This window comes from Deinococcus rubellus (assembly GCF_025244745.1).
GTDB lineage: Bacteria > Deinococcota > Deinococci > Deinococcales > Deinococcaceae > Deinococcus > Deinococcus rubellus.
This window is the reverse complement of the sequence record NZ_CP104213.1, coordinates 809,266-865,376: the sequence shown is the minus strand read 5'-3', so window position 1 is coordinate 865,376 and position 56,111 is coordinate 809,266. Positions and strand designations below refer to the sequence as shown.

The 56,111-nt window shown below is 65.5% G+C and carries 50 protein-coding genes, 1 tRNA gene and 1 pseudogene (2 of these 52 only partly in view); 23 read left to right on the top strand and 29 right to left on the bottom strand.

Going from position 1 to position 56,111, the window contains the following annotated elements; translation table 11 throughout:
* On the bottom strand, positions 1-724 hold the 5' portion of the coding sequence (locus N0D28_RS04625; RefSeq protein ID WP_260561208.1) for an acyl-CoA dehydrogenase family protein. The gene continues 422 nt to the left of window position 1, outside the view; the window shows 724 of its 1,146 coding nt (coding positions 1-724); the start codon lies at positions 722-724; the stop codon falls past the left edge of the window.
* A gap of 281 nt (positions 725-1,005) precedes the next feature.
* Between N0D28_RS04625 and N0D28_RS04620 the strand changes: the two genes are divergently transcribed.
* The gene (locus N0D28_RS04620; protein WP_260561207.1) at positions 1,006-1,467 is read left to right on the top strand and encodes a hypothetical protein; all 462 of its coding nucleotides are present in this window, start codon (positions 1,006-1,008) and stop codon (positions 1,465-1,467) included.
* Complete coding sequence (locus N0D28_RS04615; RefSeq protein ID WP_260561206.1) at positions 1,464-3,101, top strand: long-chain-fatty-acid--CoA ligase; 1,638 nt, start codon at positions 1,464-1,466, stop codon at positions 3,099-3,101. The genes N0D28_RS04620 and N0D28_RS04615 overlap by 4 nt, the downstream gene beginning before the upstream one ends.
* Positions 3,102-3,131: 30 nt before the next feature.
* Here the strand turns inward: N0D28_RS04615 and N0D28_RS04610 are convergent, their stop codons facing one another.
* Complete coding sequence (locus N0D28_RS04610; RefSeq protein ID WP_260561205.1) at positions 3,132-3,611, bottom strand: hypothetical protein; 480 nt, start codon at positions 3,609-3,611, stop codon at positions 3,132-3,134.
* 147 nt (positions 3,612-3,758) lie between these two features.
* Between N0D28_RS04610 and N0D28_RS04605 the strand changes: the two genes are divergently transcribed.
* Together N0D28_RS04605 and N0D28_RS04600 are read left to right on the top strand one after the other, a co-directional pair.
* Positions 3,759-5,210 carry an MBL fold metallo-hydrolase gene (locus N0D28_RS04605; RefSeq protein WP_260561204.1) on the top strand — a complete coding sequence of 484 codons (1,452 nt, stop codon included), beginning with the start codon at positions 3,759-3,761 and terminating at the stop codon, positions 5,208-5,210.
* 62 nt (positions 5,211-5,272) lie between these two features.
* Entirely contained in the window at positions 5,273-5,608 is a 336-nt protein-coding gene (locus N0D28_RS04600; protein WP_260561203.1) for an FKBP-type peptidyl-prolyl cis-trans isomerase, read from the top strand.
* A gap of 73 nt (positions 5,609-5,681) precedes the next feature.
* Here N0D28_RS04600 and N0D28_RS04595 read toward each other — a convergent pair whose 3' ends face one another.
* From N0D28_RS04595 to N0D28_RS04540, 12 genes are all read right to left on the bottom strand, one after another.
* Complete coding sequence (locus tag N0D28_RS04595) at positions 5,682-5,948, bottom strand: hypothetical protein (RefSeq protein WP_260561202.1); 267 nt, start codon at positions 5,946-5,948, stop codon at positions 5,682-5,684.
* Positions 5,949-6,000: 52 nt separating this feature from the next.
* Entirely contained in the window at positions 6,001-7,272 is a 1,272-nt protein-coding gene (locus tag N0D28_RS04590) for a DUF4388 domain-containing protein (protein WP_260561201.1), read from the bottom strand.
* Positions 7,273-7,545: 273 nt separating this feature from the next.
* Entirely contained in the window at positions 7,546-8,883 is a 1,338-nt protein-coding gene (locus tag N0D28_RS04585; RefSeq protein WP_260561835.1) for a sensor histidine kinase, read from the bottom strand.
* A 98-nt stretch (positions 8,884-8,981) separates the two neighbouring features.
* Positions 8,982-9,641, bottom strand: a complete 660-nt coding sequence (locus N0D28_RS04580; RefSeq protein ID WP_260561200.1) for a response regulator transcription factor — start codon at positions 9,639-9,641, stop codon at positions 8,982-8,984.
* Between the two features lie 17 nt (positions 9,642-9,658).
* On the bottom strand, positions 9,659-10,066 hold the full coding sequence (locus tag N0D28_RS04575) for a hypothetical protein (RefSeq protein WP_260561199.1): 408 nt from the start codon (positions 10,064-10,066) through the stop codon (positions 9,659-9,661).
* 256 nt (positions 10,067-10,322) lie between these two features.
* Entirely contained in the window at positions 10,323-12,164 is a 1,842-nt protein-coding gene (locus N0D28_RS04570) for an ABC transporter ATP-binding protein (RefSeq protein ID WP_260561198.1), read from the bottom strand.
* Complete coding sequence (locus N0D28_RS04565) at positions 12,161-13,996, bottom strand: ABC transporter ATP-binding protein (RefSeq protein WP_260561197.1); 1,836 nt, start codon at positions 13,994-13,996, stop codon at positions 12,161-12,163. The genes N0D28_RS04570 and N0D28_RS04565 overlap by 4 nt, the downstream gene beginning before the upstream one ends.
* A 68-nt stretch (positions 13,997-14,064) precedes the next feature.
* Positions 14,065-14,493 carry a hypothetical protein gene (locus N0D28_RS04560; protein ID WP_260561196.1) on the bottom strand — a complete coding sequence of 143 codons (429 nt, stop codon included), beginning with the start codon at positions 14,491-14,493 and terminating at the stop codon, positions 14,065-14,067.
* 215 nt (positions 14,494-14,708) lie between these two features.
* Positions 14,709-15,578, bottom strand: coding sequence for a metalloenzyme domain protein (locus N0D28_RS04555; RefSeq protein ID WP_260561195.1), 870 nt, complete (start codon positions 15,576-15,578; stop codon positions 14,709-14,711).
* Between the two features lie 16 nt (positions 15,579-15,594).
* Positions 15,595-15,780 carry a hypothetical protein gene (locus N0D28_RS04550; protein ID WP_260561194.1) on the bottom strand — a complete coding sequence of 62 codons (186 nt, stop codon included), beginning with the start codon at positions 15,778-15,780 and terminating at the stop codon, positions 15,595-15,597.
* 92 nt (positions 15,781-15,872) lie between these two features.
* The gene (locus tag N0D28_RS04545; protein ID WP_260561193.1) at positions 15,873-16,193 is read right to left on the bottom strand and encodes a hypothetical protein; all 321 of its coding nucleotides are present in this window, start codon (positions 16,191-16,193) and stop codon (positions 15,873-15,875) included.
* Positions 16,194-16,214: 21 nt separating this feature from the next.
* Positions 16,215-16,358 (bottom strand): hypothetical protein, encoded by a 144-nt coding sequence (locus tag N0D28_RS04540; protein WP_260561192.1) that lies wholly within the window; start codon positions 16,356-16,358, stop codon positions 16,215-16,217.
* A 268-nt stretch (positions 16,359-16,626) separates the two neighbouring features.
* Here N0D28_RS04540 and N0D28_RS04535 point away from each other — a divergent pair, with 268 nt between their 5' ends.
* The 5 genes from N0D28_RS04535 to N0D28_RS04515 all read left to right on the top strand — a co-directional run bounded on the left by N0D28_RS04535 (position 16,627) and on the right by N0D28_RS04515 (position 25,707).
* Positions 16,627-18,192: a phytoene desaturase family protein gene (locus N0D28_RS04535; protein ID WP_260561191.1), complete on the top strand. Its 1,566-nt coding sequence runs from the start codon at positions 16,627-16,629 to the stop codon at positions 18,190-18,192.
* Positions 18,189-19,706 carry a carotenoid biosynthesis protein gene (locus tag N0D28_RS04530; protein ID WP_260561190.1) on the top strand — a complete coding sequence of 506 codons (1,518 nt, stop codon included), beginning with the start codon at positions 18,189-18,191 and terminating at the stop codon, positions 19,704-19,706. Before N0D28_RS04535 ends, N0D28_RS04530 begins: the two co-directional genes overlap by 4 nt.
* A complete protein-coding gene (locus N0D28_RS04525; RefSeq protein WP_260561189.1) occupies positions 19,690-20,367 on the top strand; it encodes a lysophospholipid acyltransferase family protein in 678 nt (225 codons plus the stop codon). Before N0D28_RS04530 ends, N0D28_RS04525 begins: the two co-directional genes overlap by 17 nt.
* Before the next feature lie 202 nt (positions 20,368-20,569).
* The gene (locus tag N0D28_RS04520; protein ID WP_260561188.1) at positions 20,570-22,255 is read left to right on the top strand and encodes an efflux RND transporter periplasmic adaptor subunit; all 1,686 of its coding nucleotides are present in this window, start codon (positions 20,570-20,572) and stop codon (positions 22,253-22,255) included.
* Positions 22,256-22,269: 14 nt separating this feature from the next.
* Positions 22,270-25,707, top strand: a complete 3,438-nt coding sequence (locus N0D28_RS04515; RefSeq protein ID WP_260561187.1) for an efflux RND transporter permease subunit — start codon at positions 22,270-22,272, stop codon at positions 25,705-25,707.
* A 60-nt stretch (positions 25,708-25,767) separates the two neighbouring features.
* Here the strand turns inward: N0D28_RS04515 and N0D28_RS04510 are convergent, their stop codons facing one another.
* Both N0D28_RS04510 and N0D28_RS04505 read right to left on the bottom strand, forming a co-directional pair.
* A complete protein-coding gene (locus N0D28_RS04510; RefSeq protein WP_260561186.1) occupies positions 25,768-26,874 on the bottom strand; it encodes a permease prefix domain 1-containing protein in 1,107 nt (368 codons plus the stop codon).
* Positions 26,871-27,230 (bottom strand): PadR family transcriptional regulator, encoded by a 360-nt coding sequence (locus tag N0D28_RS04505; RefSeq protein ID WP_260561185.1) that lies wholly within the window; start codon positions 27,228-27,230, stop codon positions 26,871-26,873. The genes N0D28_RS04510 and N0D28_RS04505 overlap by 4 nt, the downstream gene beginning before the upstream one ends.
* 97 nt (positions 27,231-27,327) lie before the next feature.
* On the opposite strand from N0D28_RS04505, the gene N0D28_RS04500 reads away from it, so the two are divergent.
* Positions 27,328-28,623 (top strand): GH39 family glycosyl hydrolase, encoded by a 1,296-nt coding sequence (locus tag N0D28_RS04500; RefSeq protein ID WP_260561184.1) that lies wholly within the window; start codon positions 27,328-27,330, stop codon positions 28,621-28,623.
* A gap of 53 nt (positions 28,624-28,676) precedes the next feature.
* Positions 28,677-29,381, top strand: a complete 705-nt coding sequence (locus tag N0D28_RS04495) for a hypothetical protein (RefSeq protein ID WP_260561183.1) — start codon at positions 28,677-28,679, stop codon at positions 29,379-29,381.
* A 178-nt stretch (positions 29,382-29,559) separates the two neighbouring features.
* Here N0D28_RS04495 and odhB read toward each other — a convergent pair whose 3' ends face one another.
* The 6 genes and pseudogenes from odhB to N0D28_RS04465 form a co-directional block, all read right to left on the bottom strand.
* Complete coding sequence (gene odhB / locus N0D28_RS04490; RefSeq protein WP_260561182.1) at positions 29,560-30,858, bottom strand: 2-oxoglutarate dehydrogenase complex dihydrolipoyllysine-residue succinyltransferase; 1,299 nt, start codon at positions 30,856-30,858, stop codon at positions 29,560-29,562.
* 144 nt (positions 30,859-31,002) lie between these two features.
* On the bottom strand, positions 31,003-33,861 hold the full coding sequence (locus N0D28_RS04485) for a 2-oxoglutarate dehydrogenase E1 component (RefSeq protein ID WP_260561181.1): 2,859 nt from the start codon (positions 33,859-33,861) through the stop codon (positions 31,003-31,005).
* 145 nt (positions 33,862-34,006) lie between these two features.
* Positions 34,007-34,896: pseudogene (locus N0D28_RS04480) on the bottom strand (aldo/keto reductase).
* A 98-nt stretch (positions 34,897-34,994) separates the two neighbouring features.
* Positions 34,995-35,396, bottom strand: a complete 402-nt coding sequence (locus tag N0D28_RS04475; RefSeq protein ID WP_260561180.1) for a MerR family transcriptional regulator — start codon at positions 35,394-35,396, stop codon at positions 34,995-34,997.
* 97 nt (positions 35,397-35,493) lie between these two features.
* Positions 35,494-36,024 (bottom strand): YqgE/AlgH family protein, encoded by a 531-nt coding sequence (locus tag N0D28_RS04470; RefSeq protein ID WP_260561179.1) that lies wholly within the window; start codon positions 36,022-36,024, stop codon positions 35,494-35,496.
* Positions 36,025-36,097: 73 nt separating this feature from the next.
* Positions 36,098-37,534, bottom strand: a complete 1,437-nt coding sequence (locus N0D28_RS04465) for an amidase family protein (protein ID WP_260561178.1) — start codon at positions 37,532-37,534, stop codon at positions 36,098-36,100.
* A 56-nt stretch (positions 37,535-37,590) separates the two neighbouring features.
* Here N0D28_RS04465 and N0D28_RS04460 point away from each other — a divergent pair, with 56 nt between their 5' ends.
* Together N0D28_RS04460 and N0D28_RS04455 are read left to right on the top strand one after the other, a co-directional pair.
* Positions 37,591-38,460, top strand: coding sequence for a prephenate dehydratase (locus N0D28_RS04460; protein ID WP_260561177.1), 870 nt, complete (start codon positions 37,591-37,593; stop codon positions 38,458-38,460).
* Positions 38,457-39,131, top strand: coding sequence for a spermidine synthase (locus N0D28_RS04455; RefSeq protein ID WP_260561176.1), 675 nt, complete (start codon positions 38,457-38,459; stop codon positions 39,129-39,131). Before N0D28_RS04460 ends, N0D28_RS04455 begins: the two co-directional genes overlap by 4 nt.
* Positions 39,132-39,149: 18 nt before the next feature.
* Here the strand turns inward: N0D28_RS04455 and N0D28_RS04450 are convergent, their stop codons facing one another.
* The 3 genes from N0D28_RS04450 to N0D28_RS04440 all read right to left on the bottom strand — a co-directional run bounded on the left by N0D28_RS04450 (position 39,150) and on the right by N0D28_RS04440 (position 40,710).
* Entirely contained in the window at positions 39,150-39,863 is a 714-nt protein-coding gene (locus N0D28_RS04450; protein ID WP_260561175.1) for a metallophosphoesterase, read from the bottom strand.
* A 78-nt stretch (positions 39,864-39,941) separates the two neighbouring features.
* Positions 39,942-40,018 (bottom strand) — tRNA-Pro (locus tag N0D28_RS04445).
* Positions 40,019-40,131: 113 nt separating this feature from the next.
* Positions 40,132-40,710, bottom strand: coding sequence for a RecX family transcriptional regulator (locus N0D28_RS04440; RefSeq protein WP_260561174.1), 579 nt, complete (start codon positions 40,708-40,710; stop codon positions 40,132-40,134).
* 199 nt (positions 40,711-40,909) lie between these two features.
* Between N0D28_RS04440 and rpsT the strand changes: the two genes are divergently transcribed.
* Complete coding sequence (rpsT, locus tag N0D28_RS04435; protein WP_260561173.1) at positions 40,910-41,191, top strand: 30S ribosomal protein S20; 282 nt, start codon at positions 40,910-40,912, stop codon at positions 41,189-41,191.
* Positions 41,192-41,284: 93 nt separating this feature from the next.
* Here the strand turns inward: rpsT and N0D28_RS04430 are convergent, their stop codons facing one another.
* Positions 41,285-43,366, bottom strand: coding sequence for an ABC-F family ATP-binding cassette domain-containing protein (locus N0D28_RS04430; RefSeq protein ID WP_260561172.1), 2,082 nt, complete (start codon positions 43,364-43,366; stop codon positions 41,285-41,287).
* Positions 43,367-43,911: 545 nt separating this feature from the next.
* Here N0D28_RS04430 and pyrR point away from each other — a divergent pair.
* From pyrR to N0D28_RS04415, 3 genes are read left to right on the top strand one after another with little or no spacing between them, the layout of a single operon-like run.
* A complete protein-coding gene (pyrR, locus tag N0D28_RS04425) occupies positions 43,912-44,463 on the top strand; it encodes a bifunctional pyr operon transcriptional regulator/uracil phosphoribosyltransferase PyrR (protein ID WP_260561171.1) in 552 nt (183 codons plus the stop codon).
* On the top strand, positions 44,460-45,407 hold the full coding sequence (locus N0D28_RS04420) for an aspartate carbamoyltransferase catalytic subunit (protein WP_260561170.1): 948 nt from the start codon (positions 44,460-44,462) through the stop codon (positions 45,405-45,407). The genes pyrR and N0D28_RS04420 overlap by 4 nt, the downstream gene beginning before the upstream one ends.
* A gap of 40 nt (positions 45,408-45,447) precedes the next feature.
* On the top strand, positions 45,448-46,710 hold the full coding sequence (locus N0D28_RS04415; protein ID WP_260561169.1) for a dihydroorotase: 1,263 nt from the start codon (positions 45,448-45,450) through the stop codon (positions 46,708-46,710).
* Between the two features lie 30 nt (positions 46,711-46,740).
* Here the strand turns inward: N0D28_RS04415 and kynA are convergent, their stop codons facing one another.
* A complete protein-coding gene (kynA, locus tag N0D28_RS04410) occupies positions 46,741-47,601 on the bottom strand; it encodes a tryptophan 2,3-dioxygenase (RefSeq protein WP_260561168.1) in 861 nt (286 codons plus the stop codon).
* Between the two features lie 219 nt (positions 47,602-47,820).
* Here kynA and N0D28_RS04405 point away from each other — a divergent pair, with 219 nt between their 5' ends.
* From N0D28_RS04405 to N0D28_RS04395, 3 genes are all read left to right on the top strand, one after another.
* A complete protein-coding gene (locus N0D28_RS04405) occupies positions 47,821-48,606 on the top strand; it encodes a PSP1 domain-containing protein (RefSeq protein WP_260561834.1) in 786 nt (261 codons plus the stop codon).
* Positions 48,607-48,698: 92 nt separating this feature from the next.
* Positions 48,699-49,151 carry a hypothetical protein gene (locus N0D28_RS04400; protein ID WP_260561167.1) on the top strand — a complete coding sequence of 151 codons (453 nt, stop codon included), beginning with the start codon at positions 48,699-48,701 and terminating at the stop codon, positions 49,149-49,151.
* Between the two features lie 310 nt (positions 49,152-49,461).
* The gene (locus N0D28_RS04395; protein ID WP_260561166.1) at positions 49,462-50,457 is read left to right on the top strand and encodes a CAP domain-containing protein; all 996 of its coding nucleotides are present in this window, start codon (positions 49,462-49,464) and stop codon (positions 50,455-50,457) included.
* Positions 50,458-50,527: 70 nt separating this feature from the next.
* On the opposite strand, the gene N0D28_RS04390 is transcribed toward N0D28_RS04395, so the two are convergent.
* Positions 50,528-51,661, bottom strand: coding sequence for a citrate/2-methylcitrate synthase (locus N0D28_RS04390; RefSeq protein ID WP_260561165.1), 1,134 nt, complete (start codon positions 51,659-51,661; stop codon positions 50,528-50,530).
* Between the two features lie 98 nt (positions 51,662-51,759).
* A complete protein-coding gene (locus N0D28_RS04385) occupies positions 51,760-53,214 on the bottom strand; it encodes a class-III pyridoxal-phosphate-dependent aminotransferase (protein ID WP_260561164.1) in 1,455 nt (484 codons plus the stop codon).
* A gap of 132 nt (positions 53,215-53,346) precedes the next feature.
* On the opposite strand from N0D28_RS04385, the gene N0D28_RS04380 reads away from it, so the two are divergent.
* From N0D28_RS04380 to N0D28_RS04370, 3 genes are all read left to right on the top strand, one after another.
* Entirely contained in the window at positions 53,347-54,099 is a 753-nt protein-coding gene (locus N0D28_RS04380; protein ID WP_260561163.1) for a fumarylacetoacetate hydrolase family protein, read from the top strand.
* Positions 54,096-55,430, top strand: a complete 1,335-nt coding sequence (locus N0D28_RS04375) for a class I SAM-dependent methyltransferase (protein WP_260561162.1) — start codon at positions 54,096-54,098, stop codon at positions 55,428-55,430. The genes N0D28_RS04380 and N0D28_RS04375 overlap by 4 nt, the downstream gene beginning before the upstream one ends.
* Before the next feature lie 79 nt (positions 55,431-55,509).
* A protein-coding gene (locus N0D28_RS04370) for a S41 family peptidase (protein WP_260561161.1) crosses the window boundary here: on the top strand, positions 55,510-56,111 show its beginning. The gene runs 685 nt beyond the window's last position; only the first 602 of its 1,287 coding nucleotides appear in the window; its start codon is at positions 55,510-55,512; its stop codon lies off the right edge, out of view.

The following is a 56,111-nucleotide window of genomic DNA, read 5'->3' as shown; positions in this document are numbered from 1 at the left end:
CATTGGTCAGGATACCCAGCGCTTCGCGGTAGCCCAAATCGAGCGGCCCCAGCAGGTTGGCAGCGGGTACCTCGGCATTGTCGAAAATCACTTCCGCCGACAGGGCTCCCTTCTGGCCCATCTTCTCGTCGATTTTGCCCACACTGACGCCCGGCATCGTCGGCTCGACCAGAAAGGCGCTCATGCCCTTGCTGCCCTTGGCGGGATCGGTGATGGCGATGACCGTCAGCAGACCGGCGATGGGCGCGTTGGAGATGTAGTGCTTGGTGCCGTTGAGGATGTAGGTATCGCCCCGCAATTCGGCTTTGGTGCGAATGTTGGCCGCGTCGGAGCCGCTGCTCGGCTCGGTGATGGCAAAGCCCGCGATGCACTCGCCCGTCGCCATACGCGGCAGGTACTTCTGCTTTTGCTCGGGCGTGCCCAGCTTGACCAGCCCCGAGGTGCCGATACTGGCGTGCGCCGAGACCATGCCGCCAAAGCCCATGTGTCCCTGGCCTAGCGCCTCGTAGACGGCGCAGCGGCCCAGCATGCCCAGGCCCACCCCGCCGTACTCCTCGGGAATGGAAAGCCCGAACAGGCCCAGATCAGCGGCCTGCCGGATCAGTTCGGGCGGCACCTGGTTGGTGGCCTCGATCTCGTGGGCGCGAGACTCGACATCGTTCAGGGCGAAATTGCGAATGTGCGTCTGCATCTCGCGCAGATCGGCAGGCAGGGTAAAGTCCATCACAAACCTCCGGGGCGAAGAATTAATGGGCATGCATTGAAGAGTGTCTCAGCCGAGTTGTATCACCTCGGCTCCCCCGGCGCAGCGGATTGCACAGTAAGGCGCTCAGCTCAGCGTTTCTTGACCGGCCAGCGCGCATTTTTCACATTTGACCTCGGGGGAGTCAGGCGTTTAGACTCAGCCCAAATCCTTTCGCCGCGTTGGTGCCAACACTGTCTTTTCCTGGCAGCTTCGTTTCCGAGCAAGTTGTGTCACGTCTTCCAAAGGAGTTGGTCGCTGCCTTGCCTGCGTTGTCTTTACTGCCCACCCTGCGCCACCCGGCCATGATCCCGGCGGTGCTGCGCCGCCCGCACGCCGCGCCGGAGCAGTTTCAGGCGCTGACCGGGCTGAATCCTGCCGAATTCGGAGCGCTGGTGCGCCGCAGCGTGCCACTCTACCGGCTCAGCGAGGCCGCCCGGCTGGGACAGCGGCCCCGCAGACGCTCGCTGGGCGCGGGACGCAAGTTCGAGCACCCCTTCGCCGAGCGTCTGGCGGTGCAACTGGTGTTGCGCCACTCCAGGCCCACCCAGAAACTGCTCTCACGCATCACCGGCTTTACCGAAAGCACCCTCAGCCGCGACGCCCGCCGCCTGGCCCCACTGCTGCCGACCCTGGACACAGCGGACCACCTGCCACCCCCCCTGCGCTCGGCCCGCGAACTGCTGGGCCTGCTGCTCCTTTCCGCTCTCCCGGAGGTTTCATGACCCCTTACTGGCCCGCCAAAATGCCCCGCAGCTTGACTTTGCCGCAGACCTCACTGGCCCAGAATTTGCAGTTCAGCGCCCTCAAGTATCCTGACAAGACCGCGCTGTCGTTCTACGGTCAGCTCACCAGTTACGGCCAGCTCTATGACCGCTCACGCCGCCTGGCCTCACACCTGAGAGCGCAGGGCGTCGGCAAGGGTGACCGGGTGCTGCTGTGGATGCAGAACTCGCCGCAGTGGGCGGTGGCCGCGCACGCCGTCTGGGTCCTGGGGGCAGTGGTGGTGCCGCTCTCGCCGATGCTGCAGGCCCGCGAACTGGCCTTCTTCCTTCAGGACGCCGAGATCAAGACGGGTGTGCTGGGCGCAGAACTCTACGACCGGGCACAGGAAGCCGGGCTGGGTCACGCGGTGGTCGCCAACCTGGGAAAAGGCATGCAGGGCAATGCCGAGTTTCCCGCCGGACTGGACGTGGCCGTGACGCTGAGGGCTGGGGACGCCACCTTCGAAGACGCCCTCAAGGCTGAGCCTGCCGAACTGGTGACGGTGGACCCCGAGGACCTGTGCGTCATGCCCTACACCAGTGGCACCACCGGGCGGCCCAAGGGCTGCATGCACCCGCACCGCAGCGCGCAGGCCAACATCACCGGGGCGGGCGTGTGGGTCGCCACCAATATCGAAGACGTGTACCTGGCCACGTTGCCATTTTTCCACGTCACCGGCTTTATCAACAGCCTGGTGGCCCCGCTCTCGGGCGGCGGCAAGATCGTCATCATGGCCCGCTGGGACCGGGAACTGGCCCAGCAGCTCATCAAGCGCGAGGGCGTTACCATCTGGACCAACACCGCCACCATGGTCATTGACCTGCTGGCCAACCCACAGTTCGACGCGGCCAACCTGACCAGCATCCGCAGCATGACTGGCGGCGGCGCGTCGCTGCCCGCAGCGGTGGGGCAGCGCCTGGAAGACCAGACCGGCATCACCTTTCTGGAAGGTTACGGCCTGACCGAGACGATGGCCCAGAGCCACAGCACGCCCAAATCGCACCCCAAGTTCCAGTGCCTGGGCATTCCTCTCTTCAATGTGGACGCCCGCGTCGTGGACCTCGACAGTGGCGCGGAGCTGCCCAGCGGCGAGATCGGCGAAATCGTGATCAGCGGCCCGCAGGTCATGCAGGGCTACTGGAACCGGCCCGAGGACAATGGCAAGGCGTTCAGCGACATCAGCGGCCAGCGTTTCTTTCACAGCGGCGATCTGGGCTACCAGGACGAGGAGGGCTTCTTCTTCTTCACCGACCGCCTGAAAAGAATGGTCAACGTGTCGGGCCTGAAAGTCTGGCCCGCCGAGGTGGAGAACGTGCTGCACGGCCACCCAGCCATTCAGGAAGCCTGTGTCATCGCCCTGCCGGACGAGCGCAGCGGCGAGCGTGCCCGCGCGCTGGTGGTGCTGCGGGCCGGAGCGCAGACCACACCCCAGGAGATCGAGAGCTGGGCCAGAACCCAGATGGCGGCCTACAAGGTGCCGCGCGATTACCAGTTTCTCGACTCGCTGCCGCGCGGCCCCACCGGCAAGGTCGCCTGGCGTCCCTTGCAGGAAGCCGCCCGCGCCGAACTCGCCGCCCGTCAACCCGGCGCGTAGCTCCAGGCGTCAGACTGGAAGAGTGCCGTGCTACTTACCGTGGCTGCTTTTCCAGTCGCCGACAAAGTCGCCCAACACCGAGTCGAGCACCGCCAGGGCCTTGGCCTGCCCGGTGCCTTTCTTGAAGCTGCCGTAGCGCCCCACCGTCCACAGATCCACTGTGTCGAAGGGGCCGTCCTTCTTGAGCCAGCCCGACAGATCCACCGAATACACGTCGCCCGAATCGGTCGTGTCGAAGCTGAAGAAGAGATTGACCTGCTTGCTGGCGAGGCTGCCTTTAGGCTGACATGGGGCGTCGTTCACCTTGATGCCCGCCGCGTCCAGCTTGCCGAACATGGCGTCCACGATGATGCCGGTCACGTCGTCGTTACTCTTGCCGCCCTCGGTGAAGTCAGCATTGACACACACTGAGGTGAAGGGCTTGAGGTTGGCGGCAGTCTGGTCGGCAAGGGCGGCGGGCAGCAGCATCAGGCCCAGCAGGGCGTACAGGCGTCCAAAAGAGTGTTTCATCTTGACTTTACCTTGAGGCCTGGCCCGGCGGCGGTAAAGCCCAGGCTTTGCAGAGCCAACGTTTAGGCATCTCTCATGTCGCTTCCTCTTCCCCACCGCTGGAGTTCAGCGGCGGGCAGGCGGGCGGCAAAGCGGTTAAACTCGCGCATGAACTTGCAAAGTCTGGGCGCGGCAGGCACCGTTTCCGGGAGCTGTCATCTGCTCACGCTGGGCGGCCAACTGGTGATGGTGGACTGCGGGCTGTTTCAGGGAGACGCCGCGCTGGAGGCCCGCAACCGCGAGGCGTTTCCCTTTGATCCCGGTGACCTCTCGGCAGTGCTGCTGACCCACGCCCACCTCGACCACGTCGGACGGCTACCGCTGCTGGTGCGCCGGGGTTACGTGGGGCCGATCTACTGCACCCCGCCGACCCTCAACCTGGCCGAGACGGTGCTGCTCGACAGCGCCCGCTTGCAGGTCGAGAGCTACAAGCAAGAAGTTCGCCGTGCCAGGCGCATGAACCGCGAAGGCGAGGTGCCGCAGCCCTTATACGACGAGGACGACGTTCACCGCACGGTGGCGCTGATGCGGCCCACACTGGCCTTCGGGCAGACCCTGACGGTGGGGCGACTTCGGGTACGGGCCGAGCGAGCCGGGCATATTCTGGGCAGCGCGTTCCTGATTCTGGACAGCCCGGAAGGCCGCCTTCTCTGTTCGGGCGACCTGGGCAACCGCGAGAGCGGCCTCCAGCAGGATTTCACGCCGCCGCCGGAAGCCGACGCGGTGCTCGTCGAGACCACCTACGCCAACCGCACCCACCGCCCACTGGCCCAGACCCTCGACGAATTCCGGGACGTCCTCAACCAGAGCGTGCGCCTCGGCGGCAAGATTCTGATTCCGAGTTTTGCCATCGAGCGGGCGCAGGCCATCCTGTATTACCTCAAGAATCTGATGGACGCGGGCGAGGTGCCGCGCGTGCCGATCTTTCTCGATTCGCCGATGGCGGCGCGGGCCACCCACGAGTATTTCGAGTTCGGTGACGAGTTGATCGGGCCAGTGCGCGGGGCCTTCAGAAGCGGCGACGATCCGTTCAGGCCCAGTGGCCTGCACGTCGTGACCAGCAGCAGCGAGTCGCAGCGTATCAACCGCTACGACGGCGCGGCCATCATCATCGCGGGCAACGGGATGCTGTCGGGCGGGCGCATCCAGCACCACCTCAAGCACCAGCTCTGGAAGCCCTCGACCAGCCTGGTGATCGTCAGTTACCAGTCGCCCAGCAGCCTCGGCGGACAGATCGTGGCCGGGGCCGGGGTCGTGCAGGTACTGGGCGAGGACGTGGCAGTGCGAGCGCAGGTCCACACCATCGGCGGCTTCTCGGCCCACGCCGACCAGGACGATCTGCTGAGCTGGCTCGACTCGACAGGGCAGGCGCATATCTGGCTCACACACGGCGAGGTCAGCGTGATGAACGACTTCCTGCCGATTCTGACCGAGCGGGGCCGTCTCGCTGACCGGGTACCCCGGCGCGACGCGGTTGACCTGATTCAGACACATTTTCCGGGCGGCAGACCGCCGGGTGAGTTGGAGGAGGCGCGAATGGTCGTGGGCCAGGCCGAGTAAAACAACCCAGGCTTAAAAATGTTGTCATCTCTGCCAGGTCGCCGTCCGTTACACTGCCGGGCATGACTCAACCCACAGAACTCAAAGTCGACAAGTACCACGAGGGCCAAGGCGCACCTGCCAAGAAGGGCCAGATGGTCAAGGTGCACTACACCGGCACGCTGGAAAACGGCACCAAGTTCGACAGCAGCCGTGACCGGGGCGAGCCGATCGAGTTTCAGCTCGGCACAGGCCAGGTCATTCAGGGCTGGGACGAGGGCATCTCGCAGCTCAACATCGGTGACAAGGCCAAGCTGACCATTCCATCCAGCATGGGCTACGGCGCACGCGGCGCAGGCGGCGTGATTCCGCCGAACGCCACCCTGATTTTCGACGTGGAACTGGTGGACGCCCGCTAAGCCGAAGAGGTCAACCAGAAACGCCGGATGCCCATACGGGTCCGGCGTTTTCTTGGTCTGCTCACAGGAGGTTCTACACTTCAGATTCAGATTTTTCCGGCGACCTGGGGTAATCGCGCGGGATCTCCGGGTCCGTGGGTGGGGTCCAGCCTTCGGGCATCTCGGCGTCGGTCAGGTTGCCCTCACCGCCTGCATCATTCTCGAATCCGGTGCCGGGGTTGCCCGGCGAATCCTGAATCACCCCCCGGTTCTGATTGGGCGTTTTGGTGGCGCTCTCCGAGTCGGTGGCGCGCGGCCTGATCTCGGCGTCGAGTTGCTCGTCACTGGTATGTCCGGTCATCTGAGCATTGCAGCACGCGCTGGCCCCGGCGCGGGTGTGGCCAGCCTAAAGGTCAGAGCTGGAGTTGGGCCGCCGCCGCCTTGAGTTTGTAGCGGGCCATCGCCAGGTTGGCCTGCTCTTTGCGCAGCACCACGTACAAAAACAGCGTGGTGCCGGGCAAAACATAGAGCAGATGGTACTGCTGCTCCAGCGTCATCATCATGTCCTCGATCTGGCCCTTGATGCCGAGCAGTTCCATCGAGCGCCGCTGAGCCCGCACGACCTCGGTGGTGCCCGCTCCGGCCAGTTCCAGATCAATGCCGGACCCGACCATATCGAGCGCCATGCCGCTGCTGTAATCGACCAGCGCGGCAGCCACCGCGCCGTCAATCGATAGGATATCGCCCACCAAGATGTCGCGGCTGTTGGGCTTACTCAGCAGCTTCTTCTCGATTTCCCTGCTCGGCACCGAGACCGAGTTCTGGATAATGTACAACTCCATCTCGTCGTCGTCGATTTCTTCGGCCACCGTCAGCGCGTCGTTTCCCCCAATCATGGGCGGCAGATCGAAGGCGTCCTCGCTGAAGAGAAACTGGTCTGCGAGGTCTTCGTGGGCCCCGGTTTCCAGCTCGCCGGACAGAGGAGCGCTCAGCGACGCCTCGTCCTTTCTCACCATCGCGTTCATGATCAGTGACGAGAGCGGCAGCAGGGGCGCGTTCTTGTGGTTGTGATAGGAGCGCTCGACGGCGATCGAGATATTGTCCCAGGTCAGGATCTCGACGGCAGCCTCCTTGTCGGGCAGCCTGAGCGGATGCACATAGGCGCTGGCGAATTTGCCCTGATACAGATGAATACGGCCCCAGCGGTCTGCCGACGAGACATGAATCGAGACGCTTTTGGCCTCCCACTCCATCATCTGCAAAAAGCTCGAGAGCATCAGTCCCTGCAACTTGCCGTTGACCAGACCGACCATTTCCTTCTCGATTTCCCGGCTGACTTCCGGCGAACCGCCCGGCGCGATCATCGGCAGGCTGCCGAAGCGCTCGGACACCGCCTGAAAAGCCGATTCCGGCTGGTCGGAGAGCAGCGAGAAGAAGGTGCGTGGCCAGTTGCGCTTGGCGTGCTCCAGCAGCGTGATCAGCTCGCCCTCGATGGCAGCAGGATCGAGCACAATCAGGTCCGGTGGAAAACTCTCGTAAGCGCTGATCACCGCCGCCACGCTGAAGGTGGTTTCGATGCGCCACTTGGCTGCCTCCCGGCTGTGCCGCCGCAAGTCCTGTTCGAGTTGCACGGCCTGCCGGGAGAGCAGCAGCAGGAATTTCTTGGTTTCAACGCGGGTCAACATTCAGACTGCACCTCCTTTCAGAGTGGCGCGGGCAGGCAGGACAAACTGGACAGCAGAGCGGGGTAAGAGGCAGTGGGAACGGCGTGAGGGCCAAGTGCGGCCAAAAAGCCGGGGGGAAACCAGACCATTTATATGACCGAGTATAAAGAACATCCCTTACACCCTGATCACATCCCAACGAAGCTTAAGGGAGTCCCGGAAAGAGCTGCGAGGCCCCTTCCTCCCGGTATCAGGACTGACCTGCCCCTGCTCCACACAGCTTCAGGCGGGGATTCAGATGGTGGCAGGCTCAGGCGACAGGATGACGCCTGAATCGCTCTCCACCTCGTCGTCGCCGAGTTCGGGGCCGGGCAGGGTCAGGCAAAATTCAGCGCCGCCGCTGGGATGGTTGCCGCCGGTAAGCGTTCCGCCGTGCGCCTCGGCGATCTGACGCGAGACACTCAAGCCCAGTCCGCTGCTGCCCGAGCCGCTGACGAACGGCTCGAAGATGCGCTCGCCAAGGTTGCCGGGCAGGCCGGGGCCGGAGTCGCGCACAGTGAAGCGCACCTGCTCGGGCGTCTCGCTGAGGTTGGTCTCCACCCAGCCGCTCGGCCCTGCCGCCCGCCGGGCGTTGGCAAGCAGGTTGCGCAGCGCCTGGGTCAGCCGGTCGGGGTCACACAGCACCATGCCGCTCCAGTCGCCGCCGAAGGTGGTGCCCGAGACCAGACGGTCCAGACGGCCCTGCAAGGTGAGCGCCGGAATGAAATGCCAGGCCAGCTTCATTTCGAGCTGGCCGCGCGCGAGCTGCATCAGGTCCTGGGTGGTGAAGGTCAGTTCGTCGGCCACCAGCGCGGCGCGGATAACGTCACTGTCGCCGGTGCGCTGGCTGGCCTGGGTCAGCGAGGCCCGCAGCACCGTGAGCGGCGCGCCGAGTTCGTGCACGATCTGCCCGAGAAGCTGCTTCTCGCGGGCCTGCTGGGTGTCGATGCGTGAGAGCAGGCGGTTGATGGCGGTCAGCAGGCGGTAGACCTCGTCTTGCTGACGGGGCAGCGGCAGCGCCGTGACCGGCTGGGCCGGGTCGATCCGGTCGGCCAGGGAAGCGGCCTGTTTGAGACCGCTCAGGGCGCTGCGGCCCAGCAGCCAACCGAACAGCAGCATCAAAGCTGGGGTCAGGATCAGCGCGGTCCACAGCAGCCGCCAGGCACTCTGGCGGGCCTGAAGCAGCGCGTCTTCCGGCAAACCTACCCAGATAAAGCTCTTGCCGTCGCCGTAGCCGCTCAGCTTGCGGGTGGCGGTCCGCACCGGCAGGTCCTGAATCGGCACCTCGCTGCGACCCGCGAAGGGAAACGGCGAATTCTCGTAGACTTTGACGCCCGCATTGGCGTACGTGACGATGCCGCTGCCGTCCACGATCATGGTGTAGCCGCCGCTGGGGGTAAACGGCTTGCCCAGGCCACGGCTGCCGCTGCCGAAGGCCCCGGCAAGGCTGTCGGCCCGCTCGTCAAGGCGGACCTGAAACTGGGTGTCGAGGTCGCTGAGCAGCTTGGCCGTGATCAGGGTGCTGACCAGCCCCACCACCACCAGGGCCAGCAGGGTATACAGCAGCGCCAGCCGGAAGCGCAGGGTCTGCATGAAACGCAGGCGGGCCGAGTCGGTCACGCGCAAAGTGTAAAGCCCCCAGATGAGACGGGCGTCACAATGCACCGGAAGCGATTGGCCCGACGCCTGCTTTACGCCTGAAGGACGTAGCCCACGTTGCGGATGGTGCGGACCCGGAGGGTACTGCCCACCGATTCGAGTTTCTTTCGAAGCTGGGAAATCCGCACCTCCACGCTGTTGGAGTTGGGCGTTTCCCAGCCGTAGAGGTGAGACTCGATGTCGGCCCGCGAGAAGACCCGTTCAGGGGTGCGCATCATCAGTTCCAGAATGCGCGACTCATGCTCGGTGAGGTTGACGTGCTGCTCGTCGGCCGTCAGCGTCAGACTGCTGGTGGACAGACTGGTGTTGCCCAGATTGACGCTGCCGCCCGAGGCGGTGCGCCTCAGCAGGGCAGTGATGCGGGCGTCGAGCTCCGGCATGGCAAACGGCTTGGTGAGGTAGTCGTCGGCCCCGGCATTGAGGCCCGCCACCCGCTCCTGCACGTGACTCCGTGCCGACAGAACCAGCACCGGCGTCGAGCTGTACTGCCGCAGGCTCTGCACCAGGTCCAGGCCGTTTCCGTCAGGCAAATTGAGGTCGAGCAAGATGAGCTGGGCGCTGTGGGTCCCCAGCCAGTTCTGGGCCTCGGCCAGAGTGGCAGCGTGAAACACCTGGTAATCGGCACTCAGGTAATCGCGCAGCAGCGGCCCCAGGTGGGGATCGTCCTCGACAATCAGAATCTGTGAGAGCATCGGCATTCCTCCTCGGGTTACTTCTTGTTGTCTTTTTCAGGCGCGATCTTCAGGCCGGGCAGGGTGACATTCTGCCCGGCCGCCTGCACCGACAGGCTCAGCTTGAAACTGCCCAGAAACTTGCTGAGCGTAACGTTGTCGGGGCTGTCGGGCATGTCGAGATTGAGCTGGCCGTTCTTGAGCACGCCGTCGTAGCGCGGAGCCAGACCGCTATAGGCCGACTTCTCACTGCTGTCACGGGCGAACAGCACCACCACCGGGCCGGTGTAGTCGGTCACGAGCTGCAAATTGAGTTTGCTGCCGCTGAGTTCGCCGTAGCCCAGCTTGGTCTGAAGATCACGGTCCCAGACAATGACTTGCAGCGCGCCAGCACTGGTCTGGAGCAGCAACATCACAAGGAGGGTGGGCAGAACAAAACGTTTCATCATCATTACTGTACCGGAAGTTCACCTGACGGCTGAGGGAAGTGAGGCGCGGGCCTGAACATCGCGCCGGAGGCCTTTACCGACTCTAGCGAACGAACCTGACGCCGCCATGACAGCGGGCGCAAGCCGGAAGGGCACAAGACAGAGCGCGAGCCGCTTCATCGACGGCCCGCGCTTCCCTGCACTGTGTTGATGGCGGGTTTTTACCGCAATGCCGAGCTGAGCCTGTCGCCTTCAGGCGTCTCCGACATTCGGTTTATCCCGCCACTTCCTCGCCGTCCCACAGGGCGCGCATCTGCGGGCTGCGGGCGAGCAATTCGCCCAACTTGCCCTGATCAACGACACGCCCTTCGTCCAGCACAATGATCCGGTCGGCGCGCAGCAGGGCGGCCCGGCGGTGCGACACCACCAGGCAGGTCGCCTCGGGCAGTTCGGTGGACAGGCCCAGCCACAACTGACGCTCGGTTTCGGCGTCCAGGGCGCTCGACACATCATCGAAGACCAGCAGATCAGCTTTCTGGGCCAGCATCCGGGCCACCGCTGCACGCTGCACCTGCCCGCCCGAGAGCTTGACGCCGCGCGCCCCGACCTGGGTGGCGAGGCCCTGCGTCAGTTCGTTGAGGTCCTGCTGCATCACGGCCAGCCTCAGTGCACGCGCCATCGCTCCGTCCCCACCGCTCTGGCCCATCAGCACGTTCTCTTCCAGGGTGTCACTGAAGAGTTGCGGCAACTGGGCGGTGTAGGCGCTGCGGGGCGGCACGAAGAACGAGGCCGGGTCGTCCACCTGCCCACCGTTCCAGATGACTTCACCTCCGCTCCTCGGGATCAGACCCAGTAGGGCGCGCAGCAGCGTGCTCTTGCCGCTGCCGATGCGCCCGGTGACGACCACAAACTCGCCGCGCCGCAGGGTGAACGAGGCCTCGATCAGCCCACGCCCGCTGTCATGCACGGCGCTGAGGCGGCGCACTTCCAGGATGCCGAACGGTGCCGCCCCGACCCGCTGGGGCAATTCGGGGGCCTGACCCTCCAGATACAGCCCGTGGTGGGCGACGATCTCCGGCAGGGGGGCGTCCTGCAACAGGCGCTGCATCCTCTCGAAGCTGACCCCGGTACGGCGGTGGCGGGCGATCATGTCGCCGAAGTAGCCCATGCTGCCGGTCAGGCGCGGCATCAGTGCGAAGAACAACACGAAATCACCGACGTTCATGCGCCCGCGCAGAATCAGGTTTGCACCCAGCAGCAGCACCGCACCCACCGCCAGATTGATCATGTTGGTGTTGACGCCCTTGATCAGCTCGGTCAGCAGCACGTCGCGGAGGGCCGCCGCCTTGCGGGTCTCGCCCAGCCGGGCCAGGTGAGCGACCATCTGCGGCTCATGGGCCGAGAGCTTGACGGCGCTGACGGCCCCGAACGTCTCGCCCAGGAAATCGGTGACGCGGGCGGTGGCCTGGCGCATCCGGCGGCGGTAGCTGCGAATCTGCGGGGACAAGCGCTGCACGAACACCACCACCAGCAAGAGCGGCGCGCAGACGACCAGGGTGATGGTGGGGTCGACCCGCCACATCAGCGTGATGGCGACGACGCTGTAAATCACAAAGCCCCCGGCGTCTACCCAGACCTCGGTGTAGGCCGCCACATCGTCCACGTCGTCGCGGAAGCGGCTGACCGCCTCGGCGGGGGTATCGGGCAGCCTGCGCGAGCCGCGCGCCAGCAACAGGTAGCCCAGCAGGTTACGCCTCAGGAGGGCGTCCAAGGTGAACCACAATCGGAACCAGGCCCGCACCGCGAAGTAGAAGACCCCAAAGCGGGCGAAGCGGGTCACGGCAAAGCCCGCTACCGCGATCCAAGCCGCCATGATTGCCGCCTGCCGGACACCGCCTGCCGCCCCTACCGCCCCTGCCGTCTGCACTTCGCCCAGGTGCGCGAAGATGCGCGAGACAAAATAACTGAATGCGGCGGGCAGCGCATGGAAGCTGCTCCAGGCCAGCACGTTGAAAAGAAAGAGCCGGGGCCGATAGGCAAACAGGCGGCGCATCAGCGGGAAGGTGGGCACCTCTGAGGGAACCTGCTTTGTTGAAGTCCGGGGCGCAGCGGTCATGCCAGCACCTCACGGATGTCGTCTTCCAGCGCGTCGATTTCGCCCTCACCCTCCGCGCCGAGCTGCCCGGCCCGCAGCAACCGGGCGTAGTGACTGCCTGCATCGGCGGCCAGGGCCTCGCGCGCACCGTACTCCAGCACCCGGCCCGCCCCCAGCACCAGAATGTCGTCGGCGCGGGCCACCGTGTCTAAGCGGTGGGCGATGACGACGGCGCTGCGGCCCGACAGCAGCCGGTTCATGGCAGCGGTGAGGCGGGCCTCGGTGGCAGGGTCCAGACGGCTGCTCGGCTCGTCGAGGATGATCAGCCCCGGATCACGCAGCATCACGCGGGCAAAGGCCAGCAGTTGCGCCTCGCCCGCCGACAGGCTCCCGGCGGGCAGGCTGGTGTTCAGCCCGTCCAACAAGCTCTCGGCCCAGTCCAGCAAGCCCACCTCGGCCAGCGCCGCGCCCACCCGCTCATCACTGATGTTCGGGTCGAAGAAGGTCAAATTGTCGCGCACCGACGCCTGAAAGAGCTGCACGTCCTGGGTCACGACGGCCACCCGGCCTCTGAGCGAGGTCAGATCAGCCTCCAGGGTGGACACGCCGCCCAGCCGCACCGTGCCGGAAGTCGGGTCGTAGAGGCGCGAAACCAGCCGGGTCAGGGTAGATTTGCCGCTGCCGGTGCGCCCCAGCAGACCCAGGGTACGGCCTGCCGCGAGCTGAAAACTCAGGTGACTCAGCACGCGGGCGCTGGGGTCGTCCTCTCCCTCATAGGCGAACGACACGTCGCCAAAGTCCAGGGAGAGTGCTCCCGCTGGAAGAGACTGCGCTCCGGAGGGCAACTGGGAGGTCAGACTCAGAATCTCACCGACCCGCAGCAGGCTGGCCCCGGCCTTCTGCACGTCCTGAAGCTGCTGGGTGAGCTGATCAATCGGTTCCTCGACCATGCTCATGTACTGATAGAGCAGCAGGGCAGTGCCCACCGTGATGGTTCCGGCGGCGTACAGGCCCACTGCCGCGCCGATAACACCCACGTAACCGAAGGTGAACATCAGCATGCTGAACTGCCAGACCGCCGTGCGCTCGACCCCCGCCGTCATCAGTCGCCGGAAGAAGCCGCCCTGCACCATCAGGAATTTTCGCAGGGTGTACGCGCCGCCGCCCAGCGCTCTCACGTCGTCGAGGCCCGACAATCTCTCCTCGATGAAACCGAACAGCTTGGCGCTGCCCTCACGCTCATGGCGGGTGGGTTCGATGCCCCGGCGGCGCACCCGGTTCATACCCAGCAAAGTGACGATGACGAAGACCAGCACGCCCAGGCCCAGCCAGGTATTCTCGCGAAAGAACATCACCACGCTGCCGGTGAGCAGGAGTGCTGCGCCGAAGACCCGCACCGCAAACTGCGAGAAGAAGTTGCTCAGCGCGGTCACGTCGCCGTCGATGCGCTCGATCATCTCGCCGGGGGTGCGCTCCTTGTGGTACTGCATATCGAGGCCGAGCAGATGGGCAGTCAGGTCGGTTCTGAGGCGGTTGGTGGCGCTCCAGCCGACCACTGCGCCCAGATACGTCGCGCCCGCCGAGAACACCTGCACGATCAGCGCGACGCCGATATACATCAGCGAGAGCCGGGTGAGGCTGCCCAGCGCGGCCAGACCCGCTCCCCCAGCGGTGAGCGCGGCGGTGGAGGTGTCCACGAAGCGGGCGATCAGCAGCGGCAAGGTCAGGGTCAGCAGGGTACTCCCGATCAGCAGTCCCACCAGCAGCAGCACGCGCGGCCACATCGGCAACAGGTAGGTGCCCAGCACCCTGAGGGCCGGGGCGGAGGAGGGCGGAGCAGCGGGCGCAGACATTCCCTCAGACTACGCCGGGGGCGTAAAGGACGCATCCGCCAGATGGCGGGGGTCACAACCGGGTGGAATCAGCGGATACCCTCGGCCACGCCGTCAATCATCAGTTGCTCGTTGAGGTTCTGCTTGTTCTTCCAGAGGATCACGCCCTGCACCGTCCCCTTCTCGACGACCTCGGCTTGCAGAAGCGCGCCAGCAGGCAGATACAGGCCCAGCACCCCGGCGGAGTTGCCGCTGATCTTGATGCCCGCCAGGCGCGTCTTGAGCGAGACCGAGCCGTATTTCAGGATCAGGTAACCCTGGGGATCGATCTTCTCGAATACGACGCTGAACTTGACATGTTTGCTGGCGTCTTCCTGCTGAATGGCCTGCCAGCTCTTGGCTCCGGCAGGTACGCTCTGGGCCTGGGCCGGGCAAAGCAGCGCCGCGAGCAGTCCAGCGCACAGCAGCCCCCGCAGATGCAGGCTGGCCTTGAGGTGGGGGATTGGGCTATCGGTCATGGACACTTCCTCTCCCGCGAAGAACGCCCGTTTCGGCAGGTGGCAGGTCGCCGCCTCAAACCCGGGATCAGCAGGATGCGCCTGCCGCGCTTGAGATGTTCCGGGCAGATCCAGCCAGCCTGGGCCTGTTCACCTCTTGCATTTCGGTCGACCGAGTCTAACCGCCCGACTCTTTCAGCCTTCTTTCAGCGACCCTTTTCACGGCTCTGCGGATTTCAGGTCAGACCGAACCAGCCCGCCATCACCGCGCCCGCCTCCACGATGTTGCCGGGCTGGCCCAGCGCCACGCCACTTCCGGCAAACGGCACCCGCGCCGTGGTGTGCGCCTTGATATTCAGGTTCTCGAAGTTGCCGTGATCGCTGCCGACGACCACCCGCCCACCTGCGCCGAGCATGCCCGACAGTAGCGCGTCCAGATGCCGCAGGTAACGCTTCCCCGCCGTCAACAGTTCCGGCGGCGCGGCGGGCCTGCCCTGATGGCCCAGCAGATCGCTCAGCCACAAGTCGATCACCAGCAGGTCGGCGTTTTCAGCGGTGCGGGCCAGGCTCTCCCCCGTTCGGCGCAAATCGTCCAGACTCTGGGCAGCGGCCCAGGGAAAGTCATGATGAAGTCCCAGCAGCGGCGACACACTCGGCAGGCCCGGCGGGTTGAGCGGCAACCCGGCAGCCAGAAAACTGAAGGGAAAGCAGCCGTAGCGGGGTCGCCGGGCTTGCGCAGCAAAGTAGCCGGGTGGATAGAAGTTGAGCAGTGCTGCGGCCCCGCCCGCACGGGTCAGGCGCACCGGCAGCGAAGCCTCGCGCAGCAGCGCTTGCAGGGTGGGACCAGGATGCGGGCCGAAGTGTTCGCCCGCCTGTTGGCCCGCGCCGCCTTTGCCCATCAACTGCACCGCGTCGAGACCGGTCAGCCAGCAGCTCTGGCCGGTGCCGGATTGCGGCAGGCCCGGTACGCCCAGCGCGGCGTCGAGCGCCAGCCCAGCGTCGATCAACGGGCGCAGGGCGGGTAAATCCTGTTCCCACACCGAATCCGGCGGCGCGTCTGCGGGGTGGCCCACGCCGTCGAGGGCCAGCCAGATGACAGCGCTCATGGCCGCAGTCTAGGGCTTACTTCTTTTTCCAGCTCCAGGCCCGCACGGCATCCACGGCAAACCAGACGGCCAGCACGCCCAGAATTGCGGCGGCGATCCAGTTGTGGCCCTGGGCAAAATAAACGGCAATCGCAGCGCAGACCAGCGCCAGCAGCACGCTGAAAAGCAGTACATACTTTACGGGAACGCGGCGTCCGAACATGCTTTGAAGGGTAATGCGGAGCCTCTGGCGGGTTTCTGACAAGGCCCCAGCGGTAAGACCCAACTCCAGCAGCGGGCTTCAGCGCCGACGCTTCAGCAGGGGCCGCCTGTAGAACGACGCTGCGACGTCCGGCGAATCTGCCGGCTGAAAGACAGCCTGCTCAAGCAACTAGTAGGCCGATGGCGTGCGGCTCTCTCCTGCCCAGACACCTGCCCGACCAGTTTCAGCAGCTTCCCAGCTCCCTGCGGCTTGCCCTCAACGAGCGCCAGGCGGCCCTGCACCGACAGAAACGTGCCGTATTCCTGCTGGTGAATACGCCGCAACCCTTTCGGAAAGGCCAGATGCTGCTGGGCCTGCTCTTCCAGGGCCGGGTCGCCGCTGTACTTCTCGGGCACCGCCAGGTTAAAGGCCACACTCTTGAATTCTGGATACTCCTACACCAGCGGCTCGATCAGCTTGGTGGCCTGCGCCATCTGGCCCATTCGCATCCCGGTCAGGGCACGCCCGAAGACTTTCATCTTGGCGCGGCCCAGAGGCGCAGGTTCCACGTCGTCGTGGATTTCGAGCTGCAGGAGCATCCCAACCCTGGCTGATCTCCCAGACCGGCCAGCACCTCATCCGGCAACAACCCGCACTCCTGCAGCAGCGCGCCCAGTTCAAGGTTACGCCGGGAGAGGTCCACCGCACTGTTGTACTGCCGTTGGAAAGGATGCTTGAACATGCGGACTAAAACCTATCGCCTCAGGCCCACCAGGTCGGCCCAGTGGGTCGTCTGGCCCCAGCGCCGCCAACGGCAAGCCTTGTGACGGTCACCCAGTCCCGGCCCCGCCAGCATAGGCTGTAATCATGACTGGACTCAGGCGAGCAGACTACGACGTGCTGGTAATGGGCGCAGGCCACAACGCCCTGGTGACGGCGGCCTACGCGGCGCAGGCGGGCCTCAAGGTGGGCGTCTTCGAGCGGCGGCACATCGTCGGCGGGGCGGTCAGCACTGAAGAGTTGGTGCCCGGCTACCGCTTCGACTACGGCGGCAGCGCCCACATCCTGATCCGGATGACCAAGGTGGTGCAAGAACTCGAACTGAACCGCTACGGCCTGCACTACCTGGAAGTCGATCCGATGTTCCAGGCGTCGGACGGTGAGACGCCCTGGTTCATGTACCGCGACGCCGAGCGCACCATCTTTGAGCTCAACGAGAAGTTTCCCGGCCAGGGTGACGCCTACCGCAAATTTCTGAGCGACTGGACGCCGTTTGCCGACGCGGTGGCCGATCTGTTCAACTCCGCGCCGGGGCCGCTGGAACTCGGCAAGATGCTGGTCAACAGCGGCAAGGGCCGCGACATGAGCAAGCAGCTCGCCACCATCCTGCGTCCCTACGGCGACGTGGCCCGCGAGACCTTCAGCGAGGAGCGGGTGCGTGCGCCGCTCACCTGGATGGCCGCCCAGAGTGGCCCACCACCATCTGATCCGCTCAGCGCTCCCTTTTTGCTGTGGCACCCGCTCTACCACCGGGGCGGCGTGGCGAGGCCCAAGGGCGGCAGCGGCGGCCTGACCAAAGCGCTCAAGCTGGCGATTGAGGAAAACGGCGGCGACGTGTTCGTCCATGCACCGGTCAAGCAAATTCTGGTGGAGAACGGCAAGGCCACGGGCATCGAGCTGGAAGACGGCAGCCGCTTCACGGGCCGCTCGGTGGTGGCGGGCAGCCACATTCTGACCACCGCCGCCGCCCTGCCGGACGAGTATGTGCCGGAGGCGGCCAAGCGGGTGCGTGTCGGCAACGGCTTCGGGATGATCCTACGGCTGGCCCTGAGCGGCAAAGTTAAATACCGCAACCACACCGAGCCGGACTCGCGGGTGGCGCTGGGCCTGCTGATCAAGAACGAGCGCCAGTTGATGAAGGCTTACGGCGAGTATCTGGCCGGAGAACCGACCACTGACCCGCCGATTATCGCCATGAGTTTCAGCGCGGTGGACGATGCCCTGGCCCCGCCCGGCTGCGACGTGCTGTGGCTGTGGGCGCAGTATTACCCGTATGAATTGGCGTCGGGCAACTGGGAAAGCCGGGTGGCAGAAGCCAGAGACAACATCCTGACGGCCTTCGAGCACTACGCCCCCGGCACCCGCGACATGATTGTGGGCGAACTGGTCCAGACGCCGCAATGGCTGGAAAGCAACCTGGGCCTGCACCGGGGCAACGTGATGCACCTGGAAATGAGCTTTGATCAGATGTTCTCGTTCCGGCCCTGGATGCAGGCCAGCCAGTACAAGTGGCCGGGCGTCAAGGGCCTCTACCTGACCGGCGCGAGTACCCACCCCGGCGGCGGCATCATGGGCGCGTCGGGCAGAAACGCCGCTCGGGTGCTGATCCACGACATGACGCGGCGCAAGGTCTGGGGGCTGGGCCTGCCATGACCTACCTTCAGTACCACCTCGTCTTCATCCTGCCGCTGCTGCTGGTGCTGATCGCCCTGACCTGGTGGCAAACGCGCCGGGGGCAAGCGGTGGCAGGCGAGTTCCGACCCGAAAACAGATGGGCCTGGACGACTTTCCTGCTGTTTCCACTGATTCCGCTGATCTATACGACGCCCTGGGACAATTATCTGGTCTACAAGGAAGTCTGGAATTACCCGCCGGAACGGGTCCTGGGCCGTCTGCTGTACGTGCCTTACGAGGAATACGCTTTCTTTTTGCTGCAAACGCTGATCACCGGGCTGCTGCTCTACGCGCTGCTGCGGCGCACCGGCCCCCCGCGTGTCTCGCCGCGTCCCTGGCTGACCCGCTGGGCCGCAGCCGGGCTGTGGCTGGGTGTGGCCTTTGCAGGCGTCGTGATGCTGCGCTTTGAGAGCACCTTCTATCTGGGTCTGATTCTGGCCTGGGCCGCCCCGGTGCTGGCCGGGCTGTCGGCCTTCGGCGGCGATCTGGTGATGGGCAGGCCGCGCCTGTTCTGGCTGGCGACCATCCCGCCCACACTGTACCTGTGGGCCACCGACCTCTACGCCATCCACGCGGGCATCTGGGGCATCTCGCCGCGCTACACCCTGGGCTGGAATCTGGGCGGGGTGCTGCCGATTGAGGAAATGACCTTCTTCCTCATCACCAATCTGCTGATCGTGACCGGCCTGCTGGCCTTTCTGCATCCTGTGGCGCTGGAGCGGGTGAATGTCCTGCGGCGGTTCTTTCAGCCCTGGCAGGGCTTCTTGCTGCTCTACGCGCTGCTCAAAATTCCGGTGCCGCTGTGGCCGGGCGGCTTTCCGCTGCTCGGCACACTCAGCACCGCCGCTCTCTTTCTGGCGGGCCTGAGCTGGGCCTGGCAACGGGTCGGCGCGAAATCGCTGCTGCTGGCGGCGCTGGCCTTCGGCGTGGGGCTGGGCGTGGAAGTGCTGGGCACCCGCACGGGGTTTCCGTTTGGCCGCTACAGCTACGCTGGCGCACCCGGCCTGACCCTGCTGACCGTGCCGCTGCTGGTGCCACTCGGCTGGTTTGCCATGACCCTCTCGGCGGCGCTGCTCACCCGTGGCCGCGCCTGGCTGGCGGGGCTGCTGCTGGTGGCCTGGGACATCGGGCTGGAGCCGCTGATGACGGCCCAGGGCTTCTGGACCTGGAGCGACGCCCGAGCGCTATGGGCCGGAGCACCGATTCAGAACTTCGTGGGCTGGTGGGCGGTGGGCGTGGGGCTGGTGTGGGCCTTCGGACGGATCGCGCCGGAACTCTACCAGAACATTAAGCAAGATCAAGCGCCTCTCCCCGCTGATTTTCGCCTCGCCTACCTGATTGAGGCCGCTTTCCTGCCGTTCGGCCTGCTGTTGCTCGGCCTGCCGCTGGCCGCCCTCTTCACCGCCCTGGCGATGGGCACGGCGGTCTGGGCAGCACTCAGAAGCGGCCTGGTGATGCGGCCTCCGGTGGGGCGACGTGACCGGCAAGTTTAATTTCGACAAGTCCGACTTTTTTGAGTGGACACTCAGAACCACCATTCGCCGCCAGATCAGAAACGGCCTGCGCGGCGTGTGGGTGCGTGGCGGGCTGCCCGCAGGCGCGGCGGTGCTGGCCCCCTCGCATCAGTCGTGGTGGGACGGGTACGCCCTGCGCGAGGTGGCCTGGCAACTAGGACAGCCCTTCGGCGTGCTGATGAGCGAGCGGCAACTCACCACCTTTCCTTTTTTGCGGCTGATCGGGGCCATCGGCGCTCATGAACTGCGCCCCGCGCTGAGGTTGCTCCAGGCCGGAAGCTGGGTGGTTGTCTTTCCGGAGGGCCGCATAGAAACGCCCGGCAAGGTGCGGCGGGTGCAAGCGGGCGCGGCGTGGCTTGCCGGAGCGTCCGGTGCGGCGCTGATTCCGGTGGCCCTGCGGGTGGTGCTACGCGGCCAGCCCAGGCCCGAAGCCTATATGAGGTTTGGGCAGGCAGTCTCGGGGCCAGACTTGCCGGAAGCACTCCAAGCTGAGCTTGAGTTGCTGGACGCCGAACTGTTGGGCAGCGACCCTGAACAGCCGCTGGCAGGCTATCTGCGCTTCGTGGGCGGACCGAGTGGGCGCGACGGGCAGCCGGATCTGGCGGCACGCTGGTTGGCGCAGCTGACCCGTGAGATTTAACACCGGGCGGCGATTTCAAGCAATTAACCTTCATTTTACGCGTCAATTGGGCCGTTTAAGCGGCCCGCCTTTTCTTATTTTCCTGGGCTGGCGTCCTCAGTAAAATGACGCAAGCAGCGGTAAACTCTGCCCAGCTGTTGGCCCGGCTCCACTTTGCACCGTACCTTCGCCAAATCTTCGCAAAAAGGTGATTGTGTAAAGCATGCCGAGTTCTGACGCGTCTGTACCGGGAGATTCGCCCCGCAGCGAGCCACCAATTTCACCGCCCCCTCGCCGCCGCCTGCCCGCCTGGGCCATCACCATTCCACTGCTGTGCCTGGCAGCCTACGGCGGCTACCGCCTGGGCCAGCCTGCCGCCAGTACCCAGACCGGCGGGTTCGGTCAGGGGCAATTCAGTCAGGCAGGTGCGGGGGGTCAGCGCCAGGGACAGGGCGGTCAGGCCGCTGGCGCTCAGGGCCAACCCCAGACCAACCCATCACAAGCTGGGCCGTCTTCTTCAGGACAAAGCGCAGGCGGCGCGGCCAACGCCGCAGACGGTCAAGGCAGCGGGCGGCGCAGGGCGGGCGCAGGGGCAGGCAGCACAGGCGGCCAGGCCCAGCCCGGACAAACTCAAACCGGACAGGCAGGTCAGTTTGGTCCAGGCACGGCGCAGGGCCAGACTGGAGCCGGGCGAGGCCAGTTTGGGCAAGGCGGCTTTGGCTCGGGACGCGCTGGCCGCAGCGGGGGCGGCGTCACCATTCCGGTCACGGCAACGGCGGTCAAAGCCGGAACGCTGACCACCAGCCGCAGCACCACCGGCACCGTCGCCCCCGCCCAGACCACCAGCGTGTCCACGCGCAGCAGCGGCACCGTCACGACCCTCAGCGCCCAGGTCGGGCAGAGTGTCAAGGCCGGGCAGACCGTGGTGCTGCTGAGCAACTCCGATCTGAACGCCAGTGTGCAGAGCGCCCAGAACGCCCTACAAAGCGCACAGGCCCAGCTCGCCAACCAGTCCACCACCCTCACGTCCAACCGCACCCAGCTCGAGCAGGCCGTCAAATCGGCCCAGCTCGCCCTGCAAAACGCCCAGCAGACCTATACCGCTTCCAAAGCCATTTACGACGTGGGGGCACTCGCCAAAAGCGCGTTGGACACCCAGGCCCTGGCCGTGCAGCAGGCCCAGGGCAATCTGGTCACCGCGCAGGCCAACCTCAGCGCCAACACCACCGCCAGCAGCAGCGGCCTCAGAAACTTGCAGATCAGCGTGGACACGGCCAGACTCAATCTCCAGCAGGCCCAGACCGCAGCGGCCAATGTCAAGGTGGTTGCCCCCTTCGACGGCCAGGTCACGGCGCTCTCAGTCACGGACGGCGAGTACCTCAACGCGGGCAGCCCGGCCTTCAGCCTGGTCAGTTCGGCCCGCACCCTGACGTTCAACGCGCCGCCCAGCGAGGCCGCCGCCCTGACGGTGGGCCGCCCGCTCAGCTTCAGCGTCGCCCAGACCAGCTATCCCATCAAGATTTCGCAAAATCCCGGTGCGCCCACCGGCGGCAGTGTGCAGCTTACCGCCCGCTTCATTGGCGAGAAGCTGCCGCCGCTCGGCTCGGTGGGGACAGTGCAGTATCAGTCCACGGTGGGCACGGGCACGCTGGTGCCCACCACCGCGCTGCAAATTGACAATGCCAATACTTCGGTGTATGTCGTGGCTGGCGGCAAAGCCAAGATGCAGGACGTGACGGTGATCGGCCAGACCGGCGACACGGCGGTGGTCAGCGGGCTGAAGGCCGGAGCACAGGTGATTGGTCAGCCGCCCGCCGGACTCATTGACGGTGCGAGCGTGAGCACCGGCTCGGGCGGCGCTGGCAGGGGCCAGGGCGGCGGCTTCGGCGGCCCTCCGGGTGCGCGATGAGCGGGGGGGACGAGATGAAGAAGCCGCCAAGCAGTCCTGACCCCGTCAACGCTGCTCCCAGCAGCACCCGCCAGCGCCAGAGAGAATTTTTCGGACGCATCAATCCCATCGTCAATTTCTCGGTGTCACGTTACGTCTTTTCCATCGGCATCTTCGTGGGCATTGTGGTGTTCGGCTTCGTGTCACTCAGATCGCTGGGCGTCGATCTGCTGCCCACCATCAATATTCCAGTGGTCAACGTCAGCACCAACTATGCTGGGGCCAGCCCCGTCGCCGTGGACAAGCAGGTCACCCAGGTCATCGAAAGCGCGGTGGCGCAGGTCATCGGGGCCACCAGCGTGTCGAGCACCAGCAGCACCGGCAGCAGCCGCGTCACCATTCAGTTTGCCGATGGCACCGATCAGAACGCCTCGGCCAACCAGGTGGCCTCACTGGTAGCGGGGGCCACGCGGCGGCTGCCCAGCGGCGTCGATCCGCCCAGTGTGCGAACCTTTAACCCCAACGCCGGAGCCATTCTGGAGTTCGGGGTTTCCGGCGGCAAAGACAGCCTGGACAACGTCTACGACTACACCAACAACGTGCTGCTGCCTGCTTTGCAACTGGTGGACGGGGTCGCCAACGTCACTTTGTCGGGCGGTTCGACCCGCCAGATTCAGGTGCTGCTCAACCCCGATAAGCTGGCCAGCTACGGCCTGACCCCCTCGCAGGTCAGCAGCGCCATCACGTCCAGCAGCGTCAATTCGTCGATTGGCACCATCACCCAGAACAATACCTCGCTGACCTACACCACCAACAGTCTGCTGACCAGCGTGGCCGACGTGGCAGGCGTCAAGGTGGACGCCGCACGCGGTATTCAGGTTTCAGACGTGGCCGATGTCAGAAACAGTGCCACCACCGACAGCTATACCCGCGTCAACGGCCTGCCGGTGGTGCTGGTCTCCATTCAGCAGACTGCCGGAAGCAACGCCGTGAGCGTGGTGGACAACGCCAAGGCGCTGCTGACCGGCACCAAACTGCCCACTGGGTACAAGATCACCTTCAGCAACGACACCACCACCCCGATCCGCACGGCCATCGCCTCCACGCAGCACGAGCTTTACCTCACCGCACTGGTGGTCGCCATCGTCACCATGCTGTTTCTGGGGCGGCTCAACACGGCCTTCACGGTCATCGCGGCCATTCCGATCTCGCTGGCCGCTGCGCCGATCCTGTATAAGCTGATGGGCTTTACCTTCAATCAGGTGTCGCTGCTGGCACTGATCGTGGCCATCGGCATCGTGGTCGACGATTCCATCGTGGTGGCCGAGAACGTGGAGCGCTACCGGGCGCTGGGCTACGACCGTGTTCAGGCCGTCCTCAAGGGCGCGTCGGAAGTCTTCAGCGCCGTGACAGCGGCCTCGCTCTCGCTGCTGGCGGTGCTGATTCCGGTCAGCTTTCTGGGCGGCATCATCGGCTCGTACCTCCAGCAGTTCGCGCTGGGGCTGGCAGCAGCGGTCTTCTTGTCGTGGCTCGAAGCCCTGCTGTTCCTGACGGTCCGGATGGCCTACACCCCTGACGCCGAGCCGCTGAATTGGCGCGACGCCGGGCGCAGCTTCCTGAAATTGCCGGGGGCCTTCACCTGGGGTCTGCGCTCGGTGCGGACCTACTGGTTCTGGGGACTGGTCATCGTGGCGCTGGCGGCCATCTGGACCACGACCCACAAGCCGCTCTACCTGGCAGGCGTGATTTTGCTGCCCATCGTGCTGGGCCTGGCAGCCTACCTGTGGGGCGTGGTGCTGGCCGTGCTGGAAGCCCTGACCACCACCCTCAGCGGCTGGACGAATGGCCTGCTGGGTGTGATCCGCAACGCCTACGTCCGGACGCTCGACGAGGCGCTGCACTTCAGCCCACTGGTGCTGCTGTTCTCGCTGGCCTTTCTGGCCGCCACCCTCGTCGTCGCCGTGCCGAAGCTCAACTTCACCTTCACGCCCGCCACCGATTCCGGCACCCTCAACGCCAACCTGCGGCTCCCGAGTGACCTCTCGCTGGCCACGGCCAACCAACTGCTGGGCCGTATGGAAACCTATTTCCTGAGTCAGAAGGACGTTCAGACGGTGCAGTCCTCGGCGTCGAGCAACGGGGCCAGCGTCAACATCACCCTGAAGCCCATCGAGCAGCGTCCCAGCGTCAACGTGCTGACCGCCGAGTACCAGCGTGGGCTGCAAAGCTTATATACCGACCAGCCGGATGTCCGCGCCCGTATCTTCAGCCGGGGCGGCTTCCGGGGCCAGGGCAGCCAGCAGACCCTGACGCTGGTGTCGTCCAACCTCGACACCCTGACCAACCGCGCCGCGCTGGCGGTCAGCACACTGGAGGCCGACCCCAACGTGCTGAGCGTGAGCAGCAGCGCCGACAACACCTCACTGGAAAACCGCTTCGTGCCGAACCAGAACCTGCTGACCGGCACCGGCCTCACCGCCAGCTCGGTGGCCAGCACCCTCAGCGACTACGCCTCAGGCGACAACGCGGGCAGCATCGAGGTGAGCGGCATCACCTATCCGATCAAGGTGGAGATCAACCCGGCCCGCCTGACCGACGAGCAGAGCCTGCTCTCGCTGCCGGTCTACTCGTCTGCGCTCAAGAGCAACCTCTCGGTGGGACAGCTCGGCAGCGTGGTGCAGGGCGTAGCGCCCAACCAGATCCAGCGTGACAACCGGATCTACAGCCTGGCGCTGAGTTACCAGCCCGCGCCGGACAGCGCCCTGAGCACCAACCAGCTCACCGCCAAGCTGCAAGATGATCTGACCAAAGCGGGCATCCTGGACAACCTGGTGTCGGTGGGCGCGGCGGACCGCAACGGCGGCGCGGCGCTGGGCAACCAGCTCGGCAGCCTGGGCCTGCAGGCGTTCGGCTTATCGCTGCTGCTGGTCTACCTGGTGATGGGATCGCAGTTCAATTCATTCCGCTACCCGTTCTATCTGCTACTGCCGGTGCCGTTCGCGGTGGCCGGGGCGCTGTGGCTGATCTTCCTGAGCGGCAGCAGCCTCGACATCTTCGGGGTGCTGGGCTTCCTGCTCCTGATCGGCCTGTCGGCCAAGAACGCCATCATCTACCTAGAATTCGTGGTGGAACAGATGCAGGAACTCCCCTTACGCGACGCCTTGATCGAAGCCAGCCGCCTGCGTTTCCGACCCATCGTGATGACGACCATCACGGTGATGGTCGTCAGCTTGCCGCTCTTACTCAATAACGGCAGCGGCTCGGAGTACGGCAAGAGCATTTCGCTGGTGGTGCTGGGCGGGGTCAGCGTCTCGGCCATCATGACCTTCTTCGTGGTGCCCGCCGCCTTCTACCTGTTTGAGCGCAAACGGGCCGAGAAGGACTGGGCACGCCGGGCGCAGCTCAGCCGCGAAACCCGGCCCGCCGAAGCCCGCCCGCCGCGCACCGATGGCGGCTACGCACCGGGAAGCTGAGCGCCGCAGGCAACGAAAAGAGGAGCCGTCCACTGGGACGGCTCCTCTTTTCGTTGCGCTTCAGTTGGCCTGTATGGAGGTGGGCGACACCACTTTGTAGGCGTCGCCTCCGGAGTGGCCGGAGAGTTCGAGAATCAACGCTGGGGCGGGGTGGGCAGCGTCCCAGTGAACGACTGGCGCGGTGGCGATGGTGCGGTAGGGATCAAGCACGGCCTGAAAATCTCTGACATTCCCGTAGAGCTTGAACGGCTGCTTGGGGTCACTCACCTGAAACGCCACGCTCCCTGCTTGAGCCTGGTTGACGCTGCTGCTCAGGATGACATAGCCGTCCTGCGGGCCACTGCTCGATCCTTGCGAAGTCCAGTAGCTCAGCGTCGGCAGCACCAGCGCATACACGCCACCTTTCTTGAATGGTCCCGTGAACCCAAGTTCCTTTCCGGTCGACGCGTTCAAAGCAAAGCCCCGGGCGATGCCGTCGCCGCCGAAAGCAGCGTCGCCGTTGAGTGTGCTGGCATACAGACTGCTCACGACCCGCTGATCATTCGTCTCAAGTTGGATACTGGCTTTGCCCGCTCTCAGGGTGGGATTTTTCCAACCCACGATCCGTAAATCTGCGCCGGAGCTGAGCAGACCACCAATGAGCGTGTCGGTGTTGAGATAGCTTCTATTCTCCCGCACCAATGTCGTTCCCGGCCAATTCATGGTGTTGAGCGGGTACTGGGGACGCGGCGCACCTGGCACCGTCAGAAAAGCGTCGTCTGGTTTGCCGCTGAGTTCCCCGCCCACCTTCTCGATGGCCGCCTTCAGCTGTTCAAAATTCAGGTAACTGGCAGGACCGATATTTGGAAAACTCCCGTAGATACTCTGTACCTGCGCCAGCCCCTGCGGCAAGGCGGTGAGCAGCGTCGTCGCCAGCAGCAAGCTCAGCGCCCCCGCCTTGCCCAGCGCTGGAATGGTGTGCACGCTCAGCATCCCGCCGCTGACCCGCTCGGGCGTGCCGAGTTCGTGCAGCGTCCGGCGCTCGGCTTCCTCCACACTCAGGCCGCCCAGCCGGAACTCGGCCACCCGCTCATTCAGATGGCCTGCAAGCTCAGTTCGCAAATCGCGCTTCTGACGGCCCCACAAGCCCCGCGTGGCCGCTCTCAAATACCGCTCGCTCGCGTTCATTTCGCTCCTCCCAGTTGCCAGAGCTTGCCGAGTTGCTGCGTGAAAATCTCAAACTCCCGCCGCCGCGCTTCCAACTCCCTGCCGCCGCTCTCGGTCAGGGCATAGACCTTCACCGGGCTGCCGCTGCGCAGAGCACTCCGAAACTCGCCGCGCACGAAGCCCGCCTTTTCCAGGCGGTGCAGGGCCGGATAAAGGCTGCCCACCTTCAGGTCGAAGTAACCTTGCGTGCGCTCCTGCGCCTGCTTGCTGATTTCCAGGCCGTATTTCGGCTCCCCCTGGATGATGCTGAGCAAGATCAGATCAAGGTGGCCGCGCAGCAGATTGGGTTCGGGTGAATCGGGTGCAGATCTGGGCATGGGTCGGCCTCCTGATATCGTGTTACGCTATCGTGTTCCTATACAATCGTCTACAGCAATCGAAATGTCAAGGCAAGGCGTTGCTTATAGTGAAGTCATGCCGCTCAAAACTCAGGTTCACGCGCTCCTCATGCTCTCGCTCAGCTTTGCCATTGCTGGGTCCGCCGCCGCCATGCCCGCCACCCTGACGCTCAGTGCCGCCCCCGCCACGCCGCTACCACCCACCGTGATCGGCGGCTTCAATTACGGCAACTGGATGCCTGTGGTCGAGGCCGAGAAAGACCTGCGGAGTGTGGCCCCGACCCTGCTGCGCTTTCCCGGCGGCAACGTGGGCGACGAGAACGACCTGAACGCCGCCAGTCTGGTGCCGCTCAAATCCAACCTGGAAATCCTGACCACCGGCAAGGAACCCCCCGCCCTGATGGTGCAGACCCGCGTGTTCGGTGGCAAGCCGGGGGCCAAGAATGCACCCGAGGACGCTGCTCAGGCCGCCAAAGACACGCAGGCCGCAAGCCTCAAGGTGGCCTACTGGGAAATCGGCAACGAGCCGGACCTGTACTCGGTCAACCGGGGCGACGCCACCTGGACGGCCCAGCGCTACTGCGATACCTTCCGGGCACAGCGGCAGGCCATTTTGAACGTTGACCCGGCGGCCAGATTCGCCGGGCCAGCCGTCTCCAACACGGGCGACGGGGCCGTCCGCTTTCTGAGCGAGTTCGTGAAGGGCTGCGGCGACATCGTGGATTTGCTGACCTGGCACGAGTACCCCACCGACGGCCAGTCCAGTGACGCCGACGCCCTGGCCAGTGTCTCGGTCATTGACCGCGACGTGAAGCGTTTCCGGGCGCTGATGGACAGCCCCGAAAGCAACCCGAAAGGCTACACCCGCCGCACGCCGCTGGGCGTCACCGAGTACAGCCTGTCGTATTTCAGCAACCGCCCGCGCCACCTCAGCGATCAGGTGGGCGCGCTGTGGGCTGCCGAGGCCACTGTGAGACTGGCCGAGAATGGCGCGAGCGTGGCCGCCTACTTCGCCCTGCAAGCCACCGGTGGGCACGGCCTGGTCGATCTGGCGGGCATCCCGAGGCCCACCCTCTACGCCTTCCAGCAACTCCATGCCTTCACCGGAAGCTGGCTGCCCATGACCAGCGACGACCCGGCCCTGTGGACGCACGCGGCGCAGGACGGTGCACTCTTGAGCGTGCTGGTGACCAACACCGCCACCGAGCCGCACCCACTCACCACCGCGCTGCCGGGCTACCAGCTCGTCGGCGGCAAGACCTTTACCCAGAAGACGGTGGACGACGAGGACCCCATGATCCGCCTGCCGCTGGCCGCCACGCTGGAGTTGCCCGCGCGCTCGCTGACCCGGCTGGTCTATAAAAAGCAGTAAAGCCTTGGGCCTTTCGTCAGGCCGCCTTCAGTTTTCAGGTTCAGGCTGAGGGCATGAAATTTCTCTGGCTCTCCCTGCTGGCCGCTGCCCCACTCGCCTCCGCGCAGGGCTACGAGATGAAGTCGTACCTGAATTTGAACGGCCCTCAGCCCGCCGCCTTCTGGTGCGACGCGCCAGGGCGGGTGCTGGCGGTGACGCAGCCAGTCGTCCAGCCAGCCCAGATGACCAATCAACCCCAGCCGGTCAGGCTGGTGCAGTGGACCGGGCCCAGCCACACCTGGCAGAACTATCAGCTCGGCCCAGCCGACCCCGGCGCGGGGCAGATCTACACGGCGCTCACCCCGGCGGGCCAGCAGGTCAGCGACTCACCCCAGTATTTCATTCACTCCAGCAACATCGAGAACGTCAATGATCCGGGTTACCGGATGACGCATATCAATGGGTTCAAGGTGCCCGCCGGGACATTTGGTTGCCGTTACAAGCCGAACGCGGCCTTCATCGGGGCCACTGCCCGGCACAGCATCACCGTCTGGGAAACTGGGAGCAAAGTGACCTACAGCAGCAGCAACCGGGACGGCACGGCAGGCACGTATCTGACTGGCGGCAGCCACATCGGCAGCGAGTACCGCTGGAACAGAAACGGCTACACCTATGCCCTGAAGCTGGACGACCCCGGCGCGACTTTGAGCGTGCTGCGCGGCGACAAGTTGCTGAGCAAGGAGACATTTCAGGCGTACAGCGTGAGCGTCAGGAAGTAGCACTCACATGCCCATGAGAACGGCACTCCTTTCTATGGGGCCTGCCCACTCCCACCTGCTCTAGCGTGGACTCCATTCGGTCATAAAAGCCCTCAACCTTTTACGGCAAATGCTCTGCTCCGTACCAAACAAGCCGCCAGCCCCTTTCCGGCGGCTGGCGGCTTCGACTCTTCAGAACCTACAAATCCAGCAGCATCCGCGCCGGGTCTTCCAGCAGATTCTTGATCAGCACCAGAAACTGCACGGCTTCCTTGCCGTCGATGATGCGGTGGTCATAACTCAGCGCCAGGTACATCATCGGGGCGATCACGACCTGACCGTTCTGGGCAATCGGACGCTCGATGATGTTGTGCATGCCCAGAATGGCGCTCTGCGGCTGGTTGATGATTGGCGTGCTCATCATGCTGCCGAAGGTGCCGCCGTTGGTGATGCTGAAGGTGCCACCCGACATGTCGTCCATGGTCAGCTTGCCCGCCTTGGCTTTCTGGGCAAATCCAGCGATGGCCTTTTCCACGTCGGCCAGATTCATGGCGTCGGTGTCGCGCAGAATCGGCACGACCAGTCCGCGCTCGGAAGCCACCGCGATGCCGATGTCGTAGAAGCCGTGGTAGATGATGTCCTTGCCGTCAATCGAGGCGTTGACCAGCGGGAAGGACTTGAGCGCCTCGGTGGCCGCCCGCACGAACAGACTCATGAAACCGAGCTTGACGCCGTGCTTGGCCACGAACTGGTCCTGGTACTTCTTGCGCAGGTCCATGCTCGGCTGCATGTTGACCTCGTTGAAGGTGGTCAGGATGGCGGCGGTGTTCTGCACTTCCTTGAGGCGCTCGGCGATGCGCTGCCGGATACGGGTCATCGGCACGCGCTGCTCGGCACGGGGGCCGGAGGGAACATTTTGCGGGGCGGGCGCTTTGGCTTCACTGGCACGCGCCGAGGCGGGTTCGGCTGCCGCCTGCGGTCCCTGATCCGTTCCTCCACCCTGGGCCGCTACGACCTGGGCCGCCAGCACCGCGTCCTGCTTGGTGATATTGCCCTTGGGACCGGTGCCCTGGATCTGCGAGGCGTCGAGATTGTTCTCGGACACGATCTTGCGGGCAGCAGGCGGCAGGGTGCCGGTGCCGCCGAGCGTACCCGCCGCCTGACCAGCGGGTTGGCTGTCGGGCTGGGTGGCTGTGCCGCCCGCGCTCTGCTCACCGGCAATCGGGCCGGACTCGCGGTCAGCGGCGGGGGCCGGAGCCGAACCCGCCTCGCCCAGCACGCCCAGCACTTCCTCGCTCAGCACCGTGTCGCCCTCCTGCTTGGCAATGCTTTGCAGCACGCCGTCTTGCAGGGCGGTGACTTCCAGCACCACCTTGTCGGTCTCAATTTCGGCCAGGATGTCGCCGCGTGTCACGGCGTCGCCGGGCTTTTTGCTCCAGGAAAGCAGGGTGCCCTCGCTGACCGATTCGGAGAAGACGGGAACTTTGATTTCGGGCATAAAAACTCCTTGGATGAAGGGGAGGTGCAAAGGCCAGCTTGCGTTGTAAATTGCAAAGCTCTGCAAAGACCATACCGCGCCCAGGCCACATGGCGGCGCGACGGCCCACCACCTCGTCAGGCGGGGGCCGCAGCGCCCAGCGCCTTACGACTGCGGGGTGGCTTCTTTCTTGACCGGGGTCTGCTCGGGTTCGATGTCGCTGCCCAGCGCTGCCTGAATGAGCCGGGCCTGCTCACGGTCATGCAGTTGCTTGTAGCCCACCGCCGTGCTGGCGCTGCGCGGGCGTCCGGCGTAGTGGAGGTACTGGCCGGGCCGCATGGCCGCTTGCAGATCGTCTCTGATCATCAGCCAGGCTCCCTGGTTCTGCGGCTCCTCCTGCGCCCAGATCACCTGCGCGCCGGGGTATTTGGCGAGTTCCTCGGCGAGGTACTGGCTGGGGAAGGGGTAGAGCTGCTCCAGGCGAACCAGCGCCACGTCCAGCGGCCTGCCCTCGTTCTCGGCCTTCTGGCGGGTCTCGGAGAGTTCCCAGTGCAGCTTGCCGCTGCTGATGACCACCCGGCGGGCGGCGGGCTGGGTATCGTCGCCGATCACTTCCCAGAAGCGGCCCTCGGTGAAGTCGGAGAGGGGCGACATGGCCGCCTTGTTTCGCAGCAGGCTCTTGGGCGACATGATGATCAGCGGCTTGCGGTAGCTGCGGATCACCTGACGGCGCAGCAGGTGGAAAATCTGTGCGGCGCTCGACGGCACCACCACCTGCATGTTCTTCTGGGCGCAGAGTTGCAGGTAGCGCTCCAGCCGGGCCGAGCTGTGCTCCGGACCCTGACCCTCGTAGCCGTGCGGCAGCAGCAACGTCAGGGCGCTCAGCCGCTGCCACTTGCTCTCGCCCGCGCTGATGAACTGGTCGATGACGGCCTGAGCACCGTTGGCGAAGTCGCCGAACTGCGCTTCCCAGATGACCAATGCTTCGGGCGCGCTGGTCGAGTAGCCGTACTCGAAAGCCAGCACCGCTTCTTCAGACAAGGTGGAGTCGATCACCTCAATGCGGCTACTGACTCCCGGCAGGTGCGCCAGTGACAGGTATTCCTCGTTCTGGGCGTCCTGGGCGGCCTGATCGTGCAGCACGGCGTGGCGGTGAACGAAGGTGCCGCGCCCGGAATCCTGCCCGTCGAGGCGCACGTCGAAGCCGTCTTCGAGCAGCGTGGCGTAGGCCAGCGTTTCACCCATGCCCCAGTCGAGGGGTTGCAGGCCCTGACTCATCTCCAGGCGGTTTTTCAAGACCCGCTCGACGGCGCGGTGCGGCACGAAGCCTTCAGGCAGGGCCGTCAGCGCCTCACCCAGCGCCGCGATCCGCTCAGCGCCGACTTTGGTCTCGGCATCCTCGGTCCAGTGGGTGCCAATGTGGCGGCTCCAGTTGATGGCCAGCTTGCTCTGCTCCTCGTTGGCGACCTCAGTGACCACCGACGCGCCCGTGTCGAGCTTATCGCGGAAGGCCGTGACCAGATCGGCTTCCTCACCGGCCTTCAGCACCCCTTCCTTTTCCAGCGACTTGGCATACAGCGCCCGCGTGCCGGGATGCACCTTGATCTCGCGGTACATGATCGGCTGGGTCATGGTGGGATCGTCGCCCTCGTTGTGGCCATGCCGCCGGAAGCAGATCAGGTCCACAAACACGTCCTTACCGAACTCCTGACGGTAGGCCAGCGCCAGCTCTCCGGCAAATACCACCGCCTCGGGGTCGTCGCCGTTGACGTGCATCACCGGGGCGTTGGCGATCTTGGCGATATCGGTGCAGTACCGGCTGCTGCGGGTGTCGCGCGGGTCGGAGATGGTGAAACCGATCTGGTTATTGATGACGATGCGGATGGCCCCGCCCGTCGAGAACCCGCGCAGGCGCGAGAGGTTGAGGGTTTCCATGACCACGCCCTGCCCCGATACCGCCGCGTCACCGTGAATGGTGATCGGCAGCACCTGCTTGCGCTCGGTGTCGTCGCGGTGGTCCTGACGGGCACGCACACTGCCGTGCACCACCGGCGAGACGATTTCCAGGTGTGAGGGGTTGAAGGCCAGCGCCAGGTGCATCGGGCCGCCGCCGGTGCGCACGTCGCTGGAATAGCCCATGTGGTACTTCACGTCGCCCGCCACATCGGGGTCGTCGGACAGCACTTTCTTGCCCTCGAACTCGTCGAAGAGGTCGGCAGGCTTCTTGCCGAAGATGTTGACCAGCACGTTGAGACGGCCCCGGTGGGCCATGCCGATGACGGTTTCCTTGATGCCGACGCTGCCGCCACCCTGAATCAGCGCGTCCATCAGCGGAATGAAGCTCTCGCCGCCTTCCAGCGAGAAGCGCTTCTGGCCCACGTAGCGCTGGTGGAGGTACTTCTCCAGGCCCTCGGCAGCATTGAGCTTGGCGTAGATGCGCTTTTTTTGCTCGGTGGTGTAGCTGCCCCGGCCCTTGGACGCCTCGATGCGCTGCTGAAACCACTCGCGCTCGCTCGACGGCAGGTAAGAGAACTCGAAGCCGATTGCGCCGCAGTAACTCTGATCGAGCTGACCAATGATCTGCGCCAGAGTGCCGCTGAAGTGGCCCTCGCGCACCGGGGTCTGCAAGTCCTGAAGGCTCAGGCCGTAGTACTCGGGCGTGAGTTCCGGCACCACGGCGGGCGGGCGGATGGTCAGCGGGTTCTTGGCAGCGCTGATGTGGCCGTAGACCCGGTAGGCGCTGATGAGTGCGCCAGCCGCCTGCTGCGCGGCGCTGAGGTTCTGGTCGCCGGGCACGGCGGTGGCCTGCGGCGCAGCGAGTTGCAGACGGTGGCGGCCCAGCTCGTAAAAGCGCTGCTGCACGGCGCTGTGGGCGGTTTCGGCCACGCCGGAGCGCACCTCGTCGAAATACGAGCGCCAGTCGCTGTCCACGCTGGCCGGGTCAGTGAGGTAGGTTTCGTACAGCGCTTCCACGAAGGCCGCGTTGCCGCCGTACATCACCGTTGCATGTTGGGAGTCGTCCATAAGCGCCCTCCAGCATACCCCCCCACGCGCCCGGCGGCTGCGGTTCAAGCTCTCATTTGCCGCCACTCAACTGACTGCACCTTCACCCAGCGGGTGATACGGACAGCTGCCGACCCAGTTCAGCCCAAATCCAGTCAACCTGGGTTCAGTACCGCGCTCCTGCCGCCGCACCCACCGGCGCGATCTCGGCCAGCTGCTTGAGATCAGCCTCGCTCAGTGTCACGTCCAGCGCCGCGATGTTATCTGTGAGGTACTTGACGCGCTTGGTACCGGGAATCGGCGCGAGGTCGTGGCCCTGGGCCAACACCCAGGCCAGCGCCAGTTGGGCGGTGCTGACGCCCTTGTGCTGGGCCAGCTGCTGCACGGCGGCCACCAGTTTGAGGTTCTTCTGGAAGTTCTCGCCCTGAAAACGCGGATTGTTGCGGCGGAAATCGCCCTCGCCAAAGTCGGCTGGCGACTTGAGTTCTCCGGTCAGGAAGCCGCGCCCCAGCGGGCTGTACGGCACGAAGCCGATGCCGAGTTCGCGCACGGTGGGCAGCACTTCCTCTTCCGGCTCACGGTTCCACAAGCTGTACTCGGATTGCAGGGCGGTGATCGGGTGAACCTTGTGCGCCCGGCGAATCTGCTCGGGGTGGCTTCCGACAGGCCCAGGTAGCGCACCTTGCCCGCCTGCACCAGTTCAGCCATCGCGCCCACGGTGTCCTCAATCGGCACATTGGGGTCAACCCGGTGCTGGTAATACAGGTCGATGTAATCGGTGTTCAGGCGCTTGAGGCTGGCGTCCACCGCTGAATGCACGTACTCGGGCCGCCCGTTGATCCCCAGCATTTCCCCGTTGGGGCCGCGCATCAGGGCAAACTTGGTGGCAATGACGACCTGACTGCGGACCTTACCCAGCGCCCGGCCCACCAGCTCCTCGTTTTTGCCCACGCCGTACATGTCGGCGGTGTCAAAAAAGGTCAGGCCCGCGTCCAGCGCCGCCCGAAAAACCCGCAAACTCTCAGCCTCGTCGGCCTCGCCGTAAGACTGGCTCATGCCCATGCAGCCCAGTCCCAGGCGGCTCACGCTCAGGCCCTGACTTCCCAGTTTGATCTGTTCCATGCCCGTCTTTTCTGTGCTTGTCGTTTCTGCGGTCATCTCGGCTCCTTGTGGTTCTGGTCGTACAACTCGATCTTGCGCTCAATGGCTCCCAGGTCGGTCTTAAGTGCCCTCATGCGGGCCAGCACGTCTTCCCGGTGCTGCACCAGCAGGGCGCGGCGTTCCGTCTCGCTGACTTCGCCCAGGCGGGCCAGACCGATATAGCGGCGGATCAGGGCAATCGGCATCCCGGTGGCCCGCAGCGCCAGCAAGAAGCGCAGCAGCTCCACCTCGCGCCCGCTGTAGCGCCGCACGCCGCTCTCCTGACGCGGCACATCGAGAAGTCCGGCCCGCTCGTAGTAGCGCAGGGTATGGACACTGACGCCCAGCCTGGCGGCCACCTCCCCGATGCTGAGCATTGGCCCCTGAACGGATGGAGTGAGCGTGGCGGAGGGCATGGGTTCAGCCTAGTCCTTCGAGTGCGCTCAAAGTCAAGGGAGGCCGAGGGGTAGAAACATTCGGGGCCAGTGCGTCTCTCTGGCCTCCTGACCGTTTCTAAGCCTGTGCGCCGCCCACCACGTTCCCCGGCGGGGTGCCGAGCAACTTGAGGGCGGCAGGCCACTTCTGCTCGTCGGAGGTGTGCCACAGCAGCTCTGCGAGGTCGTCGTCGGTGATTTCGCCCCACAGCCAGCTTCCAGCCTGCTCCTCGCGCTCGAGCTGGCCCGGCGACCAGCCCGCGTAGCCGAGCAGCAGATAAAAGCGCTGCGGCCCAGCCAGTAAGCGGCCCAGCACGCCCTGATCGCGCGAGAGCCACAGCTCCGGCGTGAGCTGGAGTTCCTCGGCCTGGCCCACTGCCGCCTGATACAGACACCACCCGGCGCTGCGCTCCACCGGACCACCCGAGTAGACCGGGAGCGCCGAGGCCGCCTCGCCCGTTTCCGGCAAAAGCTCACCCACCCGGACGACTGACGGGCGGTTGATCAGCAGACCGAGCGCGCCGCCCTGGTCTTCGATCATCAGCAGCACCCCGCGCTCGAAAACACTGCCCGCCAGTCGCGGCGTGGCCACCAGAAGACTGAGCGTCATGGCCGCAGGATACCCGCCGTGCCCCGGCCCCGGCACGGAACGCCCTCACCTTCTGAATGTTTACCGGGCCGCTTTAATGTTGCGGCTCAGGGGCCGCCACGAAACCGCCCAGCCGGGCATGCAGATCGGCAGCGAGACTGAGCAGCCGGGCGTCGCTCCAGGCCGGGCCGCACAGTTGCAGGCCGGTGGGCTTTCCAGCCGCCAGGCCAATCGGCACGTTGACGCTCGGCAGCCCCAGCTTGGCGGCGGGCGCGTAGCCGCTATAGCCAGGAAAGATCAGCGCCTCACAGCCCGAGAAGAGAGGCAGCAGGCCGCGCGCTCCGGCCAGATCGAGGTCGCGCGCCCTGGCCTCCTCGTAGGCACGCTCGGAGAGGTCGCCGCGCGTGGCCTGGGCCGCTTGCAGAATCAGCATGCCGTGACGCTGGAGCCGCTGCGGGTCGGCGTCGGACGCCGCGATCACGGCCTCCAGACTGCCCGGCCCCTCGGTGACGCCCGCGAGGTAGGCATTGAGCGCGGGCTTGAATTCGTAGAGCAGCACCTCGAATCCGGCGGTGCGCAGCTCCGGCTCACTTTCTATCTCCACATCCGTCAGCTCGGCCCCGCCTGCCTTCAGGACGGTGAGGGCCGCGTCCAGCCGTTCACATTGCTCGGACGTGAGGTGTTTCCAGAAACCGCCACGCACCACACCGATCTTTGCGCCCCGCAGGGCGTCGGGTTGCAACCCGAAACCCTGACTTGAGGTGACCTGGGATGTGGCTGCGGCGGTGGCCGGGTCCGCCGCGTCCGGCCCAGCCATCACGCCCGAGAGCAGGGCCGCGTCACGGGCGGTGCGGGTCAGCGGCCCGGCGGTGTCCTGGGTGGGCGAAATCGGCACCACCCCGACGCGCGGAATCAGTCCCACCGTCGGCTTGTGGCCGATGACGCCGTTCTGGTGGGCGGGCGAGAGGATGCTGCCGCTGGTCTCGGTACCGATGGCAGCCGGCGCGAGGCGGGCCGCCACTGCCGCGCCGCTGCCGGAACTGCTGCCGCCGGTATCGGCCCCCACCTGCCAGGGATTGATGGTCTGTCCACCGCGTGAAGAGTAGCCGTTGGGCATCTCCACCGTCATGAAATTGGCCCACTCGGTCATGTTGGCCTTGCCCAGCACCACCGCGCCCGCCGCCCGCAGCCGGGCCACCAGCGGCGCGTCGGCCCCCGGCAGATGCCCGGCCATCAAAGCGCTGCCCGCCGTCGTGGGCAGGCCTGCCACGTCGATGTTGTCCTTGATCAGCAGGGGCAGGCCGTGCAGCGGCCCGCGCTGATCCGGCGGCAGTTGGTCCAGCGCCCCGGCCTCCTCAAGCGCCTGCGGGTTGACCGTGATGACGGCGTGCAGAACCGGGTTGCGGGCCTCGATGCGCGCGAGATACAACCGGGCAGCGTCGGCGGCGCTCGCCCGCCCAGCAGCGACGGCAGCAATCAGGTCGGTGGCGTCCAGTTCGAGCAAAGCGGGGTCGGGCAGGAGGTCAGGCATGTCCCCAGCCTAGCGCACGGCCCCCTTCGCCCCGGCTCTGCGCTACGCTTCAGGGCATGACCATGAGCTTGCCCGAAGACCTGCTGCCCCGCCCGGAGAGCGCTGTCAAGGTGGCCTATCAGGGCAACCCCGGCGCGTTCAGCGAGATCGCCGCGCTCAACACCGTGCCGGAAGCCTCAGCGCACGGCTACGCCACCTTTCACGAGGTCATCGAGGCGGTCAGCAGCGGGCGCGCCGATCTGGGCGTGCTGCCCGTCGAGAACAGCTTGATGGGGTCTATTTTGCAGGCCATCGATCTGCTGGTGGACACCGATCTGCACGTGGTCGGCGAGGTGGTGGTGCGGGTCTCGCACGCCTTGATGGCCCTGCCGGGCGTGCCGCTCTCCGACGTGAAGCGGGTCTACTCGCAGCAACCGGCACTCGACCAATGCACCACCTTCCTCCACAAGCACCACCTGACCCCGGTGGCCGCCCACGACACGGCGGGCAGCGCCAAGGACCTGGCAGCGCGCGGCGCACGCGACGAGGGCGTGATCGCGTCGGCCCGCGCCGCCGACATCTACGGGCTGGAGGTGCTGCAAAACAACATCGAGGACGAGCCGTTCAACTTCACCCGCTTTCTGGTCCTCTCGCACCGTGAGGGGCTGCCCAGCACCGAGCCGTACAAGACCAGCCTCGTCTTCGCGGTGCGCCACACGCCCGGCGCGCTGATGGATACCCTCAACCAGTTGCGCGGCCTGAACATGTCGAGCATCGTCTCGCGCCCGCGCAAGGACCAGGCCTGGAGCTACCTGATGCACATTGATTTCGAGGGCAACGCCGACGACCCTGAGATCTCTGCGGCGCTCGGCGGTCTGCTGCGCAAGGCCAGCTTCGCCAAGATCATCGGCAGCTACCCGATGTCGCGCTCACCGATTGAGCCGTGACCCCGCTGGTCCAGATCGGGCGCGCGGCGATTCCCGGCAGCCCCGACAGCCTGGTGCTGTCCCGGCGCGGCGACGAGTTCTCGATTCAGATTTCCGGCTACGTCAGCGAACTGATGAACAGCCGCCTGCACTTCTCGGAGGACCTGCTGGCCGAATGGGGCTGCCAGCATCTGCGCGGCCAGGATGCCAGTGTGCTGATCGGCGGCCTGGGTATGGGCTTTACCCTGGCGGCGGCACTGGCCACCCTCGGCCCCGACGCCCAGGTGACGGTGGCCGAACTGGTGCCGGGCGTCGTCGAGTGGAATAAAGGGCCGCTGGGCGAATGCGCCGGACAGCCGCTCAGCGACCCGCGCAGCCGGGTGCATCTCGGCGACGTGGGGGCGCTGATCCGCTCGCAGGTCAGCACCTACGACGCTGTGCTGCTCGACGTGGACAACGGCCCCGACGCCATGACCCACCCCGAAAATGAGCAGCTCTACTCACTCTCGGGCCTGGCGGCGACCTGGCGGGCGCTGCGGCCCGGCGGCGTGCTGGCGATCTGGTCGGCGGAAAAGAACACCCGATTTACCCGCAGGTTGCGCGAGGCGGGTTATCAGGTGGAAGAAAAAACGGCCCGCGCCCGCCCCGGCAAGGGCGCGCGGCACACCATCTGGCTGGCGCGGCGGACCTGACACCTGAGCGCAGCGGCCTTACGTCTCCAGAATCAATTTCGGCCTGAACTTCAGCACGTCCGCCGCCACCAGATGCGCCGGGATACCGTGCCAGTGCTTCAAGCTGCGCTCGATGGGCAGGCCGTGCAGATGGCCATAGAGCACCTGATCCGGACGGTACTCGTCGATCAGGTCGGTAAAGGCGCTAGCGGCAAACTGCGGGCCAGTGGGCGGGTAGTGCAGCATCAGCAGGGTCTGGGTGGTGTCGTCGGTAAGTGTGCGGGCCGCTTCCAGCGAGAGGCGCAACCGCTCGGCCTCGCGGGCGTAGATCCGGGCGTCCTCGGGGCCGAACGCTTCCGAGCCGGGGGTCAGCCAGCCGCGCGTGCCGCAGACCACCACATTGGGCTGGCCGGGTTCGCCGAAGCGCAGGGCGTCGTTTTGCACCGCGAACATGCCGGGCGGCAGGGCGGCGCGCAGACGGCTGATGGTGGGCCACCAGTAATCGTGGTTGCCGCGCAGCAGAACTTTCTGGCCAGGCAAGTCGGCCACGTGCATCAGATCGGCCAGCGCTTCAGGTAGGCGCATGGCCCACGACAGATCACCCGGCAGCAGCACCAGATCGCCGGGGCGCACTTCCTCATGCCAGCGCTCGAAGATGGCCTGCGGATGGCCCGCCCACTGCGGCCCGAAAACCGTCATCGGCTTGGGCACCGAGAAGGCCAGATGCAGATCGGCGATGGCAAATACGCGCATACAGACTCCAGAGAAAACCACAATATCTACCGGGTGCCATTTAAAAAAGCCTCCCCAGTGCCGGGAAGGCTCTTCATGTGGTCGGGGCGAGAGGATTCGAACCTCCGACCCCGTCGTCCCGAACGACGTGCGCTACCAGGCTGCGCTACGCCCCGAACCACGCGCCTACTCACTGAACCCAAACTTGACCCGGCCCGGCTTTCGTGCGGAAGGTAGTCTAACGGCGCGCCGAAAAGGTGTCAAGCTGAGAAAAGTCTATTCGCCTCCTCTATTCGTCCTCGCCCAACCCACCGTCGACTGGCCAGGTTTCGTCCTCCCCGGCAGCGGCAGTCCAGTTCATCCCCTCCAGCGCCCGGCGGATCACGTCGCCGCCGTAGCCGCGCCGGGCCAGCAGACCGTAGGCCTTGGCCCTGGGGTTGCTGCCGCGCTGGAGGCTACTCAGTCGGCGCGTGAGCAGCTCCAGGGCCTGTGTCACCTCCTCGTCGGGGTCGCGGGCCTGCAAGGTTTCCTGAATCAGTTCCTCGTCCACGCCACGCTGCTTGAGGCGTTGGCGTACCCGGTAGGCCCCGACGCCCCGGCGCTGGTTTTCGGCGCGTGCCACCTGGGCATCGTCGAGGTAACGCAGCTCAGTCAGGCGGTCAAGCACCTGCTGGATGTGGTCCTCGTCCTCGCTGCGCCTGCCCAGCTTGCCGCGCAGTTCGGCGGCGCTGAGCGAGCGCTGCGAGAGGGCGCGCAGGGCGTACTCCATCAGGGCGGCGCGCTGCTCGTCGGGCGTCTTTTCCCGCACGGGCCGCTGCTCGGCGTCTGGGGCGGAGTCCGTCAGAGGGAACTTGCGGGGTCGACGCACCTGCCCATGCTAGCCCTTGCACGCCGAAGGGCGAGCGTGTAAACTTTCAAAGTTGCCTTTATGGAGGTACAGCATGTCATGACCCAGCAGTCCTGGCATGTGCGCGGGCTACGGCAGAGACACTGCCCCCGACGCCCCGAGTTCCGAATAGAGCTGTACCGGAACCGCTTCGCAAGTCGCGAGGAAAGAGAGAATCAACATGGCTTTACGTCACAAGTCTGCCCAGAAGCGCCACCGTCAGAGCCTGAAGCGTCGCATGATCAACCGCAGCCGCAAGAGCACCATCAAGACCTTTACCAAAAAGGCCATGGTCGCCGCCACTGCGAGCGCCCCCGACGCCGCCGAGTTGCAGCGCAAGGCCGAGAGCCTGCTCGACAAGGCCGCCAAGGGCAGCACCATGCACAAGAACACCGCCGCCCGCAGAAAGAGCCGCCTGGCCAAGGCCATCAACCGGGCCAACGCCGCGCAGAACGCTCAGTAAGACACCTCTTAAACTTCCAGCTCACCTCTCGGGGTGGGCTTTTTTATTGGCTGGGTACTTTATTGACTGGTTGACGCGTTGACCGGGTGCCGCTCAGCCCACCATTCCAATCAACTCGAAATAGCGCCGCCGATTCAGCACCTTCCCGCCCTCGCCAAGCTCCACCCGGCCCACGTTCCAGTGCTCGAACAGAATACGCAGCGTGCCGCCCAGCAGGTCGGCGGCGTACCAGGCGGGAGCCGGACCCATCAGGCGCAGGGTATGGCCGTCCCAGGCGAAGTGCCCGCACGACTCGTCACGGGCAGCCCAGAACATCCCGCCGCCCTCGAAGCGCTGCGCCCGCACCCGCAGATGCTTTTCTCGCACCTCATTGTCAAATTGCGGCGCGGCGTAGACCTCGGCGTAAAGACCCAGTAGCTCAACACGCAAGCGCCAGCGCTCTGAGCGCAGTCTTCCCTCCTCGCGTTGGGTCAGCACGGTGTTGAGTTCGGTGTCGATGGCCAGCAATCTCAGCTCAGTGAGGCGCAGGCGTTCGCGGGGGCCGGGCGGCGGCGGGGGCGGCGGCGGATCGCCCTCCAGGCTGCGGGCCGGGTCGAGGGTGACGCGGCTGCCCCAGCCCTCCACCTCCTTCAGTTGCGAATCCTCGACGACCCACAGCCGGTTGCTGACCTCGCGGGCAAAGCGGCGGTCATGGGTGACGATGACCACTGCGCCGCCGTAGGCATGGACGGCGGCCTCCAGCGCTTCAAGGGCTTCCACGTCCAGGTGGTTGGTGGGTTCGTCGAGCAAGAGCAGATCGGCGCGCAGCGCACTCACCAGGGCCAGGCCCGCCCGCGCCCGCTCACCACCCGACAGCTCACGCGGCGACTTGGGCCAGTCGGTGCTGGAAAACCCGGCCCGGCCCAGCAAAGCCCCGGCGCGGTTGCCGAAACGCTCCTCGAACTGGGCGTGCAGGGCCTGATCGGGGTCGAGGCCGTGCCAGGTCTGGTCCAGGCTCGCCAGCGTGACGCCGGGCGCGAGCCGCAAAACGCCCTGGGCCTCGCCCGCCGGGGCCGCGTCCGGCTGCAACTCGCCGGAGAGCAGCTTGAGCAGGGTGGTCTTGCCAGTGCCGTTCGCACCCATCAAGGCCACCCGGTCACCCTGGCGCAGCTTGAGGCCCACGTTGTCCAGCACCCGCTTGCCCGCGTAACTGCGCGTCACATGCTCAGCCCACAGCAGCAGCCGGGCGCGGGCCTGACCCGCCAGCAACCGCATCTTGAGGGCGCGTTCGGGCTGCGGGGCGTCGATGAGTTCAACCCTCGAAGCCCGGCTCTTGACTGAGCGCGAGCGGCGGCCCCACACGTCGAGCCGCTCGGCGCTGCCCTCCAGCCGCTGCGCCTCGCGGCGGCTGAGGCGGGCCGCCTTACCCTGGGCGCGGCGCTCCTGGTCACGCAGCTCGCGGGCGCGAGTGTAGCCGCCTGGGTAGGGCGTGGCCTCGCCCCCCTCGATCCACAGGCTACGGGTCGCCACTCTGTCCAAGAATTCGCGGTCATGGCTGGTCAGGATGAGTGCGCCGCGAAAGCCGGTGAGCCAGTTTTCCAGCCACTCGCGCATGCGGATGTCGAGGTGGTTGGTCGGCTCGTCGAGCAGCAGCGCGTCCGGTTCGCGCAGCAGGGCCAGGGCCAGACTCAGCCGGGTGGTCTCGCCGCCGCTCAGGGTCACCGCCTCGCGCCCCAGCAGGCGGGTCAGATCGAGCATCGCCAGAACGCGGGCGGCGCGGGCAGGCCAGGCGTAGGCGTCGGCGTCTTCCAGGCGGTGCTGCAAGGCTGTCCAGCGCTCCAGGCGGGCCGGGTCCGACAGATCGTCTTCCAGCTCGCGCAACTCGGCCAGCACGGCGAGGTAAGGATTGACGGTGTCTTGCAGCTCGCGCACTGTCACTCCCGCACGGTAGATCGGCTGCTGATCGAGGACCGCCAGCCGCAGCCCGTCTACGCGCCACACCGAGCCGTCGTCCGGGCGGCGCTCGCCCGACAAAACGCGCAGCAAGGTGGTCTTGCCCGCGCCGTTGCGGCCCAGCAAGGCCAGCCGTTCGCCGCCGGACACCTGCACCGAGACCGCCCCGAGCACCAGCTGATCGCCGTAAATCACCCGCACATCTTCGGCGGCGAGGAGGGTCTGGCTGGAACGGGAAGTCACGGCCAGCAGGCTAGCGCGGGAGAAAGCGGTGAGCTGTGGGCCAGGAGCCGGAAACCCATAGAGCGGCTTCATCGCTGCGTCGTCCCTTTACCCTGCTGCTTCGCAGCGCCCTTCTCCCGCAAGGAGCGAGAGGGAGCGGCCTGGCCTTGACATGCCAAAAGCCCACAACAGGAAACTGTCCCCAGATTCGGAGGGCAGTTTACGAGAAGAAAGCCCGGAGCGAAAGCTCAGGCAGTGTACCTGTGGGCGTCGGTGCCGATTTCGGCGCTCACGGTCTTGCCGGACTTCGCCGTGATGCTGACGGTGGGCGGCTATCCAACGTGGCGCAGCTTTCAGAAGTCTCCTCTCGCCGAGTGCCCGCTTCTGCGCTATGCTGCTGAGCGGCCTTCAGCGCCGCCCACAATCCATCAAACGACCACAACGCACTTTTAACGCGGCCCCGTGAGGCCCAAAAGGAGCCAGATGAAACACCGTTCTCCATTCAAGACCTGCCGCCAGATCCCTCTGGACGGCCCATTTTTTTGCCGACATCACAGGGGCAGCGCATGAAAGCCTCCATCCTCAGTGCCGACGAGATGCGCCGGGCGCTCACCCGCATCGCGCACGAGATTCTGGAGCGAAACAAGGGAGCCGAGAACCTGGCGCTGATTGGCATTCACACGCGGGGCATTCCGATTGCTGCCCGCCTCGCTGCCAAGTTGCAGGAACTCGAAGGCGTGGCCGTACCGCTGGGCCGCCTGGACATCACCCTCTACCGCGACGACCTCAGCGAGATTGCCAAGCAGCCGATCATCCGCGAAACCGAAGTGCCGTTTGATCTGGCCCGACGCCGCGTGGTCCTGGTGGACGACGTGCTGTACACCGGGCGCACCGTCCGGGCCGCACTGGACGCTTTGATTGACCTGGGCCGCCCTGAAGGCATTCAACTCGCCGTGCTGGTGGACCGGGGCCACCGCGAATTGCCGATCCGGGCCGACTACGTGGGCAAGAACCTGCCGACAGCCAAGAGCGAGATGGTCAAGGTGAAACTGACCGAGACCGACGGTGTGGACGGCGTGGAACTGTGGGACCTGGACGAATTGAAGGCGGAACAATGACCGCTGCCGCCCTTCAGCCAGCAGCCCGCAGGCCCAGACATCTGCTGGACTTTCAGGACTGGAGCGTAGAGCGCCTCACTGCCCTGCTGGACAACGCCGACACCATGATGCAGGTGCTGGACCGACCCGTGAAGAAGGTTCCAGCGCTGCAAGGCCTGACCGTCTGCACCGTCTTCTTCGAGAATTCCACCCGCACCCGCATCAGCTTTGAGCTGGCGGCCAGGCGGATGAGCGCCGACGTGGTGAGTTTCGCGGCGGGCGCGAGCAGCGTGAGCAAGGGCGAGAGCATCCGCGACACCATCGAGGTGCTGACCGCCTACAAGGTGGACGCCTTCGTGGTGCGCCATCAGGCGGCGGGGGCAGCGCATCTGGTGGCCCGCTACAGCGGCAAGCCGGTCATCAACGCGGGCGACGGGCGGCGGGCGCACCCCACCCAGGCCCTCCTGGACGCCTACACCATCCGGCGCGAGTTCGGCACGCTGGAAGGCAAGACGGTGGCGATTATCGGTGACGTGCGTCACTCGCGGGTGGCCCGCAGCAACGCCGAACTCTTGCCCAAGCTGGGCGCGAAGGTCATTCTGTGCGGCCCCGCCACCCTGCTGCCGCGCGAACTGGCTGCCGAGGGCGTCACGCTGACCACCGACCCCCGCGAGGCCGTCAGGAATGCCGACGCGGTGATGGCGCTGCGGCTCCAGCAAGAGCGCATGGACGCCGGGTACGTGGGCAGCTTGCAGGACTACGCGCGGGTGTATCAGGTCAACGAGGAGTTGCTGGCCTTCGCGCCGAATGAAGCGGTAGTGCTGCATCCGGGACCGATGAACCGGGACGTGGAGATCAGCTCCGACACCGCCGATGGCCCGCGCAGCCGCATTCTGGCGCAGGTGGAAAATGGGCAGGCAGTGCGGATGAGCACGCTGTATCACTTGCTGGTGGGGCGGGCGTGAGGCTCCTTTTTCCAACGTTTCAGGCTCGCGGAGGCCACTTATGACCCAGTACAACACCCTCACCATCACCAACATCCGCCGCCCAACCTCCGACACATCTGAAAGCCTGACCATAGAAAACGGCCTGATTAAAGGTTGGAACTTACCAGAAGAAGGTCAAACCCTGGACGGCAACGGCGCGACCATCGTGCCCGCCTTCATCGAGCCCCACGCCCACCTGCGCGAGCCGGGGCAGGAGCAGAAAGAAGACCTCGCTTCGGGCCTGGCAGCGGCGGCGGCGGGCGGTTACGGCACGGTGGTGTCTATGCCCAACACCGCGCCCGTGGTGGACGACCCCGCCATCGTCCGCGCCCTGATCGACAAGGCCGCCGCGCTCGGTTTTGCCCGCCTGCGCCCCGCCGCCGCCCTGACGCGGGGGCAAGACGGCGAGCAACTGGCCGAACTCGCGCTGCTGGCCGAAGCCGGAGCCGCCGTGTTCACCGACGATGGACGCACCAACGAGAACGCCCGCACGCTGCGGCTGGGGCTGGAATACGCGCACTCGCTGGGCAAGGTAGTCAGCGTGCACGCCGAGGACGCGGGCCTGCGGGCGGGCGGCGTCATGAACGAGGGGCCAGTCAGCGAGGCGCTGGGGCTGCCCGGCAATCCGGCAGCGGCGGAAGCGGCCCGCATCGCCCGCGACATCGAAATCTGCCGCATGACCGGTGGGCGGCTGCACATCCAGCACCTCTCCACCGCCCGCGCCCTGGAGCTGGTCAAGGCCGCCAAAACGCAGGGCGTCAACATCACCTGCGAGGTTTGCCCCCACCACCTGCTGCTCACCGACGAGGCGCTGCGGAGCTTTGACGCGGTCTACAAAGTCGCGCCGCCGCTGCGAACCCAGAGCGACGCCCAGGCTTTGCTGGCGGGTCTCAAAGACGGCAGTGTGGACTGCCTCGCCACCGACCACGCCCCGCACACCCGCGCCGAGAAGGAACTCGATTTGCTGCAAGCACCGTCGGGCATCGCCTACATCGAGATTGCCTTTCCGCTGCTGTGGACGAACTTTGGGGCCGAACTGGGCCTGTCAAAAATCGTGGAGCTGTTGACTGTGGACGTGGCTCGCGTGCTGGGCTGGCCCGTACCGAGCCTGGAAGCTGGGCAACCTGCCGACTTCACCCTGCTTGATCTGAACACCGTGCGCCCGGTTGACCCCGCCACTTTCAAGAGCAAAGCCAAATTCAACCCCTGGGTGGGACAGGACTTGAGAGGCTGGCCGATGCTGACAGTGGTGGGTGGTCAGGTGGCGTTCGAGCGGGCCTGAGCATGCAGCGCCCTACCTATCTGAACCCGCCTACAGCTCCGTTCGCACCTGCCACAGCTCAGGAAACAGCACCGTATCCAGCGCTTTTCTCAGGTAACCCGCACCGCTGGTGCCGCCGCTGCCGGTCTTGAAGCCGATGGTGCGCTCCACGGTGGTCAGGTGGTTAAATCGCCAGCGCCGGAAGTTGTCTTCCACGTCAATCAGCTTCTCAGCCAGTTCATACACGTCCCAGTAACGCTCAGGGTCGCGGTAAACGGTCAGCCAGGCAGCCAGCACCGCTTCATCTTGAATGTAAGGCTGGGCAAAGTCGCGCTCCAGCACGCTCGGCGGAATGTCCAGCCCACGCTCCGAGAGCAGGCGCAGGGCCAGATCATACAAGCTCGGCGCGTTCAGGACAGCTTCCAGCGGACCGTACAAGTCGGGGCGGTGCTGGTGCGGGCGCAGCAGCATGGCGTTGCGGTTGCCCAGCAAAAATTCCATCATCCGGTACTGGGCCGACTGAAAACCCGACGCCCGCCCGAACGCGCTGCGAAACTGCAGGTAATCGGCGGGCGTCATGGTTTTGAGAACTTCCCAGGCGTTGGTCATCTGCTCCTGGGCCCGCACCACCCGGCTGAGCATCTTCAGCGGCGTGTCGGTCACGCCAGCAGAGAGCAGCGTCATGGCCGCCCGCAACTCCTGCACGATCAGGTTGAGCCAGACTTCCGAGACGTGATGCACCGCGATAAACAGGTGCTCGTCGTGCGCCTGCGTCACCGGCTGGTGGGCGCTCATCAGGGTGTCGATTCGCAGGTAATCACCGTAATTCAGGCTGCGGGTAAAGTCGCTGTAGGCGCGTTCGGGCGAGTCGGGGTTGGCGGGGTCGGGTTGGTCAGGGTTTGCATCGGGCATGGGGAGTCTCCAGAAGTTCTCGGCGCGTTGCTGGAGAGCACCATTGTCTCTCCGTCAGGTTTGGTTCGGCGTTGCCAGCGTTTGAAATTCAGTCTACGCCCCGGCCCTGCGGCCTCTTTCGTGACCCGCCCCCCCACGCCCGCCGCCCAACCGTGCCATCTTGAGTGCAACGTGTGGATTCAGCCGATTCGTTTTGAACGCAGCCCCAAGCTCCACCCGATGCTCACCGAAGAAGTTCATGTGGTGGGCGACCGGGTGGTGGTGCAGGGCAAACGCGGCCCCGAGGTCGCGACCGTGCGCGGCGAGGCCGAACCGGAAGGCAGCGGGCGCTACGGCATGATCCTGCGCGCCGCTGGCCCAGCAGACCTGGCCGACTGGCAGCGGCTGGAAAAAGAGGGCGAGGACCTCAAGTGGTTGCTGCGCGCCCGCGCCCGTGACCGCAAGCTGCCGGTCAAGGTGGTGGCCGTCGAATTTACCCTCGACGGCGCGCTGGTGACGGTCAGTTACAGCGCCGAGGAGCGGCTCGAACTCGGCCCGCTGATTCAGGACATGCGCGATCAGACCCGCGCCAGGGTCAACTTCGTCGCCATCGGCCCACGCGAGCAGGCCCAGATCATCGGCGCGCTGGGGGCCTGCGGGCGCGAGAACTGCTCATCTAACCATCTTCAGGAATTCGCCCCGGTCAGCATCCGCATGGCCCGCGACCAGCAGTTGCCGCTCAATCCCGAAAAACTCAGCGGGCCGTGTGGCCGCCTGCTGTGCTGCCTCCAGTACGAACACACCCAGTATGTCGAACTGCTCAAGGAGTTGCCGCGCAAGAATGCCCGCGTGTGCCACACCGAGTCGGGGGCCTGCGGCAAGGTGGTCAAGCTTCATCCGCTGACGGCCAGCGTGGACGTGCTGGGTGAGGCGGGCGCAGGCTATATGCAGGGCGTGCCGGTGTCGGCCCTGAGACCTGCCAAGGACGCAGCGCAGGGCAGCCAATCGGGGAGCAGCAACGACTGAACCCCGCCCTCAAAAAAGGCAGCGCGAAGACCCTTGCTGAACGGTTTTCACGCGCCCAATCGCACTGCAAGTCAGGCGCTATACTCCGCGCCATGACCCGCAACTTGACTGAGCTGCACCGCATCGTGGCGTCCCTGAAGGGCAGCGGGCTGAGCGTGGAGATGATGGACGACGGCGCGCTGGTGCAAGACGGCGATTCAAGGGTGACCCTCTATGCCGAGGCCGACGAGCAGGGCGGTGTGCTGGTGAGACTGCACCTCGACCTCGATCTCTACGTCGAGGAAGACGCCATCGCCGAGGTCCTGATGGGCATGAACCTGATGAACCAAGGCCTCGATTACGGCACCCTGATGCTCGATCCCGTCGAGGACGAGGACGACGAGGACAAGGTGGCCTTCGCCGTGCTGGGCCGCAGCGTGTTGTGGCTGCCCGACCTCGACGGCGTGGAACTGAGCCGCCTGCGCGAGCACCTGCACCGCTTCGAGACTGAGGTTACCGAGACGGTGGAGCGCACCTTACAGGGCAGCAACGGCCTCAAGGCCTGAAGAACATCAACGAAACACCCACAAAAATCTGGCGCGACAGTGCATCTCTTACTCACACGTCCGCCGATTTTAGTGTGCTGTGACACACCAAACCCAATAAACTGGACGCACCCTTCCAGACTCTAAAGGGCGCAGGTCACACTGCGGATCGAGTTCAAATCCCTTGAAAGAAAAAACCGATTTCTCCTCTTCCAACAGTCAATCTGTTAGAAATCTGTCAGACTAATTTTAATGATCGCCCAAAGTCAGATTTTTCTGGGGTGGTTGTCATGGCTCTGAAAGTTTCTAGATGCTTAAATAGCGTATGTCGGTGAACGCTTTAAAACGGACCTGTCTACTGGCAACGGCAGCACTCCTGCTGAACGCCTGCGGATCACAGAATCTCACGCTGCCCAGTTCCGGTGACCTGCCGGGCAAGCACGACGCGGCCCCAGCGCCCGCACCCATTACCTCAGCGCCCGCCACTCCTGACCCAAACCTCGACACCACCAGCCTGCCCACGTCGCTGAGCCTGCACGTGGGCGAGAGCCGCCAGCTGACGCCCACGATGGGCGGCCAGGTGCCAGCCTCAGGCCGCCTGACGTGGCAGAGCAGCGACGTGGGCATCGTTTCGGTGACGGAAAGCGGCGTACTGAGCGCCCACAAGGCGGGCCAGGTCCGTGTGCAGATCACCGACACGGCCCACCCGGAGCGGAGCCTTGCCCTGAGTGTGGAGGTTCAGGCCGACCCGTCGCCCCCCGCTTCCGTAAACCTGCCTGCGCCCGCACCTACACAAGCCCCAGCTCCCATCCCCGCACCGACTCCTACACCTATTCCAACGCCTGTGCCCATACCGACACCGCTACCAACCCCAACACCTATGCCCGTTCCCACCCCCCAGCCCGTCGCCAGCAGCGGCTTCGCGGCGGAGGTACTGCGGCTTACCAACCAGGCGCGCGCCCAGGGCGGCAGTTGCGGCGGCGTGGCCTACGCCCCGGCCCCGGCGCTGAGCTGGAACGCGCTGCTGGCGACCTCGGCCCAGGCCCACGCCGCCGACATGGCCGCCAGGAACTTTTTCGATCACACCAACCCTGATGGGCGCACCTTCGATCAGCGCATCACGGCAGCAGGCTATCTCTGGCGCTCTCTGGCCGAGAACATCGCCGCCGGGCAGCAGACACCCGCCGAGGTCGTCGCCAGCTGGATTGCCAGCACCGGCCACTGCAAGAACATCCTCAACGCCTCGCTCAAGGAACTTGGCGTGGGCTACGCTGAGGGCGGCACTTACGGCAAATACTGGGTGCAGGACTTCGGCACACCGCGCTAAACGCTGGAAGACCCAAAGAAGAGGGCCGCCAGCGTCGGGTTGCTGGCGGCCCATCCCAGTGCGCTGTTGGCTACTGCCGGTCTTTCAGCTCCACATAGTGCTGGTCGGTGGCCCCGGTGTACACGGCGTCGGGGCGCAGCAGTCTGTTGTCGCGGGTGTACTCGATGACCGAGGCGCACCAGCCGCCGACACGGGCCAATGCAAAAATCGGGGTGAAGAATTCCTTGCTGATGCCCAGATCGGCGTACACCGTGCCGCTGTAGAAATCCACATTGGGATAAATGCCGCGCGACCCCATGCGGTCCACCACGATCTTCTCGATGGTTTCCAGAATCTGATAATAGTTGCTCTTGCCTTCCTTGCTGGCCACGTGCTCGGCGTAGTCACGCAGCACCCGCGAGCGCGGATCGAAATTCTTGTAGACGCGGTGGCCCACGCCCATGATCTTCTCTTTGTTGTCGAGCTTTTTGGTGATGAAGTCAGCGGCCTTGTCGGGCGTGCCCACCTCGTCGAGCATGTCCATGACTGCCTCGTTGGCTCCGCCGTGCAGCGGCCCCTTGAGGGCACCGATGGCCGACACCACGCAGGAATACATGTCGCTGAGGGTGCTGGCGGTGGCAATCGCCGTGAAGGTGCTGGCATTCATGCCGTGATCGACGTGCAGCACCAGCGCGATGTCAAACAAGCGGGCCTGCTCTGAGGTCGGCTCCTTGCCGCTGAGCATGTAGAGAAAGTTGGCAGCGTGTGTCAGGTCGGCGCGCGGGGCCACGATCTCCTGGCGGCTGCGGACGCGGGCAACCGCAGCAATCACGGTGGCGAACTGGGCGATCAGCCGGATGCTGATCGCGGACCGGGCGGCCTCGCTGGTGTCTTCCGACTGAGGGTCGTACAGGCCCAGGGCGCTGATGGCCGTTCGCAGCATCTGCATCGGGTTGGCGTGCGGCGGAAAGCCGGAGATTTCCTTGAGCAGTTCGGCGGGGACCTCGCGGTTGGCCCGCAGCGCGGCGTCGAATTTGGCGAGTTCGGCGGCACTCGGCAATTTGCCCGCCAGCAGCGCGCAGCTCAGTTCCTCGAAGGTGCTCTTCTCGGCCCATTCCTGAATGGGAATGCCCAGGTGGGTGAGAATGCCTTCTGATCCGTTGATGAAGGTGAGTTTACTCTCGGTAAACAGCACGCCCTCTAACCCTTTGGCGATTTCAGTCATGTTGGCGTCAGTCTATCACCCGCTCCGCGTCGGGCCACCCAGCAGATTCTGTTACGCGCCAGGGAACGCTGCCGAAGCTGTCTTCAGCACCACTTGCCTCACGGTTCCAGAAAAGCGGCCTTGCCCAGCGCCAGGAGTTCCGGCAGGCCGTACTTCTGCGCCAGCGCGAAGCTGCTGGGATACTCGGCGGCGGCAGCCTCCACTTGACTAAACATCCGGTCAAACAGCTCATCCGGCATGTTCATGGCCGGGGTCAGGCGCATGGTGCGCGCAGCATTGAGCGAGAAGTTGAGCAGCACGCCCCGGCGGTAAAAAGCCACCAGTGCCAGCATCCCGGTGACTTCCGAGATCAGCGCGCCCTGGGCGGAGAAGGGCAACTTGGCAACAGGCCGGAAGTTCATGGCAAACAGCATGCCCGCGCCGCGCACGTCCTCAAGGAGGCCGGGGTGCTGACGCTGCAAGGCCGTGAGGCGCTTCAGGCCGCGCTCACCCATCGCCCGTGAGCGGGCCGGGTAGTCGTGGTCCATCAGCAGCTCCAGGCTTTTGAGGCCCACCGCCATCGCCAGCGAGTTGCCGCCGAAAGTGTTGGAGTGGCGCTTGACGGTCTCGACGCTGCCCAGGAGCGGCTTGTAGATCTCGTGGCGCACGATGGTCGCGCCCACCGGCAACATGCCGCCGCCCAGCGGCTTGGCCAGGGTCAGGATGTCGGGGACCAGGCCCTGCGCCACACTCTCGAACCAGTGCCCGGTGCGGCCCAGCCCGGTCTGAATCTCGTCGGCGATGACCAGCACGCCCGCCGCACGGCAGACCTCGCCCACCCGCTTGAGAAATCCCGGCGGCGGAAGGCGCACGCCCGCCTCGCCCAGAATCGGCTCCAGAATCACCGCGATGACCTGATCGCCGACCCGCTTGATGGCCCGCTCGACGGCCTCGGTGTCCCCGAACGGCAGGGTGATCACCGCCGGGTTGAGGATGTTGCGAAATGGCCCCTGGAGGTTGGGATTGGGCGTGATCGCCAGCGATCCCAGTGTCTTGCCGTGGTAGGCGCGGGTGAAGTTGATCAGGTATTTGGCCTTGGGACGGGCCGCCTGGGCAAATTTGATGGCCGCCTCGACGGCCTCGGTGCCGCTGTTGGAAAAGAAAACGCGCGAGTCGTGGTGGTCGTGACTCTCGCGGGCCAGCAGCCGCACCAGATTGGTTTCCAGCGCCGCCCGCCAGGTCGTGATCGACTGCTGGCCGAACATCACCTGATCGGTTTTTTCCAGCACTTCCCGCAGGAAGGTGTTCAGCTCCGGTGGGTTGTCGCCGAACGGCAGCGCGGCGTAGCCCGAAGCGTTGATGATCTGCTGCCCGCGTGCGTCTTCGAGTTCCCAGGGTGACATCACCTTGAAGGGACCGCCCACGCCCACCACTTCCAATAACCGGATCAGCTTGCCGTGGCCGTACTGCTTTTCCAGGAAAACGGTCTGGGCGTCCGAGAGACGGCCTTGCAGCACGTCGTCGGCGCGAATAAAGCCGGAGGCCGGGGGGGAAGTCATGGAGGGCGAGGTCATGAACAGCATTGTATGTCGGGGGCCGGTGAGGACGGGGCAAAGCTAAATCTGCGGAGCTGAATCCAAGAAGCTCAGGCGCTGGTCTCAAGCACACCCAACCCAATCACGCCGGGACCCCGCTACACTCTTGCCATGAAATTGATTCGGTTCAGAGACGGAGCAGGCGTGCGCTGGGGCCGCCTGGAAGGCGAGCAGATTCAGGTCACCTTGGGCATGGGCGGCGAGGTCAGCGGCGAGACGGCGCTCCTCGGCAGTGTGCAGGTGCTGGCTCCCGCCGAACCCAGCAAGATCGTCTGTGTGGGGCGCAATTACATCGACCACATCAAGGAACTCGGCAACGACACGGGCGAGCTGCCGCGCGAGCCGGGCCTGTTTCTCAAGGCGGCCAACACCCTCGCCGAGAACAGCGGCAACGTCAGCTATCCCGAGTGGTCCGAGAACTTTCACTTCGAGGGCGAACTGGCGCTGGTGATCAGCCAGACGGCCAGAAACCTGACGCCGGTGGAGGTGCCCGCCGCCATCCTGGGCTACACCTGCGCCCTCGACCTGACGGCCCGCGACAAGCAGAAAACCGATTTGCAGTGGTTCCGGGCCAAGGCCGCCGACCGCTTCTGCCCGCTGGGGCCGACGCTGGAAACCCAGTTCGACCCGACGGACGTGACGCTCCGCACGCTCGTCAACGGCGAAACCAAGCAGGACAGCCGCACCAGCTTCATGATCTTCGACGTGGTGCAGATTCTGACCTACGTGACCCGCTACGTGACCCTGGAGCGCGGCGACGTGGTGCTGACCGGCACGCCCTCGGGCGTGGGGCCGCTTGAGCGGGGCGACACCTTGAGGGTCGAGATTGACGGCCTCGACGCGCTGACGACCCACATCGTATGACCGACGCCGCCCCCGCCAAACGCCCGCGCCTGCGCCTGCGCCTGACCGCTGCCGCCGAGGGGCATATCCGGCGCGGGCACCCCTGGGTCTACGAGAGCAGCGTGCGCGAGCAAAACCGCGAGGGCGAGAGCGGAGAACTGGCCGTCATCTATGACCGGCAGGACCGCTTTCTGGCGGTGGGACTCTACGATCCGTCCTCGCCGCTGCGGGTGCGGGTGCTGCACGCCGGGTCGCCGCTGAATCTGGACCGGCTGTGGTGGAAGCGCCACCTGGAAAGCGCGGTGCAGCGCCGGGCGGCCCTGTTCGGCGAGAGCACCGACGGCTACCGCCTGATCAACGGCGAGAGCGACGGCTGGCCGGGCCTGGTGCTGGACCGCTACGCCCACACGCTGGTCCTCAAGCTTTACACGGCGGCCTGGCTGCCGCATCTGGACCTGCTGCTGGACCTGCTGCTGGACCTGCTGCAAGGGCGCTTCGGCACCGCTTCAGAGTCGGGCAGTGACCCTGCCGAGGTGCCCGGCGAGGCGCGCGGCGGGTGGCCCGACCTGCGGGTGGTGCTGAGAATGAGCCGCAACATGCAGACCCAGGCCGCTGGACAGGGCTTCAGCGACGGCCAGGTGCTGCTGGGCGGGGCCATCGGCGGCCCGGTCATCTTTCAGGAGTACGGCCTCAAGTTCGAGGCCGACGTCGTGCGCGGCCAGAAGACCGGCTTCTTCCTCGATCAGCGGGAGAACCGCCGGATTGTGGGCGGCATGGTCGAGAAACTGGTGCAGCAGGGCGACGGGCGGCGGGTACTCAACGCCTTTTCCTTTTCCGGCGGCTTCTCGCTGGCCTCGGCGCGGGCGGGCGCGGCAGAGGTGGTCAGCGTGGACATCAGCAGGCACGCCCTGGAGAGCAGCGAGCGCAACTTCGCGCTCAACCGCGAATTGCCCGGCGTGGCGCGCTGCTTTCACCGCCCGGTGCAGGCCGACGTGTTCGCCTGGATGGGCGAGACCGGGCCGGGTGACACGGGCGCGGGCGAACCCTTCGATCTGATCGTGCTCGACCCGCCCTCACTGGCCCGGCGCGAAATCGAGCGCGAGGGGGCCATCCGCGCCTACAGCCGCCTCAGCGATCAGGCCATCCACCGGCTGCGGCCCGGCGGCGTGCTGATGTCGGCGTCGTGCTCGTCACACGTCAGCGCCGAGGAATTCTTCGAGGCGGTGCGGACGGTGGCGCGGCGCAGTGGCCGGGCCTGGAAGGAGCTGCGCACCACCCGCCACGCCCCCGACCACCACGCCACCTTCACGGAAGCCGAGTATCTCAAGGCCATCTACCTGCGGGTGGAGTAGGGTGTGGGCGCGTCGATGCACATGGCGGGCAAGCACAGCTCTCACACTCGCGCCCGCGCCCGGCGCGCTAGGCTGGGGCGTGATCAAGTTCAATCAGACGGGTCGGGCGGCGCTGGGAACGCTGGTGCTCTGCGCCGCACTCCTCAGCAGTGCCCAGGCCAGCCCCGCCCAGACCAGTCCCGCCGCCGAGCTGTTCAACCGGGCGAGTGATTTGTTTCAGAGCGAGTATTACGGCTGGTCCGACGAGGACCGCAGCACCCTGGTCAGTCAGTACGCCGCCGAGTTGCAGACGCGCTGCGCGCCCGAGGGCGAGGCATGCAGCTTCGAGACGGGCCGGGCCGTGCTGACCGAGATGTTCGACCACTTTCACGACGACCACACCAGCGTCCGCGACGCCGAGACCGCCCAGCGCCTGATGGAGATTCAAAACGACCTGAGCGTGCCGCGTACCGGCGCACGGGTCATCAAGCAGCCGGAAGGCCTGCTGGTGGTGGGCGTGCAGGCAGGCAGTCCCGCCGAGCAGGCTGGAGTCAAGCTCTACGATTTGATCACGTCGGTCAACGGCGAGGTCGCGGGCAAGGATCAGGCGGTGGATTCGCTGGCCTTCGTGCGTCTGGAACGTGCCGCCCAGCCGCTGGCCCTCGTCATCCAGCGCCCCGGCACAGCTTCTCTGAACCTGAG

What these genes read in the sequence shown, in the direction of transcription:
- N0D28_RS04615 (WP_260561206.1), top strand. Translation starts at nt 1,464, where the DNA reads ATGACCCCTTACTGGCCCGCCAAAATGCCCCGCAGCTTGACTTTGCCG.
- N0D28_RS04610 (WP_260561205.1), bottom strand. Translation starts at nt 3,611, where the DNA reads ATGAAACACTCTTTTGGACGCCTGTACGCCCTGCTGGGCCTGATGCTG.
- N0D28_RS04605 (WP_260561204.1), top strand. Translation starts at nt 3,759, where the DNA reads ATGAACTTGCAAAGTCTGGGCGCGGCAGGCACCGTTTCCGGGAGCTGT.
- N0D28_RS04600 (WP_260561203.1), top strand. Translation starts at nt 5,273, where the DNA reads ATGACTCAACCCACAGAACTCAAAGTCGACAAGTACCACGAGGGCCAA.
- N0D28_RS04595 (WP_260561202.1), bottom strand. Translation starts at nt 5,948, where the DNA reads ATGACCGGACATACCAGTGACGAGCAACTCGACGCCGAGATCAGGCCG.
- N0D28_RS04590 (WP_260561201.1), bottom strand. Translation starts at nt 7,272, where the DNA reads ATGTTGACCCGCGTTGAAACCAAGAAATTCCTGCTGCTGCTCTCCCGG.
- N0D28_RS04585 (WP_260561835.1), bottom strand. Translation starts at nt 8,883, where the DNA reads ATGCAGACCCTGCGCTTCCGGCTGGCGCTGCTGTATACCCTGCTGGCC.
- N0D28_RS04580 (WP_260561200.1), bottom strand. Translation starts at nt 9,641, where the DNA reads ATGCTCTCACAGATTCTGATTGTCGAGGACGATCCCCACCTGGGGCCG.
- N0D28_RS04575 (WP_260561199.1), bottom strand. Translation starts at nt 10,066, where the DNA reads ATGAAACGTTTTGTTCTGCCCACCCTCCTTGTGATGTTGCTGCTCCAG.
- N0D28_RS04570 (WP_260561198.1), bottom strand. Translation starts at nt 12,164, where the DNA reads ATGACCGCTGCGCCCCGGACTTCAACAAAGCAGGTTCCCTCAGAGGTG.
- N0D28_RS04565 (WP_260561197.1), bottom strand. Translation starts at nt 13,996, where the DNA reads ATGTCTGCGCCCGCTGCTCCGCCCTCCTCCGCCCCGGCCCTCAGGGTG.
- N0D28_RS04560 (WP_260561196.1), bottom strand. Translation starts at nt 14,493, where the DNA reads ATGACCGATAGCCCAATCCCCCACCTCAAGGCCAGCCTGCATCTGCGG.
- N0D28_RS04555 (WP_260561195.1), bottom strand. Translation starts at nt 15,578, where the DNA reads ATGAGCGCTGTCATCTGGCTGGCCCTCGACGGCGTGGGCCACCCCGCA.
- N0D28_RS04550 (WP_260561194.1), bottom strand. Translation starts at nt 15,780, where the DNA reads ATGTTCGGACGCCGCGTTCCCGTAAAGTATGTACTGCTTTTCAGCGTG.
- N0D28_RS04540 (WP_260561192.1), bottom strand. Translation starts at nt 16,358, where the DNA reads ATGCTCCTGCAGCTCGAAATCCACGACGACGTGGAACCTGCGCCTCTG.
- N0D28_RS04535 (WP_260561191.1), top strand. Translation starts at nt 16,627, where the DNA reads ATGACTGGACTCAGGCGAGCAGACTACGACGTGCTGGTAATGGGCGCA.
- N0D28_RS04530 (WP_260561190.1), top strand. Translation starts at nt 18,189, where the DNA reads ATGACCTACCTTCAGTACCACCTCGTCTTCATCCTGCCGCTGCTGCTG.
- N0D28_RS04520 (WP_260561188.1), top strand. Translation starts at nt 20,570, where the DNA reads ATGCCGAGTTCTGACGCGTCTGTACCGGGAGATTCGCCCCGCAGCGAG.
- N0D28_RS04515 (WP_260561187.1), top strand. Translation starts at nt 22,270, where the DNA reads ATGAAGAAGCCGCCAAGCAGTCCTGACCCCGTCAACGCTGCTCCCAGC.
- N0D28_RS04510 (WP_260561186.1), bottom strand. Translation starts at nt 26,874, where the DNA reads ATGAACGCGAGCGAGCGGTATTTGAGAGCGGCCACGCGGGGCTTGTGG.
- N0D28_RS04505 (WP_260561185.1), bottom strand. Translation starts at nt 27,230, where the DNA reads ATGCCCAGATCTGCACCCGATTCACCCGAACCCAATCTGCTGCGCGGC.
- N0D28_RS04500 (WP_260561184.1), top strand. Translation starts at nt 27,328, where the DNA reads ATGCCGCTCAAAACTCAGGTTCACGCGCTCCTCATGCTCTCGCTCAGC.
- N0D28_RS04495 (WP_260561183.1), top strand. Translation starts at nt 28,677, where the DNA reads ATGAAATTTCTCTGGCTCTCCCTGCTGGCCGCTGCCCCACTCGCCTCC.
- odhB (WP_260561182.1), bottom strand. Translation starts at nt 30,858, where the DNA reads ATGCCCGAAATCAAAGTTCCCGTCTTCTCCGAATCGGTCAGCGAGGGC.
- N0D28_RS04485 (WP_260561181.1), bottom strand. Translation starts at nt 33,861, where the DNA reads ATGGACGACTCCCAACATGCAACGGTGATGTACGGCGGCAACGCGGCC.
- N0D28_RS04475 (WP_260561180.1), bottom strand. Translation starts at nt 35,396, where the DNA reads ATGCCCTCCGCCACGCTCACTCCATCCGTTCAGGGGCCAATGCTCAGC.
- N0D28_RS04470 (WP_260561179.1), bottom strand. Translation starts at nt 36,024, where the DNA reads ATGACGCTCAGTCTTCTGGTGGCCACGCCGCGACTGGCGGGCAGTGTT.
- N0D28_RS04465 (WP_260561178.1), bottom strand. Translation starts at nt 37,534, where the DNA reads ATGCCTGACCTCCTGCCCGACCCCGCTTTGCTCGAACTGGACGCCACC.
- N0D28_RS04460 (WP_260561177.1), top strand. Translation starts at nt 37,591, where the DNA reads ATGACCATGAGCTTGCCCGAAGACCTGCTGCCCCGCCCGGAGAGCGCT.
- N0D28_RS04450 (WP_260561175.1), bottom strand. Translation starts at nt 39,863, where the DNA reads ATGCGCGTATTTGCCATCGCCGATCTGCATCTGGCCTTCTCGGTGCCC.
- rpsT (WP_260561173.1), top strand. Translation starts at nt 40,910, where the DNA reads ATGGCTTTACGTCACAAGTCTGCCCAGAAGCGCCACCGTCAGAGCCTG.
- pyrR (WP_260561171.1), top strand. Translation starts at nt 43,912, where the DNA reads ATGAAAGCCTCCATCCTCAGTGCCGACGAGATGCGCCGGGCGCTCACC.
- N0D28_RS04420 (WP_260561170.1), top strand. Translation starts at nt 44,460, where the DNA reads ATGACCGCTGCCGCCCTTCAGCCAGCAGCCCGCAGGCCCAGACATCTG.
- N0D28_RS04415 (WP_260561169.1), top strand. Translation starts at nt 45,448, where the DNA reads ATGACCCAGTACAACACCCTCACCATCACCAACATCCGCCGCCCAACC.
- kynA (WP_260561168.1), bottom strand. Translation starts at nt 47,601, where the DNA reads ATGCCCGATGCAAACCCTGACCAACCCGACCCCGCCAACCCCGACTCG.
- N0D28_RS04405 (WP_260561834.1), top strand. Translation starts at nt 47,821, where the DNA reads ATGCTCACCGAAGAAGTTCATGTGGTGGGCGACCGGGTGGTGGTGCAG.
- N0D28_RS04400 (WP_260561167.1), top strand. Translation starts at nt 48,699, where the DNA reads ATGACCCGCAACTTGACTGAGCTGCACCGCATCGTGGCGTCCCTGAAG.
- N0D28_RS04390 (WP_260561165.1), bottom strand. Translation starts at nt 51,661, where the DNA reads ATGACTGAAATCGCCAAAGGGTTAGAGGGCGTGCTGTTTACCGAGAGT.
- N0D28_RS04385 (WP_260561164.1), bottom strand. Translation starts at nt 53,214, where the DNA reads ATGACCTCGCCCTCCATGACTTCCCCCCCGGCCTCCGGCTTTATTCGC.
- N0D28_RS04380 (WP_260561163.1), top strand. Translation starts at nt 53,347, where the DNA reads ATGAAATTGATTCGGTTCAGAGACGGAGCAGGCGTGCGCTGGGGCCGC.
- N0D28_RS04375 (WP_260561162.1), top strand. Translation starts at nt 54,096, where the DNA reads ATGACCGACGCCGCCCCCGCCAAACGCCCGCGCCTGCGCCTGCGCCTG.